The 57671-nt window shown below is 76.0% G+C and carries 52 protein-coding genes, 1 pseudogene and 1 riboswitch (1 of these 54 running past the window's edge); of the genes and pseudogenes, 30 read left to right on the top strand and 23 right to left on the bottom strand.

Features of this window, described 5'->3' with window-relative positions; all coding sequences use genetic code 11:
* Positions 1–189: the 5' portion of a hypothetical protein gene (locus tag E9529_RS09590; protein ID WP_236830930.1), read on the bottom strand. It extends 276 nt beyond the left edge of the window; 189 of the gene's 465 nt are visible here — the first part of the coding sequence; the start codon lies at positions 187–189; the stop codon falls past the left edge of the window.
* Positions 190–286: 97 nt separating this feature from the next.
* Here E9529_RS09590 and E9529_RS09585 point away from each other — a divergent pair, with 97 nt between their 5' ends.
* From E9529_RS09585 to E9529_RS09570, 4 genes are all read left to right on the top strand, one after another.
* Positions 287–1159 carry an alpha/beta fold hydrolase gene (locus E9529_RS09585; protein WP_236830929.1) on the top strand — a complete coding sequence of 291 codons (873 nt, stop codon included), beginning with the start codon at positions 287–289 and terminating at the stop codon, positions 1157–1159.
* Between the two features lie 95 nt (positions 1160–1254).
* Positions 1255–1998 carry an AAA family ATPase gene (locus E9529_RS09580; protein WP_236830928.1) on the top strand — a complete coding sequence of 248 codons (744 nt, stop codon included), beginning with the start codon at positions 1255–1257 and terminating at the stop codon, positions 1996–1998.
* The gene (locus E9529_RS09575; RefSeq protein ID WP_236830927.1) at positions 1938–2966 is read left to right on the top strand and encodes an LLM class flavin-dependent oxidoreductase; all 1029 of its coding nucleotides are present in this window, start codon (positions 1938–1940) and stop codon (positions 2964–2966) included. Before E9529_RS09580 ends, E9529_RS09575 begins: the two co-directional genes overlap by 61 nt.
* Before the next feature lie 44 nt (positions 2967–3010).
* Positions 3011–3847 (top strand): CoA ester lyase, encoded by an 837-nt coding sequence (locus tag E9529_RS09570; protein WP_236830926.1) that lies wholly within the window; start codon positions 3011–3013, stop codon positions 3845–3847.
* Positions 3848–3865: 18 nt separating this feature from the next.
* Here the strand turns inward: E9529_RS09570 and E9529_RS22685 are convergent, their stop codons facing one another.
* Both E9529_RS22685 and E9529_RS09560 read right to left on the bottom strand, forming a co-directional pair.
* Positions 3866–5455, bottom strand: coding sequence for a GGDEF domain-containing protein (locus tag E9529_RS22685; protein ID WP_236830925.1), 1590 nt, complete (start codon positions 5453–5455; stop codon positions 3866–3868).
* 79 nt (positions 5456–5534) lie between these two features.
* On the bottom strand, positions 5535–7169 hold the full coding sequence (locus tag E9529_RS09560; protein ID WP_236830924.1) for a glycoside hydrolase family 13 protein: 1635 nt from the start codon (positions 7167–7169) through the stop codon (positions 5535–5537).
* A gap of 156 nt (positions 7170–7325) precedes the next feature.
* On the opposite strand from E9529_RS09560, the gene E9529_RS09555 reads away from it, so the two are divergent.
* The 5 genes from E9529_RS09555 (at position 7326) to E9529_RS09535 (ending at position 14272) form a co-directional block, all read left to right on the top strand.
* Entirely contained in the window at positions 7326–8555 is a 1230-nt protein-coding gene (locus E9529_RS09555) for a trans-acting enoyl reductase family protein (protein WP_236830923.1), read from the top strand.
* A gap of 51 nt (positions 8556–8606) precedes the next feature.
* Positions 8607–9167 carry a DNA-directed RNA polymerase subunit alpha C-terminal domain-containing protein gene (locus E9529_RS09550; protein WP_236830922.1) on the top strand — a complete coding sequence of 187 codons (561 nt, stop codon included), beginning with the start codon at positions 8607–8609 and terminating at the stop codon, positions 9165–9167.
* Between the two features lie 12 nt (positions 9168–9179).
* Entirely contained in the window at positions 9180–10787 is a 1608-nt protein-coding gene (locus tag E9529_RS09545) for a bifunctional 3'-5' exonuclease/DNA polymerase (protein ID WP_236830921.1), read from the top strand.
* Positions 10788–10870: 83 nt separating this feature from the next.
* Positions 10871–11020: riboswitch (cyclic di-AMP (ydaO/yuaA leader) on the top strand.
* A 255-nt stretch (positions 11021–11275) separates the two neighbouring features.
* Positions 11276–12151, top strand: a complete 876-nt coding sequence (locus E9529_RS09540) for a hypothetical protein (RefSeq protein ID WP_236830920.1) — start codon at positions 11276–11278, stop codon at positions 12149–12151.
* A 228-nt stretch (positions 12152–12379) separates the two neighbouring features.
* The gene (locus E9529_RS09535) at positions 12380–14272 is read left to right on the top strand and encodes a serine/threonine-protein kinase (RefSeq protein WP_236830919.1); all 1893 of its coding nucleotides are present in this window, start codon (positions 12380–12382) and stop codon (positions 14270–14272) included.
* A gap of 78 nt (positions 14273–14350) precedes the next feature.
* Here E9529_RS09535 and E9529_RS09530 read toward each other — a convergent pair whose 3' ends face one another.
* The 8 genes from E9529_RS09530 to E9529_RS09495 all read right to left on the bottom strand — a co-directional run bounded on the left by E9529_RS09530 (position 14351) and on the right by E9529_RS09495 (position 23581).
* On the bottom strand, positions 14351–14506 hold the full coding sequence (locus tag E9529_RS09530; RefSeq protein WP_236830918.1) for a hypothetical protein: 156 nt from the start codon (positions 14504–14506) through the stop codon (positions 14351–14353).
* 67 nt (positions 14507–14573) lie between these two features.
* On the bottom strand, positions 14574–16037 hold the full coding sequence (locus E9529_RS09525) for a YdiU family protein (protein ID WP_236830917.1): 1464 nt from the start codon (positions 16035–16037) through the stop codon (positions 14574–14576).
* 44 nt (positions 16038–16081) lie between these two features.
* Complete coding sequence (locus E9529_RS09520) at positions 16082–16348, bottom strand: WhiB family transcriptional regulator (RefSeq protein WP_236830949.1); 267 nt, start codon at positions 16346–16348, stop codon at positions 16082–16084.
* A 276-nt stretch (positions 16349–16624) separates the two neighbouring features.
* Positions 16625–18505 carry a helicase-related protein gene (locus E9529_RS09515; RefSeq protein WP_236830916.1) on the bottom strand — a complete coding sequence of 627 codons (1881 nt, stop codon included), beginning with the start codon at positions 18503–18505 and terminating at the stop codon, positions 16625–16627.
* Positions 18506–18738: 233 nt separating this feature from the next.
* The gene (locus tag E9529_RS09510) at positions 18739–19998 is read right to left on the bottom strand and encodes an HNH endonuclease signature motif containing protein (RefSeq protein ID WP_255708675.1); all 1260 of its coding nucleotides are present in this window, start codon (positions 19996–19998) and stop codon (positions 18739–18741) included.
* A gap of 220 nt (positions 19999–20218) precedes the next feature.
* On the bottom strand, positions 20219–22414 hold the full coding sequence (locus tag E9529_RS09505; RefSeq protein WP_236830915.1) for an MMPL family transporter: 2196 nt from the start codon (positions 22412–22414) through the stop codon (positions 20219–20221).
* A 6-nt stretch (positions 22415–22420) separates the two neighbouring features.
* Positions 22421–23014, bottom strand: coding sequence for a TetR/AcrR family transcriptional regulator (locus tag E9529_RS09500; RefSeq protein ID WP_236830914.1), 594 nt, complete (start codon positions 23012–23014; stop codon positions 22421–22423).
* A 96-nt stretch (positions 23015–23110) separates the two neighbouring features.
* The gene (locus tag E9529_RS09495) at positions 23111–23581 is read right to left on the bottom strand and encodes a heme-degrading domain-containing protein (RefSeq protein ID WP_236830913.1); all 471 of its coding nucleotides are present in this window, start codon (positions 23579–23581) and stop codon (positions 23111–23113) included.
* Between the two features lie 95 nt (positions 23582–23676).
* Between E9529_RS09495 and E9529_RS09490 the strand changes: the two genes are divergently transcribed.
* Complete coding sequence (locus tag E9529_RS09490) at positions 23677–24723, top strand: YihY/virulence factor BrkB family protein (RefSeq protein ID WP_236830912.1); 1047 nt, start codon at positions 23677–23679, stop codon at positions 24721–24723.
* A 19-nt stretch (positions 24724–24742) separates the two neighbouring features.
* Here the strand turns inward: E9529_RS09490 and E9529_RS09485 are convergent, their stop codons facing one another.
* From E9529_RS09485 to E9529_RS09475, 3 genes are all read right to left on the bottom strand, one after another.
* Complete coding sequence (locus E9529_RS09485) at positions 24743–26176, bottom strand: sensor domain-containing diguanylate cyclase (protein ID WP_236830911.1); 1434 nt, start codon at positions 26174–26176, stop codon at positions 24743–24745.
* A 165-nt stretch (positions 26177–26341) separates the two neighbouring features.
* Complete coding sequence (locus E9529_RS09480) at positions 26342–27874, bottom strand: DUF2252 family protein (RefSeq protein WP_236830910.1); 1533 nt, start codon at positions 27872–27874, stop codon at positions 26342–26344.
* A 54-nt stretch (positions 27875–27928) separates the two neighbouring features.
* Positions 27929–28798, bottom strand: coding sequence for a siderophore-interacting protein (locus E9529_RS09475; RefSeq protein WP_236830909.1), 870 nt, complete (start codon positions 28796–28798; stop codon positions 27929–27931).
* A gap of 61 nt (positions 28799–28859) precedes the next feature.
* Between E9529_RS09475 and E9529_RS09470 the strand changes: the two genes are divergently transcribed.
* The 3 genes from E9529_RS09470 to E9529_RS09460 all read left to right on the top strand — a co-directional run bounded on the left by E9529_RS09470 (position 28860) and on the right by E9529_RS09460 (position 31639).
* On the top strand, positions 28860–29690 hold the full coding sequence (locus tag E9529_RS09470) for an acyl-CoA thioesterase II (protein WP_236830908.1): 831 nt from the start codon (positions 28860–28862) through the stop codon (positions 29688–29690).
* A gap of 104 nt (positions 29691–29794) precedes the next feature.
* The gene (locus tag E9529_RS09465; RefSeq protein WP_236830907.1) at positions 29795–30823 is read left to right on the top strand and encodes an ATP-dependent 6-phosphofructokinase; all 1029 of its coding nucleotides are present in this window, start codon (positions 29795–29797) and stop codon (positions 30821–30823) included.
* Positions 30824–30874: 51 nt separating this feature from the next.
* Positions 30875–31639: an alpha/beta hydrolase gene (locus tag E9529_RS09460; RefSeq protein WP_236830906.1), complete on the top strand. Its 765-nt coding sequence runs from the start codon at positions 30875–30877 to the stop codon at positions 31637–31639.
* A 22-nt stretch (positions 31640–31661) separates the two neighbouring features.
* On the opposite strand, the gene E9529_RS09455 is transcribed toward E9529_RS09460, so the two are convergent.
* Positions 31662–32528, bottom strand: coding sequence for a polysaccharide deacetylase family protein (locus E9529_RS09455; RefSeq protein ID WP_236830905.1), 867 nt, complete (start codon positions 32526–32528; stop codon positions 31662–31664).
* 116 nt (positions 32529–32644) lie between these two features.
* Here E9529_RS09455 and E9529_RS09450 point away from each other — a divergent pair, with 116 nt between their 5' ends.
* From E9529_RS09450 to E9529_RS09425, 6 genes are all read left to right on the top strand, one after another.
* The gene (locus E9529_RS09450; RefSeq protein ID WP_236830904.1) at positions 32645–33478 is read left to right on the top strand and encodes a TSUP family transporter; all 834 of its coding nucleotides are present in this window, start codon (positions 32645–32647) and stop codon (positions 33476–33478) included.
* Between the two features lie 105 nt (positions 33479–33583).
* Positions 33584–35083, top strand: coding sequence for a class I adenylate-forming enzyme family protein (locus E9529_RS09445; protein ID WP_236830903.1), 1500 nt, complete (start codon positions 33584–33586; stop codon positions 35081–35083).
* 97 nt (positions 35084–35180) lie between these two features.
* On the top strand, positions 35181–36161 hold the full coding sequence (locus E9529_RS09440; protein ID WP_236830902.1) for a phosphotriesterase: 981 nt from the start codon (positions 35181–35183) through the stop codon (positions 36159–36161).
* Between the two features lie 23 nt (positions 36162–36184).
* On the top strand, positions 36185–36778 hold the full coding sequence (locus tag E9529_RS09435) for a DUF1349 domain-containing protein (protein ID WP_236830901.1): 594 nt from the start codon (positions 36185–36187) through the stop codon (positions 36776–36778).
* 117 nt (positions 36779–36895) lie between these two features.
* The gene (locus E9529_RS09430) at positions 36896–37861 is read left to right on the top strand and encodes a patatin-like phospholipase family protein (protein WP_236830900.1); all 966 of its coding nucleotides are present in this window, start codon (positions 36896–36898) and stop codon (positions 37859–37861) included.
* A gap of 50 nt (positions 37862–37911) precedes the next feature.
* The gene (locus E9529_RS09425) at positions 37912–38526 is read left to right on the top strand and encodes a carboxymuconolactone decarboxylase family protein (protein WP_236830899.1); all 615 of its coding nucleotides are present in this window, start codon (positions 37912–37914) and stop codon (positions 38524–38526) included.
* A gap of 13 nt (positions 38527–38539) precedes the next feature.
* Here E9529_RS09425 and E9529_RS09420 read toward each other — a convergent pair whose 3' ends face one another.
* Positions 38540–39049 carry a phosphohydrolase gene (locus E9529_RS09420; RefSeq protein WP_236830898.1) on the bottom strand — a complete coding sequence of 170 codons (510 nt, stop codon included), beginning with the start codon at positions 39047–39049 and terminating at the stop codon, positions 38540–38542.
* A gap of 9 nt (positions 39050–39058) precedes the next feature.
* Positions 39059–40006 carry a hypothetical protein gene (locus tag E9529_RS09415; RefSeq protein ID WP_236830897.1) on the bottom strand — a complete coding sequence of 316 codons (948 nt, stop codon included), beginning with the start codon at positions 40004–40006 and terminating at the stop codon, positions 39059–39061.
* A 225-nt stretch (positions 40007–40231) separates the two neighbouring features.
* Here E9529_RS09415 and E9529_RS09410 point away from each other — a divergent pair, with 225 nt between their 5' ends.
* Complete coding sequence (locus E9529_RS09410) at positions 40232–40453, top strand: hypothetical protein (RefSeq protein ID WP_236830896.1); 222 nt, start codon at positions 40232–40234, stop codon at positions 40451–40453.
* A gap of 14 nt (positions 40454–40467) precedes the next feature.
* Here E9529_RS09410 and E9529_RS09405 read toward each other — a convergent pair whose 3' ends face one another.
* The gene (locus E9529_RS09405) at positions 40468–41442 is read right to left on the bottom strand and encodes a zinc-binding dehydrogenase (protein ID WP_236830895.1); all 975 of its coding nucleotides are present in this window, start codon (positions 41440–41442) and stop codon (positions 40468–40470) included.
* 198 nt (positions 41443–41640) lie between these two features.
* Here E9529_RS09405 and serA point away from each other — a divergent pair, with 198 nt between their 5' ends.
* The 6 genes and pseudogenes from serA to E9529_RS09370 all read left to right on the top strand — a co-directional run bounded on the left by serA (position 41641) and on the right by E9529_RS09370 (position 47117).
* A complete protein-coding gene (gene serA / locus E9529_RS09400) occupies positions 41641–42849 on the top strand; it encodes a phosphoglycerate dehydrogenase (RefSeq protein ID WP_236830894.1) in 1209 nt (402 codons plus the stop codon).
* A gap of 49 nt (positions 42850–42898) precedes the next feature.
* Entirely contained in the window at positions 42899–44296 is a 1398-nt protein-coding gene (locus tag E9529_RS09395; RefSeq protein ID WP_236830893.1) for a thioredoxin family protein, read from the top strand.
* Positions 44293–44811 (top strand): annotated as a pseudogene (locus tag E9529_RS22420) (UGSC family (seleno)protein). The gene E9529_RS09395 and the pseudogene E9529_RS22420 overlap by 4 nt, the downstream one beginning before the upstream one ends.
* Positions 44812–44842: 31 nt before the next feature.
* The gene (locus tag E9529_RS09380) at positions 44843–45445 is read left to right on the top strand and encodes a peroxidase-related enzyme (RefSeq protein WP_236830891.1); all 603 of its coding nucleotides are present in this window, start codon (positions 44843–44845) and stop codon (positions 45443–45445) included.
* 29 nt (positions 45446–45474) lie between these two features.
* Positions 45475–46308: an SMP-30/gluconolactonase/LRE family protein gene (locus tag E9529_RS09375; RefSeq protein WP_236830890.1), complete on the top strand. Its 834-nt coding sequence runs from the start codon at positions 45475–45477 to the stop codon at positions 46306–46308.
* A gap of 80 nt (positions 46309–46388) precedes the next feature.
* A complete protein-coding gene (locus tag E9529_RS09370) occupies positions 46389–47117 on the top strand; it encodes an HpcH/HpaI aldolase/citrate lyase family protein (protein WP_236830889.1) in 729 nt (242 codons plus the stop codon).
* Positions 47118–47127: 10 nt separating this feature from the next.
* On the opposite strand, the gene E9529_RS09365 is transcribed toward E9529_RS09370, so the two are convergent.
* Positions 47128–48417 (bottom strand): D-arabinono-1,4-lactone oxidase, encoded by a 1290-nt coding sequence (locus E9529_RS09365; protein WP_236830888.1) that lies wholly within the window; start codon positions 48415–48417, stop codon positions 47128–47130.
* A 124-nt stretch (positions 48418–48541) separates the two neighbouring features.
* Here E9529_RS09365 and E9529_RS09360 point away from each other — a divergent pair, with 124 nt between their 5' ends.
* The 4 genes from E9529_RS09360 (at position 48542) to E9529_RS09345 (ending at position 54367) form a co-directional block, all read left to right on the top strand.
* On the top strand, positions 48542–50983 hold the full coding sequence (locus E9529_RS09360) for a phosphoketolase (RefSeq protein WP_236830887.1): 2442 nt from the start codon (positions 48542–48544) through the stop codon (positions 50981–50983).
* A complete protein-coding gene (locus tag E9529_RS09355) occupies positions 50980–52077 on the top strand; it encodes an acetate/propionate family kinase (protein WP_236830886.1) in 1098 nt (365 codons plus the stop codon). Before E9529_RS09360 ends, E9529_RS09355 begins: the two co-directional genes overlap by 4 nt.
* Before the next feature lie 232 nt (positions 52078–52309).
* Positions 52310–53539 (top strand): NYN domain-containing protein, encoded by a 1230-nt coding sequence (locus E9529_RS09350; protein ID WP_236830885.1) that lies wholly within the window; start codon positions 52310–52312, stop codon positions 53537–53539.
* Between the two features lie 153 nt (positions 53540–53692).
* On the top strand, positions 53693–54367 hold the full coding sequence (locus E9529_RS09345; protein WP_236830884.1) for a response regulator transcription factor: 675 nt from the start codon (positions 53693–53695) through the stop codon (positions 54365–54367).
* A gap of 12 nt (positions 54368–54379) precedes the next feature.
* Here the strand turns inward: E9529_RS09345 and E9529_RS09340 are convergent, their stop codons facing one another.
* The 4 genes from E9529_RS09340 to E9529_RS09325 all read right to left on the bottom strand — a co-directional run.
* Positions 54380–56134 (bottom strand): GAF domain-containing protein, encoded by a 1755-nt coding sequence (locus tag E9529_RS09340; protein WP_236830883.1) that lies wholly within the window; start codon positions 56132–56134, stop codon positions 54380–54382.
* A 66-nt stretch (positions 56135–56200) separates the two neighbouring features.
* Positions 56201–56641: a pyridoxamine 5'-phosphate oxidase family protein gene (locus tag E9529_RS09335; RefSeq protein ID WP_236830882.1), complete on the bottom strand. Its 441-nt coding sequence runs from the start codon at positions 56639–56641 to the stop codon at positions 56201–56203.
* Positions 56642–56673: 32 nt separating this feature from the next.
* Positions 56674–57201 (bottom strand): flavodoxin domain-containing protein, encoded by a 528-nt coding sequence (locus tag E9529_RS09330; RefSeq protein WP_236830881.1) that lies wholly within the window; start codon positions 57199–57201, stop codon positions 56674–56676.
* A partial coding sequence (locus tag E9529_RS09325; protein WP_236830880.1) for a universal stress protein occupies positions 57198–57671 on the bottom strand: 474 nt, incomplete at its 5' end. The genes E9529_RS09325 and E9529_RS09330, both read right to left, overlap by 4 nt.

Raw genomic sequence — 57671 nt, 5'->3', positions numbered from 1 at the left:
GGCACCGACCTGCAGGGTGCGGTCGCCCCGGGTGCCCGCCGTCGCCCAGCGGAGCAGCCGGACGACCTCGCCCCAGACGACGTCGGAGACCACGCACTCGACGGCGCAGGCGCCCGGCGGCCGGCGGGCCAGGACCACGGTGCGGGCCGCGGTGGCGTCGAAGAGCTGTCCGGTCGCGTCGTCGTCCATGCCGCCACGGTCGGCCGCCGGGCTGTGCACGGCCTGGGTGCGGGCTGCCCGTCCGCCGTGGGTGCGGCCGGGGCCCGCCCGGCCGTAGGCTCCCGGCATGCCGGACCGGACCTCCACCATCACCTCCGCCCACGACGTCCCCCTCACCGTCCACCGCTGGGACCCCGCCGGCCCGGTGCGCGGCATCGTGCAGCTCACGCACGGCATGGGGGAGCACCTGCTGCGCTACGAGGCGCTGGCGGCCGCGCTCACCGGTGCGGGCTGGGTGGTCGTGGGGCAGGACCACCGCGGCCACGGCGCGACCGCCCGCGACGGCGCGTGGGGCGACCTGGGCCCGGGGGGCTGGGACGAGCTGGTGCGCGACATCGGCCGGGTGACCGACTCCGTGCGGGCCGAGCTCCCCGACGCCCCGCTGGTGCTCCTCGGGCACAGCATGGGCTCCTTCGCCGCGCAGCAGCACGTGCTCGACCGCTCCGGTGACCTCGCCGCCCTGGTGCTCACCGGCACCACGGTGCTGGACCTGCTCGAGCCCGCCGTGGACCTGGACGGGCCGACCGACCTCTCGGCGTTCAACGCGCCGTTCCAGCCGGCCCGCACCGACTACGACTGGCTCTCCCGCGACGAGGCGCAGGTGGACGCCTACGTCGCCGACCCGCGCTGCGGCTTCGGCCTGACCGCCGCCGACAGCCGGCAGATGTTCCTGGCCGGGCGACGGCTGGCCGACGCCGCGCAGCTCCGCGCCGTGCGCGCCGACCTGCCGGTGTACGTCGCGGTCGGCGACGCCGACCCGCTGAATGGGCAGCTGGCGCTGGTCGAGGTGCTGGTCGACCGGCTGCGGGAGGCCGGCGTGCAGGACGTGACGCTGCGGGCCTACCCCGGCGCCCGGCACGAGGTCTTCAACGAGACCAACCGCGACGAGGTCGTGCGGGACCTGCTCGCCTGGCTCGACCGGGTGGTCCCGGCCGGCTGACCGCCGCGCAGGTTCACAGGCCCTTCCCAGGCGGCTCCCCGGGAAACCGCACCTCCTCCGGGCAGGCTCGTGCGCCCGAGCAGCGAGGAGGCGCCGTGGCCGGCGGCACCGCCCCGACGGCAACCGGTCGCCGCGGCGCGGCGCCGGTGCCGCCCGGCCGCGTCCTCGTCGTCGTCGGCGGTCTGCCGGGCAGCGGGAAGACGACGCTGCTCCGCCGCCTGCTCGCCGGGGAGGGCCCGACGGTCACGGCCCTCGACTCCGAGGACGTCGCCGCCCGGGTGCGGCGCGCGGCCCCCGGGGTGCCGTACCGCCTGCTGCGCCCGGGGGTGCACGCCTGGCACCGCTGGCGGGTGCTGCGGTCGGTGGCCGGTGACGCCCCGCTCGTCGTGCTGACCGACCCGTGGACCAGCCGGGGCTGGCGGGGCCTGGTGCTCCTGACCGCGGGCCGCTCGGGCCGGGCGCTGCGCCTGGTGCTCCTCGACGTGCCGCCTCAGGTGGCCCGCGACGGGCAGCGGGCGCGCGGCCGGACGATCCCGGACGGCCGGACGCGGCGCCACGCGGCCCGCTGGCGCCGGTGCCTCGCCGGGGCGCGCACCGCCCCGACCGGTCCCGGGCACGCGGTGCTCGTGCTCGACCGGCAGGCGGCCGGCGAGCTGACCCGGCCGGCCGCGCTGGGGCAGCAGCGCCGGCCGACCGGGAGCGCCGCTCCGCGCCGCGGTGTTGACTGGCCGCCGGGGCCGCCCGGTCCCGTCCGTTCCCGAGCTCCCGGAGGACCTCCATGCACGTCGGCGTCGACAGCTTCGTCGCGGCGGTCACCGACCCGCGCACCGAACGGCTGATCGGCCCGGAGGAGCGGATGGGCCACCTGCTCGAGGAGATCGAGCTCGCCGACCGCGTCGGCCTGCACTCCTTCGGCATCGGCGAGCACCACCGCAGCGAGTACTACGACTCCGCGCCCCCGGTCATCCTCGGGGCCGCGGCGGCGCGCACCTCCCGCATCCGGCTGGGCAGCGCCGTCACCGTGCTCAGCGCCGCCGACCCGGTGCGGGTCTTCCAGCAGTTCGCCACCCTCGACCTGATCTCCCGCGGGCGGATCGACCTCGTCGTGGGCCGCGGCTCGTTCACCGAGGCCTTCCTGCTGTTCGGCCTGAGCCTGGCCGACTACGACGAGCTGTTCGCGGAGAAGCTCGACCTCCTGCTGCGCATCCGGGAGTCCGAGCACGTCACCTGGTCGGGCAAGCACCGCCCGCCGCTGACCGGCCAGGGCGTCCACCCCCGCCCGCTGCAGGACCCGCTGCCGATCTGGGTCGGCGTCGGGGGGACACCGGAGTCGTTCGCCCGGGCCGGCCTGCTGGGCCTGCCGCTCATGGTCGCGATCATCGGCGGCGAGCCCCGCCAGTTCGCCCCGCTGGTCGACCTGTACCGCCGGGCGGGGGCCCACGCCGGGCACCCGCCCGAGGCGCTCAAGGTGGGGCTGCACGTGTTCGGGTTCGTCGCGGAGAGCACCCAGGCCGCCGCGGACACCATCTACCCCGGCTGGCACGAGATGTTCGCGAAGATCTCCCGCGAGCGCGGGTTCGCCACCCCGACCCGCGCGCAGTTCGACGCCACCAGCGGGCCGGACGGCGCCTTCTTCATGGGCGACCCGGTCACGGTGGCGGCCAAGCTGCGGCGGGTCTCCGAGCAGCTCGGCGGGGTGGACCGGGTCGCGCTGCAGATGACCAACCCGCGGCTCGCCCACGAGGACCTCATGCGGGGCATCGAGCTGCTCGGCACCGAGGTGGCGCCGCGGGTGGCGGGGGACTGACCCCTCGAAGGGTGCGCCGGGAGGATCCGTACGAGGATGGGCGCGTGGCAGCGAAGAAGAAGGTCGGACCCGAGGACGCCCGCTCGTGGCTGCTGGTGAACGGTGCGCGCACGGACCTGTTCGACGTCGCGCGTGACTCGCGCGCCGACCAGGTGGTGCTCGACATCGAGGACGCCGTCGACCCGGCGCACAAGGGGGAGGCGCGCGACGGGGTCGCCGAGTGGCTGTCCCGCGAGGGCAACGGCGCCTGGGTGCGCATCAACGACCACTCCACCCCGTACTGGGCCGACGACGTCGCCGGCCTGGCGCGCGTGCCGGGGCTGCTGGGCGTGATGCTCGCCAAGGCCGAGGCCGCCGAGCACGTGACGGAGACCTTCGACCGCCTCGGCGGGGCGACCCCGGTGCTCGCGCTGGTGGAGTCGGCGCTGGGCATCGAGGAGGCGGTCAACATCGCCCGCGCCCGCGGCGCGTTCCGGCTCGCCTTCGGCAGCGGCGACTACCGCCGGGACACCGGCACCAGCGCCGACGAGATGGCGATGGCCTACCCCCGCTCGCGGCTGGTCGTGGCCAGCCGGATCGGCGGGCTCCCCGGCCCCATCGACGGCCCGACGGTGAGCAGCAGCCACCCGGTGCTGCGCGAGCAGACCGCGGTCACCGTCTCCCTCGGCCTGACCGGCAAGCTCTGCCTGGACATGGACCAGCTCCCGGTGATCAACGAGGTCATCAGCCCCACGCCGTCCGACGTCGCCTGGGCGCGGGACTTCCTGGCGGACTTCGACGCCCGCGGGCAGGTCATCCGCGACGGCAGCGACCTGCCGCGGCTCGGCCGGGCGCGCAAGATCGAGCGGCTGGCCCGGGTCTTCGGCGTCGAGCCGGTCTGACCGCGGCGGCGGCCGGTCTCAGCCGCCGACGACGACCTGGTCGCGGCCCTGCCGCTTGGCCGCGTACAGGGCGGCGTCGGCGCGGCCGAGCGCGTCCGCCGGCGTGCTGCCGCCGTGGGCCGTGCCGATGCTCGCCGTCACCGGCAGGCCGCGGGTCAGCTCGTCCCAGGGGTGGGACCTGATCGCCCGCCGGACCGCCTCCAGGTCCCGCACCGCGGTGCCGGGCTCGGTGCCGGGGAGCACGACGAGGAACTCCTCGCCGCCGAGCCGGGCGGCGAACGCGCCGTCCGGGCCCGTCCGGACGTGCTCCTGGAGCAGCTCCGCCACGGTCCGCAGCACCCGGTCGCCGACCTCGTGCGAGCAGGTGTCGTTGATCCGCTTGAAGTGGTCGAGATCCAGCAGGGCCACGGTCAGCCCACCCGGGTGCTCGGCCAGCTGCCGCGGCAGCTCCTCGTCGACGTAGCGGCGGTTGTAGAGGCCGGTGAGCGGGTCGCGCAGCGAGAGCTCCCGGTACCGCCGGCTCTGCCGGCGCGCCTCGGTCGTCTCGTACATCGCCTGCAGCGCCCGGGCGCGGGCGTCGCGCTCGGCCGACTGGAGCTCCATGAGCTCGTCGCAGTACAGCCGGTGCTCCTCGTACGCCGCCCGGAAGTCCCCGGCAGCGGCGTGCAGCTCCGCCTGCTCCCGGCGGGCGCGCACCCGGATCGACGTCAGCCCGTGCCGCTCGCAGCGGCGCACGCACTCGTCGAGGGTCTCGCGGGCCTCGGCGAGGTGCCCGCGGCGGCGGCGGATCTCGGTGAGGGTCAGCAGGAAGTCGGCGCCGGCGTCGCCGTCCAGCGAGGCGTCGAGCACCTCGGGGTGCAGGCCGGGCAGCATGGCGGCCTCGGCCTCCTCCAGCCGGTCCAGCTCCATGAGGGCCCGACCGACCGTGTCCAGCCGGCCGACCCGGAGGGGCACGCCGTGCCGCGCGGCCAGGTCCTGCAGCTCCGCGCACCAGCGCAGCGCCTCGGAGGAGCGGCCGGTGAGGATCTCGCAGTAGCTGCGGTTGTTGAGCACCAGCAGCTGCCGGTCGACGTCGCCGATCTCCTCGGCGAGCCGCAGCACGTGGTCGTAGCGGTCCTGCGCGGCGAGGTCGCCGTTGAGGCCGAGGCAGTCGGCCAGCCGGGCGTGGTGGTCGATCCGCGTCGGCGCCGGCGCGTCGTCGGGGAGCAGCTCCACGGAGCGGACGGCGTGCTCCAGCGCCAGGGACAGGTCACCCAGCTCCTGGAACACCGCGGCCAGGACGAAGTGGCTCCGCGCGAGCAGGCAGCGGGACCCGTGGTCGGCCGCCCAGCGGTGGATCTCCTCGGCCAGCCGGCCGGCCTCGGCGACGCCGCCGCGGCGCCGCACCAGGTCGGCCTGGACCAGGCGGGCGCGCCGTTCCAGCTCGGGCAGCCCGGCCGCGCGGGCCGCGGCCAGCGCCCGCTCGGCCCGCTGCTCGAGCCCGCCCTCGTCGAACCGGGAGCGGTCCTCCAACTCGGCGATCTCCGCCCCCAGCGCCACCGCCCCCGCGCCTGCGGCAGCCGGTGCGGGTGGGCCGGAGCCGTGCTCCGCACCGGGACGTTCCGCCACGCTGGTCACCTGATCCCATCGGCCGGTCGCCGGGACGACTGCCAGCTCCTCGAACCGGACGTGACCCGGAAGGGGGACGTCAGCCCTCCGCGAGCCAGATGGCGGTGTGCGGCGGCAGCGCCACGGTGGCCGGCGAGCGGCGCACGTGCGTGTTGGACGCCAGCAGCACGGTGCCGCGGGTGCGCACCAGCGTCGTCCCCGTGCCCATGTTGACCACGCAGCGGACCACGCTCCCGTCGTCGGCGGTGCACCGGACGGTGAGGACGTCGCCCCGCGTGCTGACCGTCGCCTCACCCGACCCCAGCGCCGGGTGCGCCTCCCGCAGCGACAGCGCGCGGCGGTAGAGGGTCAGCATCGAGCCGCCGTCGCGGGCCTGGCGGGACACCGCGTACCGGTCCCACTCCGCCGGCACCGGCAGCCAGGGCTCGGCGTCGGCGCGGGTGGAGAAGCCGACGCCGGGCGAGGGGTTCCACGGCATCGGCACGCGGCAGCCGTCGCGCCCGCTGCGGGCGCCCCCGCTGCGGAAGAAGATCGGGTCGCGCTTGGCCTCGTCGGGGACGTCGGCCTGCGGCAGGCCCAGCTCGTCGCCGGCGTAGACGTAGGCCGAGCCCGGCAGCGCCAGCATCAGCAGCGCCGCGGCGCGGGCGCGGGCGGTGCCGACGGCCCCGCCGCCGAAGCGGGTGACCTGCCGGTCCTTGTCGTGGTTGCCCAGCACCCAGGAGACCGGGGCGCCGACCTCGCCGAAGGCGTCCAGCGCGCTGCGCACGCCGTCGGCGAAGGCCTCGGTCGACCAGGCCGACTTCAGCAGCCGGAAGCTGAACGACTGGTGCATCTCGTCCGGGCGGGAGTACAGGGCCACCTCGCGCGGGTCGGCGAGGCAGACCTCGCCGACGAGCATGGTGTCCGGGTACTCGTCGCAGATCGAGCGCCAGCGCCGCCAGACGTCGTGCACCTCGGGCTGGTTCCAGGTCATCGCCTGCTCGGGGCCGTGGCCGAACAGGGTGGGGGAGTAGGCGCCCGGGTTGTCCCGCAGGCCGGCGTCCTTGAACAGGCCGTAGGCCACGTCGACGCGGAAGCCGCTGACGCCGCGGTCCAGCCAGAAGCGCAGCGTCCGCTCGAAGTCGGCGGCGACGGCCGGGTCGCGCCAGTTGAGGTCGGGCTGCTCGGGGGCGAACAGGTGCAGGTACCAGCGGCCGTCGGGGGTCCGCGACCAGGCCGGCCCGCCGAAGAGCGACTGCCAGTTGTTCGGCGGCTCCTCCGACGGCGGCGCGAAGTGGTAGCGGGCGGCCTCGGGGGAGTCCGGGTCGGCCAGCGCGGCCTGGAACCAGGGGTGCCGGTCGGACGTGTGGTTCGGGACGACGTCCAGCACGACCCGCAGGCCGAGCGCGCGGGCCTCGGCGACCAGCGCCTCGAGGTCGGCCACGTCGCCGTACTCGGGGTCGACGGCGCGGTAGTCGACGATGTCGTAGCCGCCGTCGGCGCCCCCGGAGGGGTAGTGCGGGTTGATCCACACCGCGTCCACGCCCAGCCACGACAGGTACGGCAGCCGGGAGCGCAGACCGGCGAGGTCGCCGACGCCGTCGCCGTTCCCGTCCGCGAACGAGCGCAGGTAGACCTGGTACACCACCGCCGACCGCCACCACGGGGACGTCGACGACCGTTCCGCGACCTGCCGACGGGTCGCGGTCCGCACCGATGCGAGGCGCACTGCCATGCGACCTCCATCGGCACGGCTCCGCGCTTCCTCGAGGACGCAGGGGGGCGGAGTGGCCGGTGTGCCGGGTCGTTACCCCGCCGTGACGTGCCCGGGTGCCCGGTGCGGCAGGTGGCCGGCGGGACAGCGCCCCTCCCGGCACGACAGGATGGCCGCATGGCAGAAGACGCACGGACCCACGACCTCGTCGTCTACGGGGCCACCGGCTTCGTCGGCCGGCTGCTCGCGCGCTACCTCGCCGAGCACGCCCCGTCCGGGACCCGCATCGCGCTGGCCGGCCGGTCCCGCGACCGGCTCGAGGAGGTCCGGCGCGCCCTGCCCTCCGGTGGCCGGGACTGGGCCCTGGTCGAGGCCGACTCGACCGACGAGGCGTCGCTGGACGCCCTCGCCCGCGCCACCCGCGTGCTGGTGACCACGGTCGGCCCCTATGCCCGGTACGGCCTGCCGGTGGTGGAGGCCTGCGCCCGGGCCGGCACCCACTACGCCGACCTCACCGGTGAGGTGCTGTTCGTCCGGGACGCCATCGAGCGGTGCGACGCCGTGGCGAAGGAGACCGGCGCGCGGATCGTGCACGCGTGCGGCTTCGACTCGGTCCCCTCCGACCTCAGCGTGCTCCTGCTCGGCCGGCAGGCCGCGGCCGACGGCGCCGGCGGGCTGACCGACGTGCAGCTGGTCGCCAGCCTCCGTGGCGGCTTCAGCGGCGGGACGATCGACTCGATGCGGGCGCAGGTGGAGGCGCTGGCCGCCGACCCGTCGCGGCGCCGCGTGGTGGGCGACCCGTTCGCGCTGAGCCCCGACCGCGCCGCGGAGCCGGACACGCCCCAGCCGCGGGACGCGGGTATGCCCGCACAGCTGCCGGACGGCCGGTGGAGCGCGCCGTTCGTCATGGCCCCGTTCAACACCCGGATCGTGCGGCGCAGCAACGCCCTCCAGGACTGGGCCTACGGGCGCGGGCTGCGCTACGGCGAGGTCATGAGCGCCGGCCGCGGCCCGCTGGGGGCGGCGACCGCGGCCGGGATCGGCGCGGGGCTGGTCGCCGTGGTGTCGGCGATGAGCCTCGGGCCGACCCGCGCGCTGCTGGACCGGGTGCTGCCGGCGCCGGGCACCGGTCCGGGCGAGGCCGCCCGCGAGAAGGGCTTCTTCCGCATGGTGGTCGACGCCACCACCGAGGACGGGCGCCGCTACCGGGCGACCGCCGCGGGCAGCGGCGACCCGGGCTACAAGGCCACCGCCGTCATGCTCGGCGAGGCCGCCCTCGCGCTCGCGCTCGACGAGGACCGGCTGCCCGACCGGGCCGGCTCGCTGACCCCGGCGACGGCGCTGGGCGAGGTGCTGGTCGAGCGGCTGCGCGCCGCCGGGCACACCTACGAGGTGGTCGCGGTCTGACCCTGCCGCCGCCGGAGCGGGGGGAGCAGGGCATCGCTAGGGTTGACCGACATGCCGACCAGCGCACCGGGACAGCCCGCCGGATCGATCCGGGAGCTCGGGCTGCCCGCCCGGGCGGTCACCGCGCTGACCCGCGCCGGGATCACCGAGGTCGACGCGCTCGCCGCCCTCACCCGCCGGGAGCTCGGCGCCGTCCCCGGGCTGGGCGCCGGGATGGTCGCCGCGATCCGCGCCGTCGTCCCGGAGCCGCCCGCGCGGCTGCCGGGCGCCGGTCCGGCCGGCGAGGGGGACGCGGACGAGGAGGGCCCGGTGGCGCCGGCGATCCCGTCGTTCGACTCGCTGCGGGCCCCGCGGCGCCGTTCGGCGGTCGACCTCCTGGTGCCGGCGGGGCCCGCGGACCCCGTGCCCGCGGCGTCCGCCGCCGGTCCCTCCGCCGGTCCCTCCGCGGCCGGGGACCCACCGCCCGGTGCCGGTGCGCCGCCGGCCGCCGTCCGCCCGCCGGACTACGCCGACCTGCTGCGTCTCGGGGTGCACGTCACCCGGGCTGTCCTGGGCCTCCCGGCGCGCTGCCTGCACCGGCTGCTCGGCCGGGGTGGCCCCACCGCCCCGTAGGCCGGGGCGCGGGTGGAGCGCATCCTGCTCCGTCGGGACGGCGACGCGGTCGAGGCCGTGGTGCTCGACGCCGACGGGGCGGCGGGTCGCCGCGAGCGGCTCGCACCCGCGGCGCTCGCCGGGCACGTGGCCGAGCGGGAGCGCGCGACCGCGCCGGTCCGGTGGGTCTGGGACGACGCGACCCGCTGGTACCCGGGGCTGCTGGCGGCCGGGGTGCGCGTCGAGCGCTGCACCGACCTGCGGCTGGGCCACGCGATCCTGCGGCGCTCGCCGTTCGCCGACCAGACCCTGCTCGCCGGCGAGGACACCCCCGGCTGGGACGCGCTACCGCCGGGCCCGCCGCCGGAGTCGGCGCTGTTCCCCCTGGCCGACCCCGCCGACCTGCTCGACCCGCTGGCCGAGCACCGGCGCCAGCAGGCGGTGCTGGCCGCCTCGCCGCAGCGGGACCGGCTCGCCCTGCTGCTGGCCGCGGAGTCCTCCGGCGCGCTGGTCGCCGCCGAGCTCACCCACACCGGTCTGCCCTGGCGGGCCGACGTGCACGAGCGCCTGCTCACCGGACTGCTGGGCCCGCGCCCGGTGGCCGGTGGACGCCCCGCCGTGCTGGAGCGGCTGCTGGGGGAGGTGCGCGCGGCATTCGGCGCCCCCGCCCTCAACCCGGACTCGCCCGGCGAGCTGCTGCGGGTGCTGCAGCACGCCGGGCTGCCGGTCGCCGACACCCGGTCCTGGACGCTGGAGCAGCTCGTCCACCCCGGCATCCCGGCGCTGCTGGAGTACCGGAAGCTCTCCCGGCTGCTGGCGGCCAACGGGTGGGCCTGGCTGGACGCGTGGGTACGCGACGGGCGGTTCCGCGCCGTCTTCGTGCCCGGCGGGGTGGTGACCGGGCGGTGGGCCTCGTCCGGTGGTGGCGCGCTGTCGGTGCCGACCGTCGTCCGACCCGCCGCGGTCGCCGACGACGGGTGGCGGTTCGTCGTCGCCGACGTCGCCCAGCTCGAGCCGCGGGTGCTGGCCGGCATGAGCGGCGACGGCGCCATGGCGGAGGCCGCCCGCGCGGCCGACCTGTACGAGGGCATGGTCGCCGCGGGCACCGTGGCCACGCGGGCCGACGCCAAGCTCGGCATCCTCGGCGCGATGTACGGCGGCACCCGCGGCGAGAGCGGGCGGATGATGCCCCGGCTGGCCCGGCGCTACCCCCGGGCCATCGGCCTGGTCGAGGAGGCCGCCCGCGCCGGCGAGCGCGGCGAGGTGGTGCACACGCTGCTGGGGCGGGGGTCGCCGCGCCCAGGGGCCTGGCCGCACGAGGAGGGCGACCGGGCCCGCCGCGCCTGGGGCCGCTTCACCCGCAACTTCGTCGTCCAGGGCACCGGGGCCGAGTGGGCGCTGTGCTGGCTGGCCGACCTGCGCAACCGGCTGTGGCGGCTGGGCGACGACGGCGCCCGGCCGCAGCTGGCCTTCTTCCTCCACGACGAGGTGGTCGTGCACACGCCCGAGCACCTGGCCGGCGAGGTGGCCGAGGCCGTCCGCGCCGCGGCGTCCACCGCCGGGCGGCTGCTGTTCGGGACCTTCCCGGTGGACTTCCCGCTCGACGTCGCCGTCGTCCGGTCCTGGGCGGAGGCCGGCTGACCCTCCCGCGCGCGGGTACCGCACCGGCCGCCCGACGGGCCGACGCGACACACATCACGTCGTGGGAATCAGCGCCCGCGGGCTGCCGGGCGCCGCCGAGTCGCCCTCCGGGGTGAGCCGGGGACCCACCGCAGCACTGGGGTGAATCCTGCGCCGGGCACGTCCCGTCGTGGGTAGGGCCGCTTCCCGCCCGAATCCGTCAGCTAACCCGGTAGGCGGCAGACGGAAGAAACGGAGAGCCGCCGCATGGCGCGCCCCTGCACCGCCGCACGCCCCTGCGCCCGCCGGCACCGCCGCCTCCGGGCGCGTCCGCGGAGCTGAACGCACGCGCTGCCCGGCGTCCCGCCGGTCGCCCGCCGACGGCCCGCACCGGCCTCCCCACCGGTGCCCGGCGGCCCCGCGACCCGCGCCCACGCCCGCTGCCCGCATCCTCCGCGACCCGCCCTGACCGGCCGGTCGCGCCGCACACCTCGGAGCACCCGAACACCATGGATCCCCGCACCACCACCACCGGCCGCCGCGGCCCCCTCGCCTTCCGCCGCCCGCCCGCGGCCGTCCGCCGGCCGGCGCTCTACCTCGGCGTCGCCGTCGCCGGCGCCGTCCTGGTCAACAGCCTGGTCGGCGTCGAGCCGGCCGCCCAGGCCGAGGCCGGCACCTCGGAGTCGATCAGCGTGGCGCAGGCGCTGGGCCTCTCGGCCCAGGCCGGCCCCGTCGACGTGACCGAGGACCTCCAGCCGCTGGAGGACCTCGCCGCCAGCCGCAGCTCCCGCGAGGCCGACCAGGCCGCGGCGCAGCAGGCCCAGGCCGCCGCCGACCAGGCCGAGCTCGACCGGCAGAAGGCCGAGGCGGAGGCCCAGGCCCGTGCCGAGGCGGAGAAGAAGGCGGCCGAGGCGGCCGCCGCCGCGGCGGCCGCCGAGCAGCAGGCCGCGGCTGCGGCGCCCGCGAGCCCCACGCAGCAGGCGCAGGCGGCGACGAGCGCGGCCACCTCGGTGGTGGCCACCGCGGTCGCGCGGATCAGCAACACCGCCGGCAGCGTCCGGCCGCAGACCCAGGCCGCGGCCGACGCCGTGGTCAGCAACGTGCCCGGCGCCGCGGGGATCACCCTCGGTGGTACCCGGGCCAGCGCCGCCGACCCGGGTGGGCACCCCTCGGGCCTGGCGCTGGACTACATGGTGATGTCGAACGCCTCCCTCGGGGACGCCATCGTCGAGTACCACCGCGCGCACTGGGACGAGCTGGGCGTGGACTACCTCATCTGGCAGCAGCGGATGCTGTCCTCGCCGGGTGGGTCGTGGAAGGCCATGGAGAACCGCGGCAGCGCGACGGCGAACCACTTCGACCACGTGCACGTCAACTACAACTGAGCCCGGGCGCCGGGCCCCCCTCCAGGCGGCCGACACGGCCGTGACCCCGGTCGGTGTGCCTGTCGCGGTGCCGTGGGAGCGCCGCTGCGGCCACCCGGGGAACCGTCGATCCCAGCCGATCGGGCTCGAGGGGGTTCAGCCCCCGCCCGAACGGGCACCCCTCAAGGCGCACGGCACGGGACGACGCGCGGGGTGGACCCCCGCGGCATGCACACGAGGGGATCGGGAGTGACCACGGCCGAGACCAGCAGACGATGCCTGGACGGCCGGTACCAGCTCTCCGAGCTCATCGCCGTCGGCGGCATGGGCGAGGTGTGGCGCGCCCGTGACCTGCAGCTCCACCGGACGGTGGCGGTGAAGGTGCTGCGGAGCGAGTTCGCCGACGACCCGGTGTTCGTCGCCCGCTTCCGCTCCGAGGCCCGGCACGCCGCCGGGCTGAGCCACCCGAACATCGCCGCCGTCCTGGACTACGGCGAGACCACCGCCGAGGACACCGGCGAGCGCCTTGCCTACCTGGTGATGGAGCTCGTCGAGGGGTCGTCGCTCTCGACGCGGCTGGCCCAGGAGGGCTCACTGGACACGCGGGCGACGCTGTCGCTGCTGCGGCAGGCGGCCGCCGGGCTGGCCGAGGCCCACCGCGCCGGGGTGGTGCACCGCGACGTCAAGCCGGCCAACATCCTCCTCCGCGAGGACGGCACGGTGAAGCTCACCGACTTCGGCATCTCGTGGTCGGCCGGCAGCGCCCCGATCACGCGCACCGGCCAGGTCGTCGGCACCGCGCAGTACATGTCGCCCGAGCAGGCCCGGGGCGAGCACGTCAGCCCGGCCAGCGACGTCTACGCGCTGGCTCTCGTCGGCTACGAGTCGCTCGCCGGGCACGCGGCGTTCGACGGCGACAACCCGGTCACCGTCGCGCTCAAGCAGGTGCAGGAGACCCCCGAGCCGCTCCCGGCCGAGCTGCCGCCGGACGTGCGCGCCCTGATCGACGCCGCGCTGGTGAAGGACCCTGGCGAGCGGCCCCGTGACGGGGCCGCCTTCCTCTCCGCGATCGAGGAGACCATCCGGCGGCCCTCCGGCGAGCCGCCGACCCGGTCGGTCGTGGCCGCGCCGGTGCGGCGGGAGCGCCGGGCACAGCAGCGCCGCCGCGCCGCCGCGAAGCGCCGTGCCGCCCCCGTGACCCGCCCTGCGGCGGCGGCCACGACCCGGCGGCCGACCCTGGTGGTGCTGCTGCCCCTCGTGGCCTTCCTGCTGCTGGGTGCCGGGGCCATCGTGCTGGTCCCCGACGCGGGTCCCGACTCCGGTGACACCGCGAGCGCCGCCGCCGACCCGTCGGCGGGGGAGGGCGTGGTGCTGGAGCCCGGGGACCTCCTCGGCCGGCCCGTGGCGGAGGTCGCCGCGGAGCTCGGAGCCCTCGGGCTGGCGGTGCGGCAGGTCCAGGACCCCACGGACGGCAGCACCCCGGGCACCGTCACCGGCGTCGACCCGGCGGGCAGCCTCCTGCGGCCCGGCGACGTCGTCCGCCTCGCCGTCGCGGTGCGGCCGGGCGCCCCGGAGACCGGGGCGGAACCGGAGCCGCTGCCGGTGACCGGCGGCGGCGCGACCCCGGTGGCCCGCACCCGGCCGGTCGCGCCGGCCCCGGTGGCACCGGCCGACGAGCCGGAGCAGGTGGGCACGGTGGGGGGCGCGCCGGCCGACGACGCCGCGGACCCGGCCACCGAGGAGCCCGCGGCACCGCCGGAGGACGCCACCAGCGAGCCCAGCGCCCCGCCGGCGGAGGACACGGGCACGCCCACCACGCCGCCGGGCACCGGTGAGCCGACCACGCCGCCGGCGGAGGACACGGGCACCCCCACCACGCCGACGACGCCGTCCGGCACCGGGGAGCCGACCACGCCGCCGGCCGAGGACACGGGCACCCCCACCACGCCGACGACGCCGTCCGGCACCGGGGAGCCGACCACGCCGCCGGCGGAGGAGACGAGCACGCCGACCACGCCGCCGTCGGGCGAGGACGACGAGGTCGAGGTCGAGGAGTCCGACGGGGACGAGGCCGACGGGGAGGAGGCGGCGGTCAGCGAGCGTGAGCCGGCCGACGAGGTGTCACCCGCCGCCCGGCTCTGAGCCACGCTCCGCGCCGGAGCGCCTGGCACGGAGGGTCGTGACGCTCGGGGTCGTCGCGCGCGCAGCCCTACTATCTGCTCAGAGCAGCCGGTCGAGGTCGTCGGGGCCGGGCCCGGTGCCGCCGGAGTCGGGCAGCGGCGAGGTGTCGGGGACGTCGTCGTCCGGCGGCTCGGGGGTCACCGGGCCCTCGGCGTAGAGGGTGTCGGGGTCCTGGGGGTCCATCTCGCGCGGCACGGACGGCGACTACCCCGCGTGCCCGGTGCGAACCCGCCCCGGGTCGGCACCCGGGGCGGGTGCCGGCTCAGGTGCCGCAGAAGGTGCGGTACGTCCCGAAGTCCTGCGGGGCGGGCGCCGCGTACCGCTCCAGGCCGGGCCGCTCCTCGAAGGGGGCGGTGACCGCCTCCAGCAGCCGGCCGACCGGCGCGAGGTCACCCTCGGTCGCCGCCTCCAGGGCCTCCTCGACCAGGTGGTTGCGCGGGATGTAGGCGGGGTTGACGCGGTCCATGGCGTCGGCGTCCGGGCCGAGCGCGCGCCAGCGGCCCAGCCATCCGTCGATGCCGGCCAGGTCGAGGAAGAGCAGCCGCACCCGCTCCACGTCGCCCCGGGCCGCCGCCCCCAGCGCGCGGAAGGCCGACGTGAGGTCGACGTGGTCGCGGGCGAGCAGGGTGAGCAGCTCCTCGGCGAGCTCGCGGACGACCGCCTCGTCGACGTCGGTGGACAGGCCGAGCTTCGCGCGCACGCCCGAGGTCCACGCGGCCTGGTACCGCGGGGCGAAGCCGCGCAGCGACTCCATCGCGAGGGCGACCGCCTGCTCCTGGTCCTCCGCCAGCAGGGGGAGGAGCGCCTCGGCCAGCCGGGCCAGGTTCCACTGGGCGACGGCCGGCTGGTTGCCGTAGGCGTACCGCCCGCTGTGGTCGATCGAGCTGTAGACGGTGGCGGGGTCGTAGGCGTCGAGGAAGGCGCAGGGGCCGTAGTCGATCGTCTCGCCGGAGATGGTCGTGTTGTCGGTGTTCATGACGCCGTGCACGAAGCCGACCAGCATCCACTGCGCGACCAGCTCGGCCTGGGCGCCCACCACGGCGTCGTAGAGGGCGAGGTAGGGGCTCTCGGCGTCGACTGCCCCGGGGTGGTGGCGGGCGATGGCGTGGTCGGCCAGGCGGCGCAGCAGGTCGACGTCGCCGAGCACGGTGGCGTACTGGAAGGTGCCCACCCGCAGGTGGCTGGCGGCGACGCGGGCGAGGACGGCTCCGGGCAGCAGCGTCTCCCGCCGGACGGCACGGCCGGTGGCGACGACGGCGAGGGCACGGGTGGTCGGGATGCCCAGGGCGTGCATCGCCTCGCTGACGACGTGCTCGCGCAGCATCGGGCCGACCGCGGCGAGGCCGTCACCGCCGCGGGCGAAGGGGGTGCGGCCCGACCCCTTGAGGTGCAGGTCGCGCAGCACGCCGTCGGCACCGGTGAGCTCACCCAGCAGGAGGGCGCGCCCGTCGCCCAGCCGCGGGGTGAAGCCGCCGAACTGGTGCCCGGCGTAGGCCTGCGCCACCGGGGTGGCCCCGTCGGGGACCGCGGTGCCGACCAGCAGCCGGACGCCGTCCGGGCCGCGCAGCGCGGCGGCGTCGAGGCCGAGCTCCGCGGCCAGCGGCTCGTTGAGGAGCAGCAGCCGGGGGTCGGGCGCCTCGTCGGCCTGCCAGGGCACCGCCAGTTCCGGGAGGTCCCGCGCGAAGCGGGCGTCCAGGGACACGGTCCGGGCCGGGGCGGAGGTCACGCCCCCGAGGGTACGAGCCGGCGGGGCGGCCGGCCCGGGAACGATCAGGCGCTGATGGTCCCGCGGCGCTGGAGCCGGACCCGGCGGCGCTCGCGCTCCGAGAGGCCGCCCCAGATGCCGAAGCGCTCGTCGTTGGCCAGGGCGAACTCGAGGCACTCCGCGCGCACGGGGCAGCCGGTGCAGACCCGCTTGGCGTCCCGGGTGGAGCCGCCCTTCTCCGGGAAGAACGCCTCGGGGTCGGTCTCGGCGCACAGCGCGTCGATGCGCCACGAGTCGTCGGACTCGGCCGGGACGGCCCAGGCGGCGTCCAGCGGGGCGAAGGCGCCGACGGGGGAGTGGTCCCGGGTGTCGGCTGCGGAGCCGGGGACCAGCGTGAGGACGGGGCGGGAGAGGGAAGGCACGGGAAGCTCCTCGGTGGACGGTCGTGGCAGGCGCGGTGACGGACCGGTACGGCCTGCTTGCTTCCTGTGACGTTACGGAGCCGCCGCCGGATCGGCACTGGCAGATCTGGTACGAAACCGGCCCGTCCGATTGGGCAGATGTGTGGCTACCCGACCCGCCGGGCTGCTGCGGGTGGGCAGGATCCGTCAGCCGCGGCGGGACCGCCCGCGCGGGCCACCCTGCCGACCACCGAGCGCGCGACCGGCTGCCCGTCCCGCGGCCCGCCGGCCACCGCCGACGGGGCGGCGCTCGCGCTGGGTGTCGCGCCGGCCGGCCGGGGCGCTGCAGGGGCGGCAGGTGGTGAACCACGGCGCGATGGCGCTCCCGCACTCCACGCACTTCCCGGAGCGGCCCAGGGCGATGGCGTCGGGGAGCAGCTCGGTGATCATCTCGGCGCACTCCTCCTCGACCCAGGCGGCGTCCTCGCTGTCCAGGCCGGCGACGCCGGGGAACTGGCGCAGCAGCGTCTGGGCGTCGCGGGCGGCCGCTGCAGCCTGCTCGTACTCCTCGACGGTTCCGCCACGGGGGACGTCGGGCAGCACGATCTCCTGCGGGACGGGGAGGCCGGCCGCGTGCCGCAGCGCGGCGCGGGCGAGCACCAGCCAGCGGGTGCGCCGGGGCGGGTTGTAGTCGATCGCGAGGTTGACCAGCCGCCAGACGGTGTCCAGGTCGCCGACCGCGCCCAGCGGGCCGCGCAGCAGCGGGAGCAGTGCGTGCACCCGGAGGACGAGGCTGGTGACGTCGTCGGCGGTCATCGCCTGGTCGCGGGTGGCGGCCCGGGCCCACGCCATCCAGCGCACCAGCGCTTCGGGGAGGTCGACCGCCTCCATGGCACCGAGGTCCTCGAGCTCGGGCCGCAGGCGGGGGGCGCGCTTGGGGAGGTCGCTCATCTCGTCGCCACGGGCGACCGCGGCCCCGGCACCGACGAGCGCCGCGACCGGCTTGAGCCCGCTGACGCCGATGAGGATGCCGACGGCGCCGTGGCCGGTCAGGCCGTAGCGCCCGGCCCGCCCGGCGATCTGCGCGGCCTCCCAGGTGCGCAGCGGCCGCATCTCCTGGCCGTCGAACTTCGTCGTCTCGGCGAAGAGCACGGTGGTCGCGGGCACGTTGATGCCGTGGCCGATGACGTCAGTGGTGACCAGGACGTCGAGCTCACCGCTGGTGAACCGCTCGATGACCTCGCGCCGCGTGGCGGGGGGCAGTGCCCCGTAGAGGACGCCGACCTTGCCGGGGCGGTGCTGGTCGAGCTCGGCGGCGACGGCGTACACGGCCTTGCGGGAGAAGGCGACGACGAGGGTCTGCGGGCGGACGCCGGCCGGTCGCACCGGCGCACGCAGCACGTCGAGCCGCGACAGCCGCTTGTGGTTGACGACCTCGACGTGCTCGGCGTCGCGGACCAGCGGCTTGAGCACCAGGTAGGCCTCGGCGGCGGAGATCAGGTGCATGCTGCGGTACTCGCCGGTGAGCAGGAGACGCGCCCAGTGGTGCCCGCGGTCGGGGTCGGTGACCCAGTGCGCCTCGTCGAGCACGAGCATCTCGCCGCGGTCGGGGGCCTTCTCCACGGTGCAGCAGACGATGGGCGCGAAGGGGTCGATCTCCTCCTCGCCCGTGGACAGGCCCACCGTGCCCTCGGGCAGCTGGGCCGAGAGCTTGGCGTAGGCCTCGTGCGCGAGCTGCCGGAGCGGTGCGGCGTAGACGCCGGAGCCGGTCGCGGCCAGCGCCTGGAGGGACTCGTAGGTCTTGCCGGAGTTGGTCGGGCCGAGGTGGAAGACGACCTCCTCGGGACGGGTGGCGCGGGTGGGTAGCTCCGGTGCGGCGCCCTCCACCCAGCTCTGCTGGGCCCGCTTCTCCTCGTGCGCCGCGAGGCGGTCGGCCTCGCGGGCCGCGGTGCGCTTCTCCGCGCGCGCGGCGTCGCGGTCGTCGCCACGGCCGGCGGCGCGGCGGTCACGGCTGCGGTCGCGGCCGGCGGGGTGCTGCGCGTCGCGGGCGTCCGCTCGGTCGGCGCCGGGCGTGCCCGCGCTGTCCACGTCTCGGACGGCAGCGCGGTCGTTCTCGCGAGCCGTGCGGTCGGTGCCGTGGGTGGCTGCTGCGCGGGTGGCGGACCGGTTCCGCCGGCGGGCGGTGGTGGGCTGTGGGTGGTGCTCGGGCAAGCGTGATCCTCGAAGAGCTCGGGGGCAGGTGCGCGCCTCTGCCGAGCCGCGTCGTCCCCTGAGCCAACACCGAGGGTCACCGATCCATGCCCGCGGGGGGCGGTGGCCGTTCAGCCGGCGCGGATCCGGGCGGGTTCTGCGGTGGTGCGGGGGAGGATGAGGATCTCGGTGCCGTCGGGGCGCCAGGTGCGCCATCGGCCGTCGGGTTGGCGTTCGATCCGGAATCCGTGGTGGATCTTGGTGTGGTGGCGTTCGCACAGGAGCGCGCAGTTGGCCAGGTTGGTCTCGCCGCCGTCGATCCAGTGGACGAGGTGGTGGACGTCGCACCAGTGGGCGGGGGCGTGGCAGCCGGTGAAGACGCAGCCGCGGTCGCGGGCGTCCAGGGCGCGGCGTAGTCCGGGTGGGGAGACCCGTTGGCGGCGGCCGTGGTCGAGGACTTCGCCGTCGGGGCCGATGACGATGCGGCTGATGCCGCCGTCGCAGGCCAGCCAGCGGGCGCGGGCGGCCGAGAGGATGGTGCCGAAGCCGGTCTGGGCGGCGCCGGGGCCGGCGGTGGCGGGGTCGATGAGGTCGTCGAGGTCGACCCGGACGACGACGTGCGGTTTCTGGGTGCGCAGTGTCGGCAGGGTGCCGGCGGCGAGCTGGTTGTCGGCGAGCTGGACGAGGGCGTCACCCTGTTGCTGGGCGCGGGTGCGGGTGTCCCCGGCGGGCCGGTTGGCCTGCGCGATGGATTCCACGGCGGTCTGCAGTTTCTCCCCGCCGACGGCGTCGAGTTCGAAGCGGCCGCTGACGCTGCCGTCGGCGTGCTTGACCAGGGTGAACGACCGGCCCTCGGTGGGGTCGGGTTCGGGCCCGTCGGGATCGAGGCGGTCCTTGTAGTGGTCGACGAGCTGGCGCAGCTCCTCGTGCGGCCGGGTGGCGGCCACCTCGGCGAACGCCTCGCCCACACCCGCCAGGTCCACGCCCTGGGCTCGGGCGGCGGCCAGCTTGGCCGGCGTGATCGCCGGGGCGATCTCGGCGAGCGCGTCGAGTGCGACCGCGCCGGTGCCGGCCGCGGCGGCGACGGCGGGCAGGGCCTCCATCGCGCGCCCGGCGGCGACCAGCCGGGAGGCCGCGGCCGGGGCGAGGCGGGCGTGCCCGCGCAGCCAGGAGGCCATGGTCTTGTGCCCGTCGTGCTCGGCGGCTCCGGTGAGTTCGCTCTGGCGGACGGTGCGGGCGATCTCGGCGGTCAGCCGGTTCCCGGCGACCAGCAGCGGGGCCAGCCGGTCGATCAGCTGCGGCCCGAACCGGCCGGACAGCTCCTCGGCGGACAGGTCGTCCAGCGCGGCGACCAACCGGCCGATCGCGCCGTCCACGCCTGTCGAACGCATGTACGAATAGTATCGCCACCCGGCGGCGTTCGCGACATGAACGTGCAGGTCAACCGCCTGTCCACAGGTCCCGGCAAGGTCTTGACGGGGCCACCCGCCGAGGCTGCCGGCGCGCGGCTCGATGACCACCGGACCCCGCGGGCCGGAGTCGCACCCGGCGTCCTGGACGACGGACGGCCCGCCTGCGCGGGCAGGCGGGCCGTCCGGTGGGAGCGGTGGGTCAGCGCCGGGCGGCGGCGACCGTCTCCCGGTCGTGCGCGGGGGCGGACTTCTCCAGCGCGGCGCCCTCGACGTCGAGCACCGGCAGCCACTGCAGCCAGCGCGGCAGCCACCAGGCGCGGTGGCCCAGCAGCGCGAGGGCCGCGGGCACCAGCACCATGCGCACCACGAAGGCGTCGAACAGGATGCCCGCCGCCAGGGCGAACGCGATCGACTTGATCGTGGGCTCGCCCGCCGGCACGAACCCGGCGAAGACCGAGAACATGATCAGCGCGGCGGCGACGACGACCGGTGCCGCCTGGCGGAACCCGGTACGGATGGCCTCCAGGGGCGCGACGCCGTGGCTGTGCGCCTCGTGCATCCGGGACACCAGGAAGATCTGGTAGTCCATGGCCAGCCCGAACAGGATCCCGATCACCAGGATCGGCGTCAGGCTGATGAGCGGCCCGGTCACGTCCAGGGCCACCAGGTCGGTCAGCCAGCCCCACTGGAACACCGCGACGGTGGCGCCGAGCGACGCCCCCACGGTGAGGACGAAGCCCAGGACACCGACCAGCGGCACCAGCAGCGACCGGAAGACCAGCACCAGCAGGACCAGCGCCAGCCCGACGACGAGCAGCAGGTACACCGGCAGCGCCTCGTTGAGGCTCTCCGCGACGTCGACGCTGACCGCCGTCGCGCCGGTGACCGAGGCCTCGACCCCGTCCAGCTCGGCGAGCTCCGCCCGCAGGTCCTCGACGAGCTGCTCGGTCTCCGCCGTGGTCGGCCCCGACCCGGGGATGACGTTGAGCAGGGCCGCGGTGCCGTCGGCGTTGGGCGTCGGCGGCGTCACCAGGGCGACGTCCTCGACCTCGGCGACCGTCGCGCTGGCCGCGGCCGCGGCCTCCGGCGCGCCCTCGCCCTCGAACAGGATGACCAGCGGGCCGAGGAAGCCCTCGCCGAAGCCCTCGGCGAGCAGTTGGTCGGCGCGGGCGGCCGTGGAGTCCTCGGCCGGCTCCTGCACCAGCGTGGTGCGCATGGAGAAGACCGGGATGGCGATGAGGCCGAGCACCAGCACGGTGAGCAGCAGCGAGACGACCCGGTGGCGGGTCACCGTGGCGACCCAGCCGGCGAGGAAGCCGCGGTCGCCGGCGTCCACCGGCTCTCTCCAGGGAGCTTCGGCGGGGTCGATGACGGCGCGCTGCCGGCGGGGCAGCACCCGGCGGCCCAGGAGGCTGATCGCCGCAGGCACCAGGGTGATCGCCACGAGGACGGCGACGACGATGGTCGCGGCCGCGGCGATGCCCATCTGGGTCAGGAAGGGGATGCCGACGACCGAGAGCCCGAGCAGCGCGATCACGACGGTCAGCCCGGCCGTGACCACCGCCGAGCCCGCGGTGCCGACGGCGGTGCTGACCGCGGTGCCCACGGGCGCCCCGTGCCGCAGCTCCTGCCGGAAGCGGGTCACGATGAACAGCGCGTAGTCGATGCCGACGGCGAGGCCCAGCATCGCGGCGAGGATCGGCGTGGTCGACGAGAGCTCGACGAAGCCGGTGGCGATGGTGACGCCGAGGACGCCGATGCCGACGCCGACGACGGCGGTCAGCAGGTTCATGCCGGCCGTGACGAGCGAGCCGTAGGTGACCGCGAGCACGACGAGCGCCACCACGACGCCGATGACCTCCGCGGGGCCGCCGACGTGCGGCGGCTCCTGGATCGCCTGGCCGGTCACCTCGACGGTCAGCGCGCCGTCCCCGGCCGCCTCCACCGCCTCCAGCAGCGCGTCGCGCTCCTCCGGGGTGACCTCGCCCAGCCCGCTGGCGAAGGTCACGGTGCTGTAGGCGGTGGTCTGCTCGGCGTTGACCGCGGGCGCGGCGGGGTCCAGCGGGTTGCTCGCCGCCGCGACGCCGGGCAGGCCGCCCAGCTCGGCGACCAGCTGCTGGATCGCGCCCGCGTTCTCCGGCGTGGTCAGCGTCTCGCCCTCGGGTGCGGCGACCACGACCCGGGCCGAGGCCCCGCCGGCGCTGCCGAACTCCTCGTCGATCCGCTCGAGGGCGGTGGTCGACTCCTGGCCGGGGATGTTGAACGCGTCGGACGTCTCACCGGCCAGGGTGGCCGCGCCTGCTCCTCCGGCGACGAGCAGCACCAGCCAGACCAGGATCACCGGGAGCCGGCGCCGGTGCGCGAAGGCCCCGAGTCGGGACAACAAGACAGCCATGCGGGATCAGGCCTCCACCTGGTGGGGATCGGGAAGAGCAGCGCCGGGCCGGGTGTGGCCGAGCGCGTCGAAGCAGGTGGCGACGATCGCGGGGCGCCACGACGTCCCCTCGTCGCGCGAGCGGGCGGTGAGCGTGAGCACGGCCAGGGCGGACAGCGCGCCGATGGTGCGGACCGCCCGCTCGCCCGTGGGTTCCGCCGGGTCCACGCCGAACGCCTGCAGCGCCGGGGTGGCCGCTGCCCCCAGCTGGTCCGGGTCGCAGTCGCCGCCGGTCACCGGCGCGAGCAGCAGCGCGACCAGCCCGGGGTGCTCCAGCGCGATGTCGACCAGGACCTCGAGGGCCCGGCGGTCGCGGTCGGGGCCGACGGGCATATGGCCCACCAGCTCCAGCACCCGCTGGCCGAGCGCCCCGGCCTGGTCGAGGACCGCCTGGTGCAGTGCTTCCTTGCTCGGGAAGTGGTGCAGCAGGCCGGCCTTCGACAGCCCGACGGCCGCGGCGACGTCCTGGACCGAGGTCTTGGTGTACCCGCGCCGGGCGAAGAGGGTGGCGGCGGTGTCGAGAATCCCCTCGTCGACCTGCTGCCGGAACGGTCGTGCCACGGCGACCAGGGTACGACCCACCGACCGATCTGGTAGGTGATCCGACCGATCCCGTCGGTTAGCTGCGCCACACCGGGCGCGTCCGGGGGAGCCGGGTCAGCGCTCCAGGTGCTCGGCCAGCACGCTGGTGACCATCCGGTGGTCGGCCAGCTGCGGGAGCCCGGAGACGGCGACGACGCCCACCGGCCCGACGTCCCGCACGAGCAGGGGGAACGCCCCGCCGTGGGCGGCGTAGAGCTGCGGGTCCAGCCCGAACTCGGCCTCGAACGTGGTGCCGCGCTCGATGCTGTCCTGCCGGACGTGCAGCGAGCTGCGCCCGAACCGGTGCACCACCCGGGATTTCCGCTCGATCCAGGTCGCGTTGTCCGGCGTCGCGCCCGGCAGCGCGGCGGAGAACAGCCGGTGGCCGTTGCGCGCGATCTCGACGGCGACCGGGGCGTCCTCCCGCCGGGCGGCGGCCACCAGCGCGCAGCCGAGGGCCCAGGCGTCGTCGTTGGTGAACGGGGTCAGCTGGAGCTCCCGCTCCTGGGCGGCGAGCTCCGCGACGGTGGGGAAGGGCTGCGTCATGCGACCTTCCTACCCCGATGCTCCTGCGCCCCGACCCCGGTGGTGCGTGCCCGCAGCGGTTCCGGGTAGCCGCCGACCGGGGAGGAGGTGCACGCATGGCTGTAGCCGCACGGCTCGACGCGTTCCAGGCCAGGCACCCGGCGGTGGGGTTGCCGCTGGCGGTGGTCTACAAGTTCGTCGACGACCGCGGGCCGCACCTGGCCGCGCTGATCACCTACTACGGGTTCGTCTCGCTGTTCCCCCTGCTGCTGGTGCTCACCTCGGTGCTGGGCTTCCTGCTGGAGGACGACCCGGTGCTCCAGCAGCAGATCCTCGAGTCGGCGCTGTCGGACTTCCCGCTGCTGGGCCCGGCGCTGGTCGAGAACATCGGCACCTTCCGCGGCAGCGGCCCCGCCCTGGTCATCGGCGTGCTGGGCAGCGTCTACGGCGGGCTGGGCGTGATGCAGGCGGCCCAGGCGGCGCTCAACCGGATCTACGCCGTCCCGCGGTTCGCCCAGCCCAACCCGGTGCTCTCGCGGCTGCGCAGCCTGCTGCTCGTGCTGGTGCTCGGCCTGGCCGCGATCCTCTCGACGGCGCTCACCGCCTTCGTCTCCGCCGTCCCGGAGACCCTGCCGGTGCCCACCCCGCTGGTCACCGGGGTGGGCACGCTGACCGGGCTGGCTATCAACGTCGGCATCTTCCTGGTCCTCTACCAGGTGCTCACCGCCCGCCGGCTGGACTGGCGCAACGTCGCCGTCGGCGCGGTGATCGCCGCGGTGCTCTGGGAGCTGCTGCACCGGCTGGGCGCGTACTACTTCGGGACGTACGTGACCCGGTCGAGCGACGTCTACGGGGTCTTCGGCGTCATCCTCGGCCTGGTCGTGTGGATCTACCTGCAGGCGCTCGTCGTCGTGCTCGCCGCGGAGATCAACGTCGTCCGCCACCGCCGGCTCTACCCGCGGTCGCTGCTCACCCCGTTCACCGACGACGTCGACCTGACCCGGGCCGACGTCCGCGCCTACACCGGGTACGCGCGCAGCGAGCGGTACAAGGGGTTCCAGCGGGTGGAGGCCACCTTCCGCAAGGACGCCGCGCCGCGCCCGCGCGACGTCGAGGGGTTCCCCGGCGACGTCCCGCGGGACGAGGTGGGTGATCAGCGGTAGCCGAGGGTCTTTCCCGCGGTCAGGCCTTGGCAGGGATCCGCATCAGGTTCACGTAGCGGTCGGTGCGCGACTGCTCGTCGGCGTACATCCGCTCGTCCGCGCGGCGCACGAGATCGTCCACGGAGCACGGCCGGTGGGGGTCCCAGACCTCGGCGCCGATGGAGAAGCGGAGCTCGAAGGCCGCGGTGGACCCGGCGTTGAAGTCGCCGAGGGCCACCGCCAGCCGGCGCCGGACCTCCGCCTCGTCCGTGCCGTCACCCAGCAGGACGACGAACTCGTCACCGCCGAGCCGGCCGAGGACGTCGCCCGACCGGCAGGCGGCCCGGAGCACGGATGCCGCGGAGGCGATGGCGCGGTCGCCCTCCTCGTGCCCGAGGACGTCGTTGACCTGTTCGAGGCCGTCGAGGTCGACGAAGACGGCCAGGCGGCGCTCGCCGTTCCGGGCGGCCCGGGCCAGCTCCTGCTCGGCCAGCTCGAACCAGCCGCGCCGGTTGTGGATCCTGGTCAGCTCGTCGGTCGAGGCGATCACGGCCATGGCCTGCTCGCGGCGCCGGCCCAGGACGACGAGCGCGGTGCCGGTGATCAGCAGCATGGCCACGACCAGGAGCTCGGTCCGCAGGGCGGCGCGGTCGAGGTGCCCCTGGAAGGCGTCCCGGGTCTGGACGTTCACGGCCACCCACGTGGTCCCGGGGATCCGCTGCCAGCTCACGACGTGGTCGGTGCCGTCGTCGGTGGTGTCCGCGATGCCGCTGTCCCCGCCGGACCGCACCGCGGTGAGGGCGCGCGGGTACGGGAACGCCGAACCGATCGCCCGCGTGTCCGCGGAGCCGACCACGAGCCCGGCCTCGTCGACGATCCAGCCCTCGCCCTCGCTGCCGGTGAGGTGGTCGCCCGCGAACTCCCGGGCGGCCCAGGCGCACAGGAAGAGCCCGGTGGACCCGTCGGACAGCGTCACGAGGACCCCGAGCGCGAGGGCCGGCTCACCGGCGATGCTGACGACGCCGGACACCGGGAGGCGCTCCCCACCGGGCTCGGCGAGGGCCGCCAGCAGGGGGCCGAACCCGGGGTCGGAGGGGGACGCCGTCTCGCCCGTCGGCGCGTAGGACGCCACGACCTGCCCGAGAGCGTTGACCACGGCGGCACCGCGGTCCATTGCGTCGCCCGCGCTCACCACGAACTCCCGGATCCGCGCATCGTCCCGGTCGGCGGCGTCCGTCCCCGGCGTGGCGCTGAACGCCGGCACGCCCGCGTCCTCCTGCACCGCGAGGACCGAGGCCAGCTGGCCGAACCCGTCGCGGACGGCCTGCGCGGTCAGCTGGCCGACGACGTTCGTGTTCTGGACGCGGTCGGCCCGGTGCTGCTCGACGGCGAGCTCACCGGCCTGCTGCGTGGAGACGAGCCCCAGCGCGCCCATGACGGCGACGAGCACGCCGGAGACCACGAGGGGCCCCATCGCCGCTGCCCTGCCGTGGTCCTGGTCGGTGCACCGATCGCCACCGTGCCTCCTCCGGCCGTACCGGTCGGATCGGCAGCCGGAGGCGGAGCTTGAGGCCCGGTCCGATCGGGACCGGGCCGTCTCACCCGGGGTAGTGGGGGACCTCCCCGGTGGCGGGACCGGTCAGCGGTAGACGACGTCCACGCTGCGGAACGCGCCGAGGGCGTGGTCGGCGCGGAAGTGGGCGTGGTCCTGCCGCACCCGGTCGGCCGCCTCCTCCGCCCAGCGCAGAACGTCGTCGACGAACAGCTCCCGGTTGCCGACGGCGTCGAGGATCGCCGGCTCGACGTCGTAGTCGACGTTGCCGGTCTCGTCCGACATGGCGTGGGTGTGCGCCAGCACGCGGCCGCAGATCTCGGCGTAGCGCTTCCAGGCCCCGGGCGAGAGGGAACCCAGGCCCAGGTCGTCCCGGTAGGGCGCCCGCTCCCGCACCATGAAGCTCTGCCCGTCGATGTCGACGCTGCCGTAGAAGACGTCCCCGCTCACCAGGTGCACCCGCTGGGCGTGCCGGATCCGGTCGCCCTCGCCGTCCACCTCGTACCCCGACGGCGGCACGAGGCCCGACAGCGCCGAGCGGCGGGCGCGCTTGAACTCCAGGAGCAGGTCGTCGGTGCCGTCGTCCCGCACGCCGGCGACGAGCACGTAGTAGCGGGTGAGCCCCAGCGAGGCGGTGCCGGCGCCGCGCCGCTCCGCGACGTCCTTCACGCGCATCGCGCCGGCCCGCTCGGGCACCGGCACCTCGTTCTCGGCGACGTACCGGTTGACGACCTCCTGGAACTCCTCCCGGCGGCTGCTCACCGGCACCAGCTCCTCGTCGGTGCGGAAGCCGCGCCGGGTGCCCTCGAGCAGCCCGGCCAGCCAGTCGGCCCGGCTGGTCTCCAGCGTGCTCGCGATCAGGTCCCGGACGAGCCGCGGCGCGTTGTCCAGCCGGAGCTGCTCGGTCTCCTCCCGCCCCTCGGAGGCGTAGGCCGCGATGCCGGCGACGTAGCCGCGCACGAACCGCTCGGCGACGGCGCGCTGCTTCTTGCGGCCGTGGCCGCCCTTCTCGGCCGCGCCCAGCAGGAAGCCGACGGCGCCCCGCTTGAGGTCCCAGGTGAAGGGGGCGTAGTAGGCGTCGTCGAAGTCGTTGACGCCGAAGACCGGCACGTTGTCGGCGCTGGGCATCACCCCGAAGTTGCCGGGGTGGACGTCGCCGAGCGCGAGCACCGTGGGCAGCCGGGCGTCCTCGCCGGACAGGTCCCGGTAGAACAGCAGCGCGGTGCCGCGGAAGAAGTGGAAGACCGAGCCGGCGAGCTTGTCGAACTTCGCGCGCGCCTCCAGGTCACCGGAGGCGATCCGCGTCTCGTGGTCCTCGCGCACGGTCTCCCGCACGTGCACCCGGCGGTCGTTGCCGGTGAGCATGCGGGGGATGAGCACCATCTCACCGGCGGCGCGGGCCTCGGCGAGCCGGCGGAACGCCTCGATCCGCGAGCTGATCTGCCGGCGCCCCGCGGGCGGGTGCCCGGTCTCGTGCAGCGGCGCCTCCCGCTGCGGGCCGCGCAGCGCGGCGACCAGGTCGTCCTTGGACATGCGGCTGCGGCCGGGGATGCCGCGCTCGCGGGCCTGGCGCATCAGCTCGTCGCGGGTGGCGGTCGTCCGCTGTCGATCGGAGGGCATGCAGCCCGGCTACCCGCTCGGACCCGCCGCAGGCACACGACGATCGTGTGACGGTCAGCCGACCGCCGCGGCGTCCTCCGCCTCGAGGGCGGCGTTCCACTCGCGCTTGCCCGACTGCCAGCGGTCCTCGGTGTCGCCGCGGCGCCAGTAGCCGGAGATCGACGTCCACCCCGGGTCGAGCCCCCGCTCGGCGCGCAGGTGGCGCCGCAGGTCGCGGACGGCGTACGCCTCGCCGTGGACGAACACGTGCCCGTTGCCCGGTGGGAGCCGGATGGCCTCGACCGCCTGGACCAAGGCCACACCGGGCAGCGCGCCCCCTCGGTGCAACCAGCGCAGGTCGACGGTGGGGGAGAGAGCCAGGTCGGTCTGCTCCTCCTCGGGCCCGGCCACCTCCACGAACACCAGCGCCCGTGCGCCGGCCGGCAGCCGGTCGAGGGACGCGGCGATGGCGGGCAGCGCGCTCTCGTCGCCGGCGAGCAGGTGCCAGTCGGCGTCGGGGCGGGGGGCGTAGGCGCCGCCGGGACCCAGGAACTGGATGCGGTCGCCGGGCCGGGCCGCGGCCGCCCACGGCCCGGCCAGCCCCTCGTCGCCGTGGTGCACGAAGTCGATGGTCAGCTCCCCGGCGGCGGCGTCCCAGGCCCGCACCGTGTAGGTGCGCGTGACCGGCCACTGGTCGGCGGGCAGCTCGGCGCGGACCTGCTCGGGGTCGTAGGGCACGGCGTAGGGGGCGCCCGGGGGCGGGAAGAGCAGCTTGACGTAGCGGTCGGTGAGCTCGCTCGCGGGGAACCCGGCCAGGCCCTCGCCGCCGAGCACGACGCGGACCATGTGCGGGGTGATCCACGAGGACCGGACGACCTCGCCGACCCGCGGGGTGCGCTTGCGGGGCGGTCGGACCTCGCCGGTGGGTCGTGGCTCGCTCGTCATGACCGGCGACGGTACAGAGGGCACCCTAACCACTTCCGGGCACCCGGTTAGGGTCCCCTGCGTGGACACCGTGGCTGCCGATCCCGACCGACACCCGGCGGGGCCGACGGTCCTCGACGTGCTGGCGCTGGAGGAGATCGACCGCGACCTCTACCGCAGCACGTTGCTGTTCGCCGACCCCTTCCCCCTCTACGGCGGGCAGGTGGCGGCGCAGGCACTCCTGGCCGCGGGGCGCACGGTGGACCCCGACCGGCTGCCGCACTCGCTGCACGGCTACTTCCTGCGCAGCGGGGACGCCGCCCGCCCCACCGTCTTCCGCGTCGACCGCGACCGCGACGGCGGCAGCTTCTCGGCCCGGCGGGTCGTCGCCATCCAGGGGGGCGAGGTCGTGTTCAGCATGTCGGCGTCCTTCGCCCTGCCCGGCGCCGGCCCCGACCAGCAGGTGCAGGAGGTGCCCGCCGTCGACCACCCCGACGGGTTGCCGGTGTTCGAGCTGCCCCGGCTGTTCTCCGTGGAGGGGCGGCGCCCGCCGCAGCCGTTCCCGGACGCCCACTGGCCGACCCGCTTCTGGGCCCGGTCGACGGTGCCGCTGCCGGGGGACCGGCTCGTGCACGCCTGCGTGCTGACCTACCTGTCCGACATCGGCACCGGCCTCTCCGCCCTCCCGGAGGACGAGGCCGCGCCCGGCCCGAGCCTGGACCACGCCGTCTGGTTCCACCGGCACGCCCCGCTGGACGACTGGGTGCTCATGGACATGGTGCCGCGCACCGTCTCCGGCGGCCGGGGCTGGTACACCGGGTCGATCACCACGCCCGGCGGGCTGCTGGCCGCCAGCTTCACCCAGGAGACGCTCTTCCGGCCCGGCCGGAACCCGTTCCGCCCCGGTCGCTGACCGCCCGGGAGCGCCGCGCCGGAGCACCCGCTGCCTCCGCGGTCGTCTAGACGTCATGACGTATGGTCAGGCGGACCCGGCCCACGACCGCGAGGAGCCAGCCGGTGCGCATCGGAGTGCTGACCGGAGGCGGGGACTGCCCCGGCCTCAACGCCGTCATCCGATCGGTGGTGCGCACCGCCGGTGCCCACTACGGCAGCGAGGTGGTGGGCTTCCGCGACGGCTGGCGGGGGCTCCTGGAGAACCGCTCGACGCCGCTGGACATCGCCGCGGTCGACGGGCTGCTCACCCGCGGTGGCACGACCCTGGGCTCGGCCCGGGTGGCGCCGGAGAAGCTGCACGCGGGCATCGACGAGATGAAGTGCACGCTCGACGAGCACGGGATCGACGTGCTCATCCCCATCGGCGGTGAGGGCACGCTCACCGCGGCGCACCTGCTGTCGGAGGCCGGGGTGCCGGTGGTGGGCATCCCCAAGACGATCGACAACGACATCGACGGCACCGACCTCACCTTCGGGTTCGACACCGCGGTCAGCATCGCCACCGAGCTCATCGACCGGCTGCACACGACGGCGGAGTCCCACCAGCGGGTGCTGCTGGTCGAGGTGATGGGCCGGCACGCCGGCTGGATCGCCCTGCACGCCGGGCTGGCCGCCGGCGCCCACCTCACGCTGGTGCCGGAAGAGCCGTTCGACGTCGACGAGGTCGTCCGCCTGGTGTGCGAGCGGTTCGCCCGCGGGGACTCGCACGTCATCGGCGTCGTCGCCGAGGGGGCCGAGCCGCTGCCCGGTCAGATGGCGTTCCGGCGCGGCGGCATCGACGAGTTCGGCCACCGCCGCTTCACCGGCGTCACCCAGCAGCTGGGGGAGGAGCTGGAGCGGCGCACCGGCAAGGAGGTGCGAGCGACCGTCCTCGGCCACGTGCAGCGCGGCGGGACGCCGACGTCCTTCGACCGGGTGCTCGCCACCCGCTTCGGGCTGCACGCCACGATCGCCGCGCACGAGGGCCGCACCGGTCAGATGGTGGCGCTCCGCGGCACGGAGATCGAGCTGGTGCCGCTCGCGCGCGCGGTCGCCCGGCTGAAGACGGTGACCTCCGAGCGGCTCGGCGAGATCCGGGCGTTCACCGGCTGAGCCCCGGGCCCGGCTGGACGGCACCGGCCGGCGCGGGTCATCCTCCGGCGCGTGCCGCCGCGACAGGACGACGAGGACCGCTCGGTGCTCACCCGGGCGGCCGCCCCGCCCGACGAGGTGCTCCGGTACGGCCCGGCCGCGGAGCACGTGGCGGACGTGCGGGTCGCGCCGAGGGCGCCGCACGGGCGGCCGCTCGTGGTGCTGCTGCACGGCGGCTTCTGGCGGCCCGCCTACGACCGCGCCCACCTCGGCCCCGCGGCCGAGGCGCTGGCCCGGGCCGGCTGGCCGACCGTCGCGCCGGAGTACCGGCGGGTGCCCGGCCGGCCGGACCTGGCGGTGGACGACGTGCGCGCGGCGCTGCGGGCGGTCGCCGGTCGCCCGGAGCTCACCGGCGGCCGGCCGGTGCTGCTCGCCGGGCACTCGGCCGGCGGGCACCTCGCCCTGCTGGTCGCCGCGACCGCCGCGGGGGCCGACGCGCCGGGCGGCGTGCTGGCCCTGGCGCCGGTGGCCGACCTGCGGCAAGGGCAGGCGCTCGGCCTGGGCGACGGCGCGGTGCGGGCCTTCCTGGGGGAGGACGCCGCCGCGCGGCCCGACCTGGACCCCGCCCGGCTGCCGTCGCCGGCCCCGCCGGTGCGGATCGTGCACGGGACCGGCGACGCCGTGGTGCCCGTGGCGCTGAGCGAGGCCTACGTGCGGCGCCACCCCGCCGCCACGCTCGTCCCGGTCCCGGCCGGGCACTTCGCCGTCATCGACCCGGGCGCCGCCGCCTGGCCGGCGGTGCTCGCCGCGCTCGAGGAGCTCGGCCGCCCGCGGTGACCCGGCCGCCCGGGGTCACGGGTCAGAACGACCCGTCCAGCTGCGCCAGCAGCGTCGGGCCGTCCCAGGTCGGCGGCGGCATGATCCGCCGGATGGTCAGGAGCGGGGCGGCCGGGTCCTGCGGATCGGACAGCTGGAACGCCGCCCGGTAGCCCGCCGCCTCGACCCGGGGGAGCGCCTCGGGTGACCACACGCCGTGCGGGTAGGCCAGCAGGTCCACCGGGTGCCCCAGGATCTCGCCGAGCTCGGCGCGCGGCCGGTCCAGCTGCTCCACCCACTGGTCCCCGGCCAGCCGGTCGACGCGCTGGTGGTCCCACGTGTGCGCGCCGATGGTCATGCCCGCGGCGTCCATCTCCCGCAGCTGGTCGGCGCTCAACCAGTCCGCCTTCCCGAGGACCACGGTCATCGGGAAGAACGCCGCCGGGAAGCCGAGCTCGCGCAGCAGCGGCAGGGCCACCGAGTGGTGGGTCACCGATCCGTCGTCGAACGTCAGCAGCACCGGCCGCTCCGGCAGCGGCGCACCGAACTGCAGGTGGTCGACCAGCTGCGGGGCACCGACCGGGGTGCGGCCGCCGTCGCGCAGCGCCTCCAGCTGCGCCCGGAACGTCGCCGGCGGCGTGATCATCGTGCGGGCGTAGGCGCCGTCGTCGGCACGGAACTCACGCAGCTGGTGGAAGCAGAGCACCGGCACGGTCGAGCGGGCCAGCACCTCCGCGGCGGTCCCCGGGGTCGGGGGTGCGCTGGTCGGCGGCAGCGGCTCGGCGGTGGTCGAGGGCGTCGCCGTCGGCGGGCGGGTCGAGCGCGGGGCGCTCGTGCGCTCGGCCGCCGGGCTCGAGCAGGCGCCGAGCAGGGCCGCGCCGGCTGCGGCGAGGAGCGTCCGTCTGCGCACGGCCCCACCCTCGCGGTCCGCCGCCCCAGGGGCAAGCACCCCGCCCGGCGGTGGCCGGAGGTGGGGCCCTACGGTGCTCGGGGCGCTCCCGGGACCGGGCGCGCGACGAGGAGGTCGTGGCGGGGGTGGGGGACGTCTTCCCGGTCGACCTGCTGCCCGACGGGCTCCCCGGCAGCGTCCTGCTCCTCCTGCTGGTGGCCGCGCTGACCGCCGGGTGGATCGACGCCGTCGTCGGAGGTGGCGGGCTGGTGCAGCTGCCGGCGCTGCTGCTCGTGCCCGGGATCAGCCCAGTCGAGGCGCTGGCCACCAACAAGCTGGCGTCGATCTTCGGCACCACGACCAGCGCGATCACCTTCCAGCGGCGGGTCCGCCCCGACCTGCGCACCGCCCTCCCGATGGCCCTGGTCGCGCTGGCGGGCAGCTTCGCCGGGGCCTCGGTCGCCGCGGCGCTCCCGGCGGCGGTGTTCAAGCCGGTCATCGTCGTCGCGCTGGTGGCCATCGCGGCGTTCACCCTGCTGCGCCCCTCGCTGGGGGAGGTGACGGCGCTGCGGCACACCGGGCGGCGGCACCACGGGGTCGCCGCCGCGCTGGGGGCGGGCATCGGCTTCTACGACGGCATCCTCGGCCCCGGCACCGGGTCGTTCCTCGTGTTCGCCATGGTGTCGCTGCTGGGCTACGACTTCCTGCACGCGAGCGCCAAGGCGAAGATCGTCAACGTCGCCACGAACCTGGGGGCGCTGCTCTTCTTCGCCCCGATCGGCGCGGTGTTCTGGGGGCTGGGCCTGCTCATGGGCGCGGCCAACATGCTCGGCGGCTACCTCGGTTCCCGGACGGCGACGACCCGGGGCAGCGGGTTCATCCGCGTCGTCTTCCTCGTCGTCGTCACCGCGCTCATCGGCCGGCTCGGCTGGGACGTCTGGACGGAGAACCTGCGCCCGCTGCTGGGCTGATCCGGCATCCGCGCCGAGTCGCCGGTGGACACGGCGGCCGCCCACCGACAGACTGCCCGGACGACGCGGACGACGAGGTCAGCGGCCGGTAGCGGGAGGTCGTGGATGCCCAGCCCCTTCGACCGGAGCGGCACCGAGGTGGGGCCGGACGGCATCCGGCGCTACACCGGGCTGCCGCAGAACCTGGTGCACCTGCTGCGCGCCGCCGTCGACACCGCCCCGGACGCCGAGGCGCTGGCCGAGCTCGGCGGGGAACGGCTCACCTACCGGCAGCTCTGGGATCGCGCGGCGCGGGTCGCCGGTGGACTGCGGGCGGCCGGCGTGCAGCCGGGGGACCGCGTCGCCAACCGGCTGGGCAACGGCAACGACTGGGTGCTCGTCTTCTGGGGCACCCTGCTCGCCGGTGCCGTCGTCGTCCCGGTCAACACCCGGTTCGCCGAGCCCGAGGTGCGCTACGTCGTCGAGGACTCCGGCGCCGCCGTCGTCGTCGAGCCCGGCGCGCCCCTGCCCGACGGCGAGCCGCTGGAGGTGACCGACCAGGGGCACACCGACCTGGCCGGCATCTTCTACACCAGCGGCACGACCGGCTTCCCCAAGGGTGCGATGACCACCCACGAGAACTTCCTGTCCAACGTCGAGACCTGCCTGCGCTGCCTGGCCCTGCCGCGCGACGAGCGCCTGTCGACGCTGATCTCGGTGCCGCTGTTCCACGTCACCGGCTGCAACTCCCAGCTGCTGGTCGTCACCGCCGTCGCCGGGCGGGCGGTGGTCATGCCGGCGTTCGAGGTCGGCGCCTTCCTGCGCGCGATCGAGGACGAACGGATCTCGGTGCTGACGACGGTGCCGGCGATCTACTGGCTGGCGCTGCAGCAGCCGGGCTTCGCCGACGTCGACACCTCCTCGGTGCGCGCGGTCAGCTACGGCGGTGCGCCGATCGCCCCGGACCTGGTGCACCGCATCAAGGCAGCCTTCCCGACCGCCCGGGTGGGCAACGGCTTCGGGCTGACCGAGACCTCCTCGGTGTCGACCTACCTGCCCGACGAGTACGCCGCGGAGCACGCCGACTCCGTCGGGTTCGCCGCGCCCGTCGTCGACCTGCGGGTGGAGGATCCCGACCCCGCCACCGGCGTGGGGGAGCTTCTCATCCGCGGCCCGAACGTGGTGGCCGGCTACTGGCGCAAGCCCGAGCAGGCGGCGGAGACCTTCGTCGACGGCTGGCTGCACAGCGGGGACCTCGCCCGCATCGACGACGAGGGCCTGGTCCACGTCGTCGACCGCAAGAAAGACATGATCAACCGCGGCGGCGAGAACGTGTACTGCGTCGAGGTGGAGAACGCCCTGGCCGCCCACCCCGCCGTCGGCGAGGTCGCGGTCGTCGGCGTGCCCGACCCGATGATGGGGGAGAAGGTCGGCGCCGTCGTCGTCCCGCTGCCCGGCCACGACCTGGACGAGGCCGACCTGCTCGCCTTCGCCCGCGACCGGCTGGCCGACTTCAAGGTGCCGCAGTTCGTCGCGGTGCGCACCGACCCCCTGCCGCGCAACCCCGGCGGCAAGGTGCTCAAGCCGCCGCTGCGCGAGCAGACCGACTGGCAGCCCGTTTCCTGAGAAAGGACCACCCTTCACCCCACGCCTCGCAGGCTCGGCGCGGGACCCTGAAGGGCGGCCGACCGACCGGAACACAACCACTTCTGGAGGCCCCGCAGTGCCCACCGTCGAGACCGTCCGTGGCCCGATCGACACCGCCGACCTCGGCGCGACGCTCATGCACGAGCACGTCTTCGTGCTCTCCACCGAGCACGTGCAGAACTACGGCACGGGCGACTGGTGGGACGAGGACGAGCGGGTCGCCGACGCCGTGCAGCAGCTCGACGAGCTCAAGGCGCTCGGCATCGACACCATCGTCGACCCGACGGTCTGGGGCCTGGGCCGCTACATCCCGCGGGTCCAGCGGGTCGCCGAGCAGACCGACATCAACATCGTCGTCGCCACCGGCCTCTACACCTACGACGAGATCCCGCACCAGTACGAGCACCGCGGCCCCGGCCTGCTGCTGGACCTGCCGCGCGACCCGATGGTCGACGACTTCACCGGCGACATCCGCGACGGCATCGCCGGCACCGGGGTGAAGGCGGCCTTCCTCAAGTGCGTCATCGAGGCGAAGGGGCTCACTCCCGGCGTCGAGCGCACCGTGCGGGCCGTCGCCGCGACCCACCGGGAGACCGGGGCGCCGATCACCGTGCACACCTCGTCGCACACCGGCGCCGGCCGGCTGGCGGTGCAGGTGTTCGGCGAGGAGGGCGTCGACCTGACGAAGGTCGTCATCGGCCACGCCGGCGACAGCAACGACCTCGACTACCTCAGCGAGCTCGCCGAGGCCGGCTGCCTGCTCGGCATGGACCGCTTCGGCCTGGACATCTACAACCCGACGTCCTCTCGGGTCGACACCATCGTGGCCTTGGCCGAGCGCGGCTACGCCGACCGGATGGTGCTCGCGCACGACGCCAGCTGCTACATCGACTACTTCCCGGGCGCCCACGCCCAGGAGGCCAAGCGGCAGATCGCGCCGAACTGGAACTACACGCACATCAGCAAGGACGTGCTGCCGATGCTGCGCGAGCGCGGGATGACCGAGGAGCAGATCCGGCAGATGCTGGTGGACACCCCGCGGCGGTACTTCGAGTAGCCGGCGCGGCTACCGTCCCGGTCATGGCCGACGACGGGCTGCGCCGCGTGCCGTGGAGCGCCGGGACCTGGACCGCCCCGCCGGCCGAGGCGCGGGAGGACGGCCCCGACCTGCTGGTCACCGCCGTCGAGGGCAGCGACGCGTGGCGGCACACCTCCTACGGGTTCGTCCACGACGACGCCCACGCGCTGCTGGCGCCGCTGCTGGCCCCCTGCGCGGTGGAGGTGACCTTCGACCTCGGCTGGGACGGGCAGTTCGACCAGGCCGGGCTGGTGCTGCGGGGCGGTCCGGAGACCTGGGTCAAGGCGGGGGTCGAGTTCTCCGACGGCGCCCCCCAGGTCGGGGCCGTGGTCACGCTGGGGCGCTCGGACTGGTCGGTGGCCCCGGTGCCCGGCTGGGCTGGGCGCCGGGTGACCGTGCGGGCGAGCCGGGCCGGGGACGCGGTGACCGTCCGCGCCCGGGTCGACGACGAGCCCTTCCGGCTGGTGCGGCTCTGCCCCTTCCCGGAGGACGTGCCGGTCGACGCCGGGCCGTACTGCTGCGCCCCCACCCGGGCCGGCCTGGTCGTCCGCTTCCGGCGGTGGGCCACCGGCCCGGCCGACCCCGCCCTGCACTGATCCCCGGCGACGCGCGGCGCTGCGGCACCCGGGCGCCCGCCGCGGCCGGCTCCGCCGCCGCTCCCTGCGCGCCGGTCACGACCTGCCCGCCCGGTGGAGCCGTGGCAGGCTCGGACCGTGACCCGGGTCGGCCTGGTGCTGGGCGGCGGTGGGGTGGTCGGGCAGGCGTACCACTCCGGCGTCCTGGCCGTCCTGCAACACGACGTCGGCTTCGACGCCCGGTCCGCCGACGTGGTCGTCGGCACCTCGGCCGGCTCGATCACCGGCGCGCTGCTGCGGTTAGGCGTCTCACCCGAGGACCTCGCCGCCTGGACGGTCAGGGCGCCGCTGTCCGCTGACGCCGAGGTGCTGCGGCAGATCACCGAGACACCGCTGCCGGAACTCGCCCCCTTCCGGCCGTGGGAGCTGCTGCGCCGCCCGCTGCGGCCGCCCGGTCCGCAGATGGTGCGGCGGGCCCTCACCCGCCCCCTGCTCTTCCGCCCGCTGGCCGCCGGCATGGCGCTCATGGCGCCCGGCCGGCACGACGTCCTCGAGCAGCTGTCGGCACTGGGGGAACTGGAGGGCCCGGACTGGCCCGCGCGTGACCTGTGGATCACCGCCGTCCGCCGCGGGGACGGCCGCCGGGTCGTGTTCGGGCGGCCGGGTGCGCCGCCGGCGCCCCTGCACCGGGCGATCGGCGCCTCCTGCGCGGTACCGGGGTACTTCGCGCCGGTGCCCATCGGCCGGCACGCGTACGTCGACGGGGGCGCCCACTCGCCCACCAACGCCGCGCTCCTGCGCGGGCAGGGGCTCGACGTCGTGGTCGTCGTCGCCCCGATGAGCGGGCCCACGGGCTGGCGCCCCGGCGTCTTCCCCGCAGCGCGCCGGTACGCCGACCGGCTGCTGCGCCGGGAGGTGCGGGCGCTGGAGGCCGAGGGGGTGCGCACCGTCGTCTTCACCCCCGGCCCGGAGGAGCAGGAGGTGATGGGCAACGACATGATGTCGCGCGCACGGCTCGACGACGTGGTCTCGCGGTCGTTCCTCGCCGCCGGCCGGCACGCGGCCCGGCCGGAGGTGACCGCCATGCTGCGTCCCGCCGCGTAGCCGCAGCCCCTACCCTCAGGCCCTCCCGTGCTGCGACAGGAAGGCGCCCCGTGTCCCAGGACCTGACCGGCCGGCCCGCGCCCCGCGGGCCGGCCCGCATCCCGCTGCTGCGCCCCGCCGAGCTCGACGGCGGGCGCGCCCGGCTGCACGCCGAGATCACGCAGGGCCCCCGGCAGGCGCAGGCAGCGGTCGTGCCGATCACCGACGACGCCGGCCGGCTGCTGGGGCCGTTCGCCGCCATGCTGCTGGCGCCCGGCATCGGCTCGGCGGTGCAGGCGGTGGGCGCGGCGCTGCGCGGGGAGCAGCTGCTGGGCCCGCGGTCGCGCGAGCTGGCGATCCTCGCCGTCGCCGCCCGGCGCCGGTCGCACTTCGAGTGGTTGGCCCACGAGCAGGCCGCCCGCGCGGCGGGCGTCACGGCCCAGCAGCTGCAGGCCCTCCTGGACGGCCGGCTCCCCGGCGGGCTCGAGCCGGTCGAGGAGGTCGTCGTCGCGACGACGTGGCAGCTGCTCGACGACGGCGAGCTGGACGACGAGGGCTACGCGCGGGCGGTGGACGCGCTGGACGTCGAGGCGCTGGCGACGCTGGTCTGGCTGGTCGGCTACTACGCGATGCTCGCCACCGCCCTGGCCACCTTCCGGCCCGACGGCGACCAGCCCGCCGGCTGAGGCGGCGCGGGGCTCAGACGAGGATGCGCCGGCCGTGCAGGCGGTCGGCGGCCTCGGCGGCGAGCAGGATCCGCCGGGCGGGCCGGTACCGCCCCTCCCGCAGGGTGCGCGCCTTGTCCGGGTCGGTGCCGGCCAGCGCCTCGCTGGCGGCGAGGTCGAGCGCGTTGCCGACGAGCATGACCAGCCGGCCGAGGGGGTCGGCGGCGGCGCGGCGGACCGAGCCGCCCATGTAGGGCTCGCCGGGCCGCGGCGTCACCGCGTCGACGGCGGTCACGACCACCTCCGGCACCCCCAGGGAGCGCAACCGGTCGACGTCGTACCGCCGGGCGGGATCGCGGTGGTCGCGGGTGAGCGCGAGCACGTCCCGCAGCACCCCCGCCATCTCCGCCTCGGGGCCGTGCGGGCGCAGCATCTCGGCGAGCGGCCGCAGGACGGCGAGGTAGTGGTCGTGGCCGTCCCGGTCCACCTGGCCCTCGTGCGCGGCCAGCGCCAGCAGGTGCGCGTCCGGGACGGTGAAGGCCACGCCTCGAGGCTAGGCGGTGCCCGCCCGCGGGGACCGGACGCGCCGGAGGCGGTCGCGCAGCCGGCCGGTGGCCGGCGGGCCGTCGGTCCGGTGCGGGACGGTGCCGGCCATCCGCTCGACCTCCGCGGCGAGCTCGGCCCGGCGGTGCTCCAGCTCGGCGACCTCCGCGAGCAGCGCCGCCCGCCGGTCGGCGGCCCGGACGTCGAGGCGGTCGCGGTGCGCCGCGGCCTCGTCGTCCGCACGTCGCCGCTCCTCCCGGCCGGCCTCGAGCATGCGCAGGACGTCCGCGCGGCCCTGCAGCCGGCCGCGGGCCACCTCGGCGGCGGCCTCCTCGGCCAGCCGGGCCGCCCGCTCGGCCGCGCGCCGCTCGACCTCCCGCGCCGCGGCCTCGCGGCGCCCGGCCTCGGCGACCGCGTCGGCGCGGATCTGCTCGGCGGCGTCCAGGGTCCGCCCGACGACGGTGAGCAGCGTCTCGGCCCGGGCGCTGGCGGCGGCGGCGGTCTCGCGGGCACCGGCCCGGGCGCGGGCCAGCTCCTCGGCGGCGCCGGCCCGCAGCTCGGCGGCCTCGGCGCGGGCTGCCGCGCGGAGCTGCTCCGCCTCGGCGGTCATGCCCTGCGCCTGGTCGGCCGCGGCGGCGAGCATCGAGCCGATCCGCTCGGACAGCCGCAGCAGCTCCCCGCCGCCGGCGGAGTGGTCCAGCATCCGGTGCGCCTCGTCCAGGGCGGTCCGCGTCTTCAGGCAGCGGTCCAGCAGGTGCTCGCGCTCGCGCTCCGCCGTCGCCAGCTCGTCCTCCGCCCACTGGACGTAGGTGTCGACCTGGAAGCGGTCGTAGCCGGCCAGCACCCGCCGGAACATCGGTGCCGCCCGGAACAGCGTCGGCAGGTCGCCGGAGACGTTCGGGCGCGGGGCGCCGTCGGTGACCTCGGCAGCGCCCTCGAGCTGGGTCGCGGTGCTCATCCGGCTGCCTCCTCCCGTGCGTGTCCGGCTCGCATCGGGCCGACGCTAGGTCGGTCGGGCATGGGTCCGCCCGCCGGCGCGGGACCGGCTCACCCGCCCGGGTGGGGTGCCCACCCGGTCTGGTCGGGGGCCCCGGGCGCCGTCGCGCTGCGTGACGTCGCCCGCTCGGGTGAGGTGGCCGCGACGGGGGTTCCCGGGCCGTTCGGCGGGGGCACACCGTGCCCCATGGCACCGCCCAGCCCCGCGCCGGTCCCCGGCAACCTGACCGTCCCCCCGCTGTTCCAGTGGGAGGTCGTGGCGATCGTCGTCCTGCTGGCGGCGGTCCTGGCGGTGGTCGCGGTGATCGCGCTCTCCGCCGCGCCGGGAACGGGTGAGCGCGCGGAGTGGCAGCGGTGGCTGGCCGGACGGTCGCACCGCGAGCCGGGGGAGCCGCGCGCGGACGGCTGACCGGCTGCCCGCGGTCACGCCGTGTCGAGCACGACCTTGTACTGGCCGGCCCGCGGCTGGATCGCGGCGGCGTAGGCGGCGGTGACGTCGTCGACGGGGTGGACGTCGCTGACGTAGACGTCGCGCAGCGCCGGGTGCTCGGCGAGGTAGGCGCCCGCGTCGCGCAGCACGCGGGCCCGTTCGAGGGTGACCCCGGCGCGCAGCGTCAGGTTCTTCCGCAGGAACGTGATCATGTCCAGCGGGTAGACCGGGTCGTCGGGGATGCCGAAGTAGAGGATCTCGCCCCCGGGCGCGACGGCGGTCAGGCAGTCCTGCAGCGTCGTCACCTGGTGGCCGACCGCCTCGACGACGACGGACGGCCGGTCGGCCTCCGGCAGGGTCGCGGCCCAGCGGCTCGCGCTCGCGGTGACGGTCTCGTCCACCCCGAAGACGCCGGCCGCCGCGCTGCGGTCGACCCGGTCGACCCCGGTGACGTGGCGGGCGCCGCGCTGCTTGAGCACGTGGCTGAAGAGCAGCCCGATCGGTCCCTGCCCGACGACGCCGACCGCCTTGCCGCGCACGTCGCCCAGCTGCTCGACGGCGTAGAGGACGCACGCGAGCGGCTGCAGCATGACGGCCGTGGTGGGCGGCAGCGCGGTGTCGTAGCCGGCCAGCCCCTCGCCGTCGGTGACCACCAGCTCGGCGATCCCGTCGAAGGCGGCCGCCCAGCCGACGACCAGGTCGCCGGGGGAGTGGGCCGGGTGCCGGCTGGCGACCACCTCGCCGACCACCTCGTGGAGGGGGAAGCCGGGTGCCGGCGTCGCCGCCCGGTCCGCCGGGTTCGGGGCGTGCAGGAACGGGGCGCCCTTGAAGAAGGGCAGGTCGCTGCCGCAGATGCCACCCGCCCGCGTGGCGAGCAGCACCTGGCCGGCGGCCAGGTCCTCCGCGCGTGGGGTGGCCACCTCCACCCGCTCGAACGCGAACGGTCCGCTCAGCCGGTGGGCCCACACGTCGCACCGCCTCCCTCCGGACCGCCCGCTGCGGCCGCCCGGGAAGTAGACCAGCGCCGCGCTCCCGGCGCAGCCGCGCCCCCGGGGGGAGCCCGTCGCAGGACGCCGCGGCGCCGCCGGGATACTGGTCGGCGTCGCGCACGCCCGGCGACACGCCGGTGCACCGGCCGGCGCCCCACGGTCGAGGAGGTCCTGGACGTGCCCAGAGCGCTGCTGCTGGAGAACATCGACCCGGTCGCGACCGAGATCCTCGGTGCCGCCGGCTACGAGGTCGAGTCCCGGCGCGGGGCGCTGGACGAGGCGGACCTCGTCGCCGCGCTCGACGGGGTGGACCTGCTCGGCATCCGGTCGAAGACCCAGGTGACCGCGGAGGTGCTGCGCAGCCGCCCCGGGCTGCAGGCGGTGGGCGCCTTCTGCATCGGCACCAATCAGATCGACCTCGCGGCGGCCGCGGCGGCGGGCGTCGCGGTGTTCAACGCGCCGTTCTCCAACACCCGCAGCGTGGTGGAGATGGCGATCGCCGACATCATCATCCTGGCCCGGCGGCTGGTCGACCGCGACCGCTCGCTGCACGCCGGCATCTGGGACAAGTCGGCCGCCGGCAGCCACGAGATCCGCGGGCGGACGCTGGGCATCATCGGCTACGGGAACATCGGCAGCCAGCTGTCGGTGCTCGCCGAGGCGCTGGGCATGCGGGTGCTCTTCTACGACCTCGAGGACAAGCTGGCACTCGGCAACGCCCAGCGCTGCGACAGCCTGGAGGAGCTGCTCGAGCGGGCGGAGACCGTCACGCTGCACGTGGACGGGCGGGCGGGCAACGCCGGCCTGTTCGGCGCCGAGCAGTTCGCCCGGATGCGCCCGCGCAGCCTGTTCCTCAACCTCTCCCGCGGCTTCGTCCTGGACCACGAGGCGCTGCGCGACAACATCCTCAGCGGCCACATCGCCGGGGCGGCGGTCGACGTCTTCCCGCACGAGCCCCGGGAGCAGGGCGACGAGTTCACCTCGGTGCTGCGCGGCCTGCCCAACGTCATCCTCACCCCGCACATCGGCGGCTCGACCCAGGAGGCGCAGCACGACATCGGGCGGTTCGTGGCCGGCAAGCTCGCCGACTACACCGGCACGGGGACGACGACGCTGAGCGTCAACCTGCCCACCGTCGTCCTGCACGGCTCCTCGACCGACCGCTTCGCGCTGCTGCACCGCAACGTGCCGGGCGTCCTGGCGCGGATCGACGCCCTCGTCGGCGAGCACGGGCTCAACGTGGACGCCCAGGTGCTGGCCACGCGCGGCGAGTACGGGTACGCGGTCACCGACGTCAGCGAGCCGCTGCCCGGGGACCTGCTCGCGGCGCTCGCCGCGCTGCCGGAGGCCGTCCGCCTCATGCGGTTCGGCCCCCGGGCCGGCTGACGGCGGCGCCCCCTCGCCGGGGCGGCGGCCCCTCGGTAGGTTCGCCTGCGTGCGGCTCCCGGACGGTCTCGTGGCCGTGGTCAAGCGCGACTGCCCCACCTGCGTGCTCGTCGAGCCGGTGCTGCGGCGGCTCGGTGCCGCCGTCTGGTGCCAGGACGACGCCGGGTGGTTCGAGGGCGACGACACCGACCTGGAGCTCTCCTACCGGCTGGGCGTGGAGACCGTGCCGACGCTGCTGCGGGTGGTCGACGGCGCCGAGACCGCCCGGGTGGTCGGGTGGAGCCGGGAGCAGTGGGCGGAGCTGACCGGGGTCCCCGACGTCGGCGAGGGGCTGCCCGAGCACCGGCCGGGCTGCGGCTCGCTGTCGGTGGACCCGTTCCGCGTCGACGCGCTGGAGGCGCGGTACGGCGGCAGCGGGCTGGCGAGCCGGCGGGTGGAGCTCGCCGAGCTCGAGGACGAGCACGAGGCGCTGTTCGACCGCGGCTGGACCGACGGCCTGCCGGTCGTGCCGCCGACGCCGGAGCGGGTGCTGCGGATGCTGCGCGGCACGACCCGCGCCCCGGCCGAGGTGGTGGCCGTCGTCCCGCCCGACCTGGTCGAGTGCACGGTCGAGAAGGTCGCGGTCAACGCGGTCATGGCCGGCTGCCTGCCCGAGCACCTCCCGGTGGTGCTGGCTGCGCTGGAGGCCGCCACCGCCGAGGAGTTCGCCCTGCACGGGTTGCTCGCGACCACGTACTTCGCCGGGCCCGTGGTGGTGGTCAACGGGCCGGTGGCAGCCCGGATCGGCATGAACAGCGGGGTCAACGCCCTGGGGCAGGGCAACCGCGCCAACGCAACGATCGGCCGGGCGCTGCAGCTGGTGGTGCGCAACGTCGGCGGCGGGCGCCCCGGCGAGGTGGACCGGGCCACCCTGGGCAACCCCGGCAAGTTCACCTTCTGCTTCGCCGAGCGCGAGCAGGGCAGCCCGTTCGCGCCGCTGGCCGCCGACCGCGGGGTGCCCGGCGACGCGGTGACGGTGTTCGCGGGGTCGGGCGTGCAGCCGGTGGTCGACCAGCTCAGCCGCGACCCGGCGTCGCTGGCGCGGACCTTCGCCGCCTGCCTGCGGGTCAACGCCCACCCCAAGCTGCCGATGGCCTTCGACGCGCTGCTCGTGGTCTCGCCCGAGCACGGCCGGGTGTTCCGCGAGGCCGGCTGGGACCGCGCCCGCCTGCTGGCCGAGCTCGAGGAGCTGCTGACCCTGCCCGGCGAGGAGCTGGTGCGTGGGGTCGGCGGCATGGCCGAGGGGGTGCCCGCCGGGCTGGCGGGGGCCCGGCTGCCCAAGTTCCGGCCCGGCGGTCTGCTGGTCGCGCACGCCGGTGGCGACGCCGGGCTGTTCAGCGCGATCGTGGGCGGCTGGGTGGCCGGAGAGACCGGGAGCGCCCCGGTGACGAGAGAGGTGCGCGCATGAGGACCGTCCTGGACCCGACCGGCGAGCGGCAGGCGGCCGCCCGGGAGCCGCTGCCCCGCCCGGCCTCGCTGCGCGGCCGGAGCGTCGGGCTGCTCGACATCAGCAAGGCCCGCGGCGACGTCGTCCTGGACCGGCTGGCCGAGCTGCTCGCCGCCGACGGCGCGGTCGTGCGCCGCTACCGCAAGCCGACCTTCGCCCGCACCGCGCCGGTGGACCTGCGGCACGAGATCGCCGAGCAGTGCGAGGTGGTCATCGAGGCGCTGGCCGATTAGGGCTCCTGCACGTCGTGCAGTGTGCACGACATCGCCGACCTCGAGCGCCGCGGCGTCGTCGGGGTGTTCCTCGCCAGCGAGGCCTTCGCCGAGGCCGCCCGGGCGCAGGGCGCCGCGCTGGGGTTCCCGGCGCCGTGCGTGCTCGTCCCGCACCCGGTGCAGGACCGCACCGACGCCGAGCTCCGGGCGGCCGCCGAGGATGCCTACCCGGCGGTGGTCGCCGCCGTGACCTCCGCGGGGTGACGGCGGGGCCGCGCGCTGCCAGGGTGGGCCGGTGACCGAGACGCCGATCAGCCGCTTCCCCCTCCGGCCCGCCGACGAGCTGCCCCCCGACCTGGCCCAGCGCTACGCGGAGGTCCAGGAGAAGTCGGGCTTCCTGCCCAACGTCTTCGCCGCGCTGGCCTGGCGGCCGGACGAGGCGCGGGCCTTCTTCGCGATGCACGACGCGCTCATGGACAAGGACACCCCGGGGCTGTCCAAGGCCGACCGGGAGCTGATCGTCGTCGCCACCAGCGCCGGCAACGACTGCCTGTACTGCGTCGTCGCGCACGGCGCGGTCGCCCGCATCCGCACGAAGGACCCGCACATCGCCGACCACGTCGCCGTCGACTGGCGCAAGGCCCCGCTGTCGCCGCGCATGCACGCGGTCCTGGCGGTGGCCACGCGGCTGTCCGCCGAGCCGGCCTCGGTCACCGCCGAGGACCTGGCGTCGCTGACCGAGCACGGGCTCACCGAGGACGACGTGTGGGACGTCGGCATGATCACCTCGTTCTTCGCGCTCTCCAACCGGCTGGCGCACTTCGCGGCGATCACGCCGAACCCGGAGTTCTTCCTGATGGGCCGGCTGCCGCGCGGCGCCGAGGTGCCGCCCGCCTGACGCCCGGCCGGCGCGCTACGGTCCGCCGGGTGACCGACCCGACGACGACGGTGCTCGCCGACGACCTGGGCTTCCCGGAGGCCCCGCGCTGGCACGGGGGCCGGCTGTGGTTCTCGGACTTCCACGACCGCGTGGTGCGCCGGATGCCGGCCGCGGGCGGCCCCGAGGTGGTGCTGGAGCTGGACGACAGCCCCTCGGGGCTGGGCTGGCTGCCGGACGGCGACCTGCTGGTCGTCTCGATGGTGCGGCGCGCCCTGCTGCGGGTGGGCGAGCGCGGCACGCGGGTGCACGCCGACCTCTCGGCCGCCACCCGGTTCCGCGCCAACGACCTGGTGGTCGACACCGCGGGGAGGGCCTACGTCAGCAGCTTCGGCTTCGACCTGGAGTCCGGCGCCGAGCCGGTGGCGACCGACCTGGTGCGGGTCGACCCCGACGGCTCGGTCTCCGTGGCCGCGCCGGACGTCGTCTTCCCCAACGGCATGGTGCTCGGCCCCGACGGCCGCACGCTGGTCGTGGCCGAGACCTACGGGGCGCGGCTCACCGCCTTCGACGTCGCGGCGGACGGGTCGCTCTCCGGACGCCGGGTCTTCGCCGAGCTGCCCGGCGTCGCGCCCGACGGCATCTGCCTGGACGCCGAGGGGCAGGTGTGGGTGGCGACGGCGCGCACGCCTGAGGTGCTCCGCGTCCGCGACGGCGGCGAGGTGACCGCCCGGGTCGCGGTCGGCAGCGGATCGCTCTCCTACGCCTGCGCGCTCGGCGGGGACGACGGCCGGACGCTGTTCGTCTGCACCGCGCCGAGCTGGCGCCCGGGGCCGCGCGCCGGCCGCATCGAGGCCGCGCAGGTGGAGGTCCCCGCCGCCTGAACCCGGGCCGTCGGTCGCGCGCGGGAGGCCGCTCGCGCAGGATCGGACCGGTCCAGGGACGACGACGGAGGAGGCACCGGATGGCCGACGAGGCGGAGCTGCGGCAGCGGTGGTCGGCGGGCCGGCCCTGCCACGGGCTGTGGAGCCTGCTGCCCGGGGCGGTGACCGCTGAGGTGCTCGCCCGGACCGGCGCCGACTACGTCGTCGTCGACCTGCAGCACGGTGCCACCGCCGAGGCCGACCTCCCGGGCACCTGCGCGGCGATCACGGCGGCGGGTTCCGTGCCGCTGGTGCGCACCCGCAGCTCGCTGTTCCCCGACCTCGGGCGGCCGCTCGACCTCGGCGCCCGGGGCGTGATCGTGCCCAACGTCCGCGACGCCGGGCACGCCCGCGAGATCGTCGCCGCCTGCCGGTACGCCCCCGCCGGTGGGCGGTCGATCGGCCGGCTCTCCGGCGGGGCCGACGAGCCGCTGGTGCTGGTGATGGTGGAGGCGGCGTCGATGCTCGCCGACCTCGACGCCGTCCTCGAGGTGCCGGGGCTGGACGGGATCTACGTCGGCCCGGCCGACCTCGCGCTCTCGCTCGAGCTGACCGGCGCGGGGCAGCGGGAGGAGCTCCGCGGGGTGCTCTCCTCGATCATCGCCCGGGCGCGGGCGGCCGGGGTGCCGGTCGGGGTGCACGCGCGCAGCGGGGAGGAGGCGGCCGGCTTCGCCGCGGAGGGCGCCACCGTGCTGACGGTGGCCGTCGACGCCGGCTCCCTCGCCGAGGCGGCCACCCACCACCTCGGAGTCGCGCGGGCCGCCGGCTGACGCGGCCGGTTCAGTCGAACGCGGCCACGGTCCGGTCCAGGTAGTCGTTGCGGAAGGCCCCCCGGGGGTCGAAGCGGCGGACGAGCTCGCGGAACTCCGCCATCCGCGGGTAGAGGGCGGCGAGCTCGTCGGCGCCGGTCGTGAAGAGCTTGCCCCAGTGGGGGCGGGCGCCGTACGGGCGCAGCGCGGCCTCGATCGCGGGCAGCAGCGCGCGCACCCGCTCCTCCTCGGGGCGCCAGGTGAAGTGCAGCGCCAGCACGTCGTCGCCGTACGCGGGGCTCAGCCACAGGTCGTCGGCCGCCACGGTGCGCAGCTCGCTCACCTGCAGCAGCGGGGTGATCCGGTGCGCCAGCGCGCGCAGCGCCTCGCACGCTGCCCGCCCGTGCCGCCGCGGGACGAAGTACTCGGTCTGCAGCTCCTCGCCGCTGCTCGGGGTGAACTCGGCGCGGAAGTGCGGCAGCCGCTCGTGCCACTCGCCGGGCAGCCCCAGCTGGTCGGTGAGGTTCTCGACAGGGGTGCCCGGCAGCATGTGGGTCGGCTCGGTCGCGGCGCGGGCCCCGAAGAACTCCTCCGGCACGACGTCGTGCTCGTCCGTGCGGGCCTTGACCCACACCTGCGTCACCTCGCGCCAGTCGGTGAACACGCTGACGCTGTAGGCGGCGTCGGCGACGGCGTCGAGGTCGGCGAACAGCCGCTCCCAGGTGAGGCCGACGAAGACGTCGGTGCGCACCTGGAAGGCCGGCTGGTACCGCAGGGCGACCCGGGTGACGACGCCGAGCGCGCCGAGGTGGACGACGGCGCCGGCGAAGCCGGGGTCCGCGGGGGACAGCCGCACCAGCTCCCCGTCGGAGCGGACCAGCTCCAGGCCGACGACGGCGGTGCTGAGCGAGCCGTTCCGGTTGCCCGAGCCGTGGGTGCCGGTGGCCGTGGCGCCCGCGACGGTGATGTGCGGCAGTGAGGCGAGGTTGTGCAGGGCGGAGCCGCGCGCGGCCAGCCGGGGGACCACCTCGCTGTAGCGGGCCCCGCCGGGGACCCAGGCGGTGCCACCGAGGCCGTCGGGGTCGGGCTCGAGCTCGACCTCGCCGGGCAGCCGGTCGAGGGACACCAGGTCGGCCGGGGTGTCGGCGATGTCGTTGAAGCAGTGCCGGGAGCCCAGGGCCTTGACCCGCTCGCGGCCGGCCACGACCGCCTGGAGCTCGGCGAGGCCGGCCGGGCGGTGCAGCCGCGCGGCCCGGTAGGCGACGTTGCCCGCCCAGTTGGTCCCCGGCTCGGCGGGGGCGGCGGTCGACGTCTCGGGCATGCTGGCTCGCGATCTGCTCGGGGCCGGCGGCCGGGTGACCTGCCGGGAGGTCCGATGATCCCCGACCGGGCCGGGAGCCGCCGGGCCCTCGCCCCGGCCCCGCCGGGCCGTTAGCGTGCGACGGGTGGCGATCTCGGTGGACGAGCGGCCCGGTGCGGGCCGGACAGGACCCCTGACCGACGACGAACTGCACGCCCTGGACGCCTGGTGGCGGGCGGCCAACTACCTCTCCGTGGGCCAGATCTACCTGATGGGCAACCCACTGCTGCGCGAGCCGCTGCGCCCGGAGCACGTCAAGCCGCGGCTGCTCGGCCACTGGGGCACCACCCCGGGCCTGAACTTCGTGTACGCCCACCTCAACCGGGCGATCCGGGCGCGCGACCTCTCGATGATGTACCTGATGGGGCCGGGTCACGGCGGCCCCGGCCCGGTCGCGGCGGCGTGGCTCGAGGGCACCTACAGCGAGGTCTACCCGGACGTCTCGCAGGACGAGGCGGGCCTGCGCCGGCTGTTCACCCAGTTCTCCTTCCCGGGCGGCATCCCCAGCCACGTGGCGCCGGAGACGCCGGGCTCGATCCACGAGGGCGGGGAGCTCGGGTACGTGCTCTCCCACGCCTACGGGGCGGCGTTCGACAACCCCGACCTCGTCGTGGCGGCGGTCGTCGGCGACGGCGAGGCCGAGACCGGCCCGCTGGCCACCAGCTGGCACTCCAACAAGTTCCTCGACCCCGCCCGCGACGGCGCGGTGCTGCCGATCCTGCACCTCAACGGCTACAAGATCGCCAACCCGACGGTGCTGGCGCGCATCGGCGACGAGGAGCTGCTGGAGCTGCTGCGCGGCTACGGCCACGCCCCGCGGCTGGTGGCCGGCGACGACCCCGCGGTGATGCACCAGCAGTTCGCCGCGGCGCTGGACGGGTGCCTCGACGAGATCGCCGCGATCCGGCGGCGGGCCCGCGAGGACGGCGTCGTCGAGCGCCCGCGCTGGCCGGTGATCGTGCTGCGCTCGCCGAAGGGCTGGACCGGCCCGGCCGAGGTCGACGGCGTCCGCGTCGAGGGGTCCTGGCGGTCGCACCAGGTGCCCTTCGCCGACGCACGGGGCGACGACGGGCACCGCCGGGTGCTGGAGGAGTGGCTGCGCAGCTACCGCCCCGAGGAGCTGTTCGACGCCGACGGCGCCCCGGTGCCCGCCGTCCGGGACCTGCACCCGTCGGGGGAGCGGCGGATGAGCGCGACCCCGCACGCGAACGGCGGGCTGCTGCTGCAGCCGCTGCGGCTGCCCGACTTCCGCGACTACGCCGTCGACGTCCCCGAGCCCGGGACCGGGGCGGTGGAGGCCACCCGGGTGCTCGGCACGTTCCTGCGCGATGTGATGCGGCGGAACGGGTCCACCTTCCGCGTCTTCTCGCCGGACGAGAACAACTCGAACCGGCTGGGCGCGGTGCTGGAGGCGACCGACCGCACGTGGGTGGCGGAGCGCCACCCCGACGACGACCACCTCGCGCCCGACGGCCGGGTCATGGAGATCCTCTCCGAGCACACCTGCCAGGGGTGGCTGGAGGGGTACCTGCTCACCGGCCGGCACGGGTTTTTCTCCTGCTACGAGGCGTTCGTCCACATCGTCGACTCGATGGTCAACCAGCACGCCAAGTGGCTGAAGACGACCAACGGCATCCCGTGGCGGCGGCCGATCGCCTCGCTGAACTACCTGCTCACCTCGCACGTGTGGCGGCAGGACCACAACGGGTTCTCCCACCAGGACCCGGGCTTCATCGACCACGTGGTGAACAAGAAGGCCGAGGTCGTGCGGGTGTACCTGCCGCCGGACGCCAACACCCTGCTCTCGGTCGCCGACCACTGCCTGCGCAGCCGGCAGTACGTCAACGTGGTGGTCGCCGGCAAGCAGCCGGCGCTGCAGTACCTGGACATGGACGCCGCCGTCGAGCACTGCACCAAGGGCATCGGCATCTGGCAGTGGGCGAGCACCGACGCCGGCGCCGAGCCCGACGTCGTCCTCTCCTGCGCCGGGGACGTGCCGACCATGGAGACGCTCGCCGCGGCGGAGATCCTCCGCGGCCTCTTCCCCGACCTGCGGGTGCGGGTGGTCAACGTCGTCGACCTCATGCGGCTGCAGGACGACCGGGAGCACCCGCACGGGCTGTCCGACGCCGAGTTCGACTCCTACTTCACGGCGGACAAGCCGGTGATCTTCGCCTACCACGGCTACCCCTGGCTGATCCACCGGCTCACCTATCGGCGGACCAACCACGAGAACCTGCACGTGCGCGGCTACGTGGAGGAGGGGACGACGACCACCCCGTTCGACATGTGCGTGATGAACCGGATCGACCGCTTCGACCTGGCCATCGACGTCATCGACCGGGTGCCCCGGCTGCGCGACGTGGGCGCCCACGCCCGCGACCGGCTGCGGAACACGCTGATCGAGCACCGCCGGTACGTGCGCACCCACGGCGAGGACCTGCCGGAGGTGCGTCACTGGCAGTGGGGCGCCGGGGCCGGCCCCGTCACCGGCGGCGCCTCGCCCCTCCGAGAGCCGGAGGCGTGAGGGTCCTCGTCGTCAACGCCGGCTCCAGCAGCCTGAAGCTCGCCGTCGTCGACGACGACGGCACGGTGCCCGCGGCGACGACGGTGGAGGGCTGGCGGGGCGAGGGCGACCTGTTCCCGCTGACCGGGTTCCTCGAGGGGTGCGGCCCGGTGGACGCCGTCGGGCACCGCGTGGTCCACGGCGGCCCGCGGCACACCGGCCCGGCCGTGGTGGACGACGTGCTGGTGCCCTACCTCTGGTCGATCAGCCACCTCGCGCCGCTGCACAACCCGCGGGCACTGGCCGGTGTGCGGGCCACCGGCGAGCTGCTCCCCGGCGTCCCGGCGGTGGCCTGCTTCGACACGACGTTCCACGCCACCCTGCCGCCGGCCGCGGCGACGTACGCGGTGCCCCGGGAGTGGAACGAACGCTGGCACCTGCGCCGGTACGGCTTCCACGGGCTCTCCCACGCCTGGGCCGTGCGGCGCGGTGCGGAGCTGGTCGGGCGACCGGCCGGGGAGCTGCGGATCGTCTCCTGCCACCTGGGCGCGGGCGCCTCGCTGGCCGCCGTCCGGGGCGGGGTCTCGGTCGACACGACGATGGGCTTCACCCCGCTGGCGGGGCTGGTCATGAACACCCGCCCCGGCACGCTGGATCCCGGCCTGCTGCTGTGGCTGCTGGAGCACGGCGGCGTCCCGGTGACCGAGCTCTCGGACGTGCTGGAGCACCACGCGGGCCTCCGGGGGCTGTCCGGCACCTCCGGCGACCTGCGCGCGGTGCTGGACGGGGTGGCCGCCGGCGACGCCGCCTGCGCACTCGCCCTGGACGTCTACCTGCACCGGCTGGTGCGCGAGGTCGCGGCGATGACGGCGGCCGCGGGCGGGCTGGACCTGCTGGTGATGACCGGCGGGGTGGGGGAGCACGCACCCCGGGTGCGGGCCGCCGTCGCCGGGGCCCTGCCGTTCCTGGGGCTGGCAGTGGATCCCGGCCGCAACGAGGCCGCCACCGCCGACGCCGACGTCAGCGCCGACGGGGCGGCGGCGCGGACGGTCGTGGTCACCGCCCGGGAGGACCTGGAGATCCACCGGCAGGTGCGCGAGGTGCTCGGCGGCTGACCTCACCCGCCGGGCGGGAAGTCGGGACTCGCACGGCATCCTGGCGATCACGTCGGCAGGAAGCGAGGCTTCTCTCCGTCCGCTCGGTCTGCGCCTCCGCGGATGCGCGGGCGGTGGGCGCCATGGCGGGACCGCGGCACGGAGCCGCCTTGCCCCCGGCTCCGCCCGGCGGCACCATGTCGTCCGGTGACGCGGTCCGCGGCGCGGGGCGACACCGACGACGGGGGGACGGATGCTCGAGCTCGGGGACGGCAGGCAGCGGATCTACCGCAGCGCCCTGTACCTCGACTTCGACAATCTCTTCTCCGGTCTGCGGCAGGTGGACCCCGATGCTGCCACGGTCTTCGCCAACGATCCCGGTCGGCTGGTGAGCTGGCTCGCCGAGGGCACCGACGAGGAAGGCGACTTCCGGCGCCGCTTCCTCGTTCGCGACTGCTACCTCAACCCACAGGTCTACGCCGGCTTCCGGGCGCAGTTCGTGGCGGCGGGTTTCCGCGTCATCGACTGCCCGTCCCTCACGCAGCGGGGCAAGAGCAGCGCGGACACCCACATCGTCCTCGACGTCGTGGACGCGCTCAACCACGCAACCCGGTATGACGAGTTCGTCATCTGCTCCGCGGACGCGGACTTCAGCCCGCTCATGACCAAGTTGCGCCGACACGACCGGCGGACGCTGATGGTGGCAGCCGGCCCGTACGCCGCCGCCTACGAGGCCGTGTGCGACTCCACGGTGGGCCCGATGCAGCTGCTGGAGGCGTTCCAGGCCCCGGTGCCGAAGGTCGCCGTTCCCGAGCGGACCGCCCCCGCTCCCGACGCGCTGACCGACGACCAGCTGGCCGGGGCGGCATCGGCGATCCGCGCGCTCGTGGAGGCCTCGCCGGGGCCGGTCGCGGGAGCGACCGCGGCCTCCGCCGGCATGCGCGCCGTTCCGCAGATCGCCGCCGCGGGTTGGGGCCAGGCGAGAGACGGCTTCGGCGGATTCATCCGGGACCACCTCGGGGAGCTGGAATTCCGTCGCAACAGCTCGGGCGGGTGGCTGCTCGACCCGGCCCGTCACGACGAGGTCCCGGGCGACGACGCCGACTCCGACGACGTCGTGGCGCGCGTGTGCCGGGTCACCCACGCGCCACAGCTCACGGCCGAGCAGTACGCGGCTCTCTTCGAGCACCTCGCTGCAGCGTCCCGAGACGGGCTGCCGCTCAACCGGCTCGGCTTGGAGGTGCGGGAACGGGCCACTGCGACGGGTGAACCGGTGAGTCGGCGCGCGGTCAACTTCGTGATCCAGGGGCTCGTGTACGGGGGGATCGAGCTCCGGAACGGCACTCTGGGGCCCTGGGAGCTGGCCGAGGCGTGGCGGAAGAACCTGCGCAACCTGTGCGACCAGGCCGGTCTCGAACTCAGCGAGGCGGACGATGCGGCGCTGGACCAGTGGGTGCTCGGCGCCTTGCCGGGCGGGACCTGACCCGTCCGGATCCCGTCGCGGTAGCCCCGGGTCGGGACCTTCGGCCCTGCGCCGCCGGGCCGGCCGGTCCCTAGCGTGGCCGGGACGGGGGCATCGGCCGGTGCCGCCCGCCGCCGTGCCCGGGGACGGGCGGACACCCCGCAGGATGGTCGCGTGAGCACCGAGCAGCCCAACCCGGTCAGGGTCTTCCTGGTGGACGACCACGAGATCGTCCGCCGGGGCGTCGCCGACGTCCTGGAGAGCTCCGGCGAGATCACCGTGGTCGGCGAGGCGAAGAACGCCTCGGAGGCGCTCGCCCGCGTCCCGGCGCTCCGGCCCGACGTCGCCGTCCTGGATGTGCGGTTGCCCGACGGCGACGGCGTGACGGTCTGCCGCGAGCTGCGCTCCCGGATGCCCGACCTCAAGGTCGTCATGCTGACCAGCTACAGCGACGACGAGGCGCTCTTCGACGCGATCATGGCCGGTGCCTCGGGCTACCTGCTCAAGCAGATCCTCGGGCAGGACCTGGTCACCGCCGTCCGGACCGTCGCCGCGGGCGGGTCGCTGCTCGACCCCACCGCCACGACGGCGGTGCTCGAGCGGATGCGCCGTGCCGCCGAACCCGCCGGACCGCTGGCCAGGCTCAGCGACCAGGAGCGCACGGTGCTGGAGCTGATCGGTGAAGGGATGACCAACCGGCAGATCGGGGAGCGGATGTTCCTGGCCGAGAAGACGGTGAAGAACTACGTGTCCCACCTGCTGGCCAAGCTGGGCCTGGAGCGCCGCACCCAGGCCGCGGTGCTCGCCACGCAGCTGCGCGGCGCGCGATCGGGCGACCGCCCGCGCTGACCGCGAGGGCGCTCAGCGGACCGGGGCGCTCCAGCGCAACCGGCTCCCGCCGTCGGGCAGCGCGGTGACCAGCGCTACGCCACCGCGCCGCTGCGCCCGGTCGGCCAGGTTGCGCAGCCCGCTGCGCGCCGCGCCCTCGTCGATGCCGCGCCCGTCGTCCACCACCTCGACCACCACGTCGTCGGTGACGTCGAGCGTCACGGTGACGTGCCGGCCGCCGGAGTGCCGCGCCGCGTTGCTGACCGCCTCCCGCACCACGGCCAGCACGTCCGCGGCGAGCTCGCCGGAGACCAGGCTGTCGACCGCCCCCGACATCCGCACCGTGGACCGCAGCGCGTCGCCCGCGGTCTCGGTGACCACGTCGAGGACCTGCCGGCGCAGGCCGGCCTCCGGCGAGTCCGTCGAGTGCAGGTCGAAGATCGTCGTCCGGATGTCCCGGACCGTGCCGTCGAGCTGCTCGACCACGCCCTGGATGCGGCGGCGCGCCTCGGAGTCGGCGACGCGCGGCATCACCGACTGCAGGGCCAGCCCGGCGGCGAAGACCCGCTGGATGACCAGGTCGTGCAGGTCCCGCGCGATGCGGTCGCGGTCCTCGTAGACGTCCAGCCGCCGGGAGAGCCGCTGCCGGGCGGCCATGTCCAGGGCGACGACGACCTGGTCGGCGAAGGTGCCGACCAGCGGGCGCAGCGCGTCGGGGAACGGCGGCGCGCCGACCCGCCGGGCGACCACGACCACCGCCGGGCCCGCCTCCGAACCGTGCAGCGGGATGCCCAGGCACGGCCCCCAGCGGACGTGCGCGTCCGGCCCGGCGCAGGCCTCCGAGGTGAGGTCCACGGCGGAGACGGTGCCGGTGGCGTCGACCGCGCCGAGGACGGGGCTGTCCGCGGGTCGGATGCGCTCGCCGACGGTGTCCTCCAGCTCCAGGACGCTGCACTGGCTGGTCACCGTGTACCGGCCGTCGGTCGGGTCGGGGCCGCTCAGCACCCAGGTCGCCTCCGCGCCGGTGAGCCCGGTGAGCCGGTCGGCCACGAGGCCCAGCGCATCCTCCGGTGTCGCGGCGCCCAGCAGCGATTCCCGGATGTCGGAGATCGCCGTCGTCCAGCGGCGCCGCGTCTCGGCCTCCTCGAAGAGCCGGGCGTTGTCGATCGCGATACCGGCGGCGCCGGCCAGCGCGGTGAGCACCGCCTCGTCCTCGGCCGTGAACTCCCCGGTGGACTTCTCGGTCATGTAGAGGTTGCCGAAGACCTCCCCCCGGACGAGCACCGGGACCCCGAGGAAGGTGCGCATCTCGGGGTGGTGATCCGGGAAGCCCACCGACGACGGGTGTTGCCGGAGGTCGGCGATCCGCAGGGGGCGGGGCTCGGTGATCAGCTCGCCGAGGACGCCCTTGCCCTCGGGGAGGTGCCCCATCCGGGCGGCGAGCGCGTCGTCGATGCCGACGTGGAGGAAGGAGGCCAGGCCGCCGTCGCGGCCCAGGACGCCCAGCGCGCCGTAGCGGGCGTCGACCAGGCCGGTCGCGGCCTCCACGATCCTCCGCAGCGTCGCGTCCAGGTCCAGCCCCGTCGACACGCTGAGGAAGGCGTCGAGCAGGTGCTGCACCCGCGCCTGGGTGCGGGCGACGACGGAGAGCCGCTCCTGCACCTCGTCGAGCAGCTCCGTGAGGCGCATCCCGGACAACGCCTGGGCGGTCTCCGGGGACGTCGATCCATCGCGGCGGGCCGGCGGCACGGCGTCGGGGTGAGCCATGCCCGGCCCGGTCTCAGGCATGCGCCCAGCCTGCCACCGGCCACCGGCGGGCGGAAGACGCCACGGGTCGCGCCGGTACCGGAGCGGTCACCGCGGCCCGTCGCCGCCGACGCGCCAGCCCGCCAGGAGGCCGATGCGGACGCTCAGGAAGCAGCACCCGGTGGTGAGCGCCTCCGGGAACAGGCGGGAACCCGCCAGCACGTCGGCCTCGGCGGGATCGGCGACCAGGCGTGCCGGGCCGACCACGTTGACCGCCCAGCCGCCGAGGTCCCCCGGCCGGTAGGAGTCCGCGGCGAAGGCGACGACCGCACCGCGCACCGCAGGGAGCAGGGGCGATCCCGTGCGCGTGGGGATGACCACCGCACCTCCGTGCAGTGCGAAGGGCACCGGGACGATGGCGGGCAGGGCGCCCGCCGTGAGGCCGAGCCGGCCGACGGACACGGTGCCCAGCAGCGACCGGCACTCCGCGTCGTCGAGCGCCCGGGACCCGTCGAGGAGCGCCCCCGAGGGCAGCTGGACCTCACCCACCGTCCGACCTCCGATGCCTCGGCCGGAGGCCCTCAGGTCCGCACCGCGGCGGGGGACGCCAGCTCGGCGGCGATGCCGTCCGCCCAGGCGTGGACGGCCGGCCAGTCGCGGAAGTCACCGAGGGGGGCGCGCATGGCGGTGACCATCGCCCGCTCCCCGAGGGTGAGGTGGGCCTTGTCGAGGCGACCGGGGAACGTCGCGTGGCCGCGCGCCCCGGTCAGGGCGGTCAGCGGGTCCACGTCGTGCGGGAGATCCGGGGGGAAGGGCGGCTCGCCGATCGGCCCGCTCGAGAAGAGCCACACCGCCTTCGTGCGCAGCACCGGCGCGTGCGCGGCGGCGTACTCGCGGGCCGCCTCCAGCCAGCGGCCGGCGTACACGGCGCTGCCCAGGACCACCGCGTCGAAGGCGGCGGGGTCGGGGCGCTGCGTCACCGGCACCGGGACGGCGACCAGGCCGGCCGCGTTCCCGGCCAGGCGGCGGGCGATCTCGGCACCGATTTCCGCGGTGGCGCCGTGCCGGCTGCCCACCGTCACCAGCACCCGGAGCGGGGCGCCGCTCACCGGTCGGCCCCGTCGCGGGAGGGCACGACGGCGACGGGGCAGGTGGCCCGCCGGAGGACCGCCCGCGTGGTGGCTCCCGGCCGGCGCCGTCGCCGGTGCCCGATGACGAGGAGCTCGGCGACCGCGCCGGCGGCCTCCAGCGCGCGCGCCGCCTGGGCCAGGACGACGACCTCGCGCACCGGCACGTCCGGCTCCTCGGCCCGCCAGCCGGCCAGCGCCTCGGTGAGCACGCGCTGCTCGGCGTCCGCCGGGTCGGCGAGCCGGCCGGGGGACCGGGGAGCCGCCTCGAGGACGACGTCCTGCCAGGCGTGCACCGCCACGAGGTCGGTGTCGCGCGCAGCCGCCTCGGCGAAGGCGAAGCCGAGCACCTCGTCGGCGTCGGAACCACCGCGGAGGCCGACGACGACGGACCGGCGCGGCCGGTCGGGGGCGGCCAGCGGGGCGGGCAGCGGGGCGGGCACGACCACGAC

The sequence above is a fragment of the Blastococcus sp. KM273128 genome, assembly GCF_021698975.1.
Classification (GTDB): Bacteria; Actinomycetota; Actinomycetes; order Mycobacteriales; family Geodermatophilaceae; genus Blastococcus.
The sequence above is the reverse complement of the archived record's forward strand: the minus strand, read 5'-3'. Positions and strand labels throughout refer to the sequence as shown.

Excerpts from the sequence above, each read along its gene's own strand:
- E9529_RS09370 (WP_236830889.1), top strand. The coding sequence starts at position 46,389 with ATGGCCGACGAGGCGGAGCTGCGGCAGCGGTGGTCGGCGGGCCGGCCC.
- E9529_RS09340 (WP_236830883.1), bottom strand. The coding sequence starts at position 56,134 with ATGCCTGAGACCGGGCCGGGCATGGCTCACCCCGACGCCGTGCCGCCG.
- E9529_RS09415 (WP_236830897.1), bottom strand. The coding sequence starts at position 40,006 with ATGAGCACCGCGACCCAGCTCGAGGGCGCTGCCGAGGTCACCGACGGC.
- E9529_RS09505 (WP_236830915.1), bottom strand. The coding sequence starts at position 22,414 with ATGGCTGTCTTGTTGTCCCGACTCGGGGCCTTCGCGCACCGGCGCCGG.
- E9529_RS09445 (WP_236830903.1), top strand. The coding sequence starts at position 33,584 with ATGCCCAGCCCCTTCGACCGGAGCGGCACCGAGGTGGGGCCGGACGGC.
- E9529_RS09560 (WP_236830924.1), bottom strand. The coding sequence starts at position 7,169 with ATGGCAGTGCGCCTCGCATCGGTGCGGACCGCGACCCGTCGGCAGGTC.
- E9529_RS09480 (WP_236830910.1), bottom strand. The coding sequence starts at position 27,874 with ATGCCCTCCGATCGACAGCGGACGACCGCCACCCGCGACGAGCTGATG.
- E9529_RS09435 (WP_236830901.1), top strand. The coding sequence starts at position 36,185 with ATGGCCGACGACGGGCTGCGCCGCGTGCCGTGGAGCGCCGGGACCTGG.
- E9529_RS09555 (WP_236830923.1), top strand. The coding sequence starts at position 7,326 with ATGGCAGAAGACGCACGGACCCACGACCTCGTCGTCTACGGGGCCACC.
- E9529_RS09550 (WP_236830922.1), top strand. The coding sequence starts at position 8,607 with ATGCCGACCAGCGCACCGGGACAGCCCGCCGGATCGATCCGGGAGCTC.
- E9529_RS09350 (WP_236830885.1), top strand. The coding sequence starts at position 52,310 with ATGCTCGAGCTCGGGGACGGCAGGCAGCGGATCTACCGCAGCGCCCTG.
- E9529_RS09540 (WP_236830920.1), top strand. The coding sequence starts at position 11,276 with ATGGATCCCCGCACCACCACCACCGGCCGCCGCGGCCCCCTCGCCTTC.
- E9529_RS09365 (WP_236830888.1), bottom strand. The coding sequence starts at position 48,417 with ATGCCCGAGACGTCGACCGCCGCCCCCGCCGAGCCGGGGACCAACTGG.
- E9529_RS09490 (WP_236830912.1), top strand. The coding sequence starts at position 23,677 with ATGGCTGTAGCCGCACGGCTCGACGCGTTCCAGGCCAGGCACCCGGCG.
- E9529_RS09495 (WP_236830913.1), bottom strand. The coding sequence starts at position 23,581 with ATGACGCAGCCCTTCCCCACCGTCGCGGAGCTCGCCGCCCAGGAGCGG.
- E9529_RS09410 (WP_236830896.1), top strand. The coding sequence starts at position 40,232 with ATGGCACCGCCCAGCCCCGCGCCGGTCCCCGGCAACCTGACCGTCCCC.
- E9529_RS09510 (WP_255708675.1), bottom strand. The coding sequence starts at position 19,998 with ATGCGTTCGACAGGCGTGGACGGCGCGATCGGCCGGTTGGTCGCCGCG.
- E9529_RS09585 (WP_236830929.1), top strand. The coding sequence starts at position 287 with ATGCCGGACCGGACCTCCACCATCACCTCCGCCCACGACGTCCCCCTC.
- E9529_RS09475 (WP_236830909.1), bottom strand. The coding sequence starts at position 28,798 with ATGACGAGCGAGCCACGACCCACCGGCGAGGTCCGACCGCCCCGCAAG.
- E9529_RS09485 (WP_236830911.1), bottom strand. The coding sequence starts at position 26,176 with ATGGGGCCCCTCGTGGTCTCCGGCGTGCTCGTCGCCGTCATGGGCGCG.
- E9529_RS09575 (WP_236830927.1), top strand. The coding sequence starts at position 1,938 with ATGCACGTCGGCGTCGACAGCTTCGTCGCGGCGGTCACCGACCCGCGC.